This window comes from Chromobacterium sp. FG22 (assembly GCF_057809415.1).
Genome location: NZ_JBMDJX010000024.1, coordinates 1 through 57,671, shown reverse-complemented (window position 1 = coordinate 57,671; position 57,671 = coordinate 1). Strand labels below are relative to the sequence as shown.

The following is a 57,671-nucleotide window of genomic DNA, read 5'->3' as shown; positions in this document are numbered from 1 at the left end:
GGGGAAGGCGGCGTGCAGAATGCCCCAGGGAATGTCGTAGTCCGGCAGCAGCCGCACCAGCTGGCCGGCCTGCAGCGCCTCGTGGCAGACCAATTCCGGCAGCGCGGCCACGCCCAGGCCGGTGATGGCGGCGTCGCGCAGCACGATCAGATCGTCGGTCATCAGCCGGGGGCTGTCTATCTGCACGGTGTAGGCGTGGCCGGCCTGATCCAGCAAGGCCCATTGGCCGCGGCCGTCGGGCCGGCTCATGGTCAAGGCCGGCCAGCCGGCCATGTCGGCCGGATGCCTGGGCGCCGGGCGCTCGGCCAGCAAGGCCGGGCTGGCCACCAGAGAGGTCTGGGCGGTGGCCAGCCGGCGCACCACCAGATTGGCGCTGTCCTCGATCACATTGCGCACGCGGATGGCCACGTCCACTCCTTCTTCTATCAGGTCCACGCGCCGGTTGCTGGAATCCAGCTGCACCCGCAGCAGCGGGTGGCGGGCCATGAAGCGGGGCAGGGCCGGGGCCAGCAGGGTCTTGGACAGCAGTTCCGGACAGCTGACCTTGATCAGGCCGCGCGGCTCGGCGCTGCTGCGGGCGATGGCCTCGTCGGCGGCTTCGGCTTCCTCCAGCATCGCCTGACAGTGTTGGTAGTACTGCTGGCCGATCTCGGTCAGCGACAGGCGGCGGGTGGTTCTTTGCAGCAGGCGCACGCCCAGCCGCTGCTCCAGCTCCGCCACGCGGCGGGACAGCCGGGATTTGGGGATGCCCAGCACGCGGCCGGCGGCCATGAAGCCGCCGTGCTCAACCACTTTGGCGAAGTAGAGCAGATCGTTCAGGTCCTGCATGATTGTCTCGCTGATGGAACAATGTTTCCGATTTTTGCAGTCTAGTGCGGATTGGTTCGGAAAACTATCATGCAATCACTTTCTCTACCAAGACACGAAGGACCCGACCATGAAACTGTTGCATCTCGACTCCAGCATCCTCGCCGCCAACTCGGTTTCCCGCCAACTGACCGCCGTTGTCGCCGACACCCTGCGCCAGCGTCACGCCAATGTGGAAACCGCTTACCGCGATCTGGCCGGCCAGCCCATCGCCCACCTGTCCGGCGAAATCATCGGCGCCAATTTCACCGCCGAGGCGGACTGGACCGCCACTCAGCGCAGCGAAGCCGCGCTGAGCAATGAGCTGATCGAAGAATTCCTGGCCGCGGACGTGGTGGTGATCGGCGCGCCGATGTACAACTTCTCCATCCCGTCGCAATTGAAAGCCTGGGTGGACCGCGTGGCCGCCTCCGGCCGCACGTTCAAATACACCGAGAACGGTCCGGTGGGCCTGGCCGGCGGCAAGAAGGTGATCGTGGTGTCCTCGCGTGGCGGCGTTTACAGCACCGAGCAGGGCCAGCTGATGGACTTCCAGGAAGACTACCTGAAGACGGTGATGGGCTTCCTGGGCGTGAACGACGTGGCTTTTGTCCGCGCCGAAGCGGTGAATATGGGCGAAGACAAGCGCGCCACCGCCATCCACGCGGCCAAGGACGCCATCGCCAAACTGGCGCTGTAATTCTCCTGCCGCAAACGAAGACAGCCGGCCCTTGATGGGCCGGCTGTTTTGCGTCTGGCACGAGCGGAGAATCTGCTCAATGCCTTTGTCGGGTTAGCCCGCCGACGCGCAGCAGATCGTAAACGTTCTCAGGGCAGCTTGCAGCTGTCCGACAGCTTGTCCAGCCCCTGCTGCTCGTGGCGGAAACTGGCCTTGGGCGGCGTGTGGCTGTAGTCGAGGGTGACGACGTAGAGGCTGTCGAAGTCGTTCTTGTCCCATTTGGGCACCTTGTCCGCCGAGCCCTTGTCGCCGTAATCCTGCATCAGGCTGACGGCGAGTTCGCGCAGCAGCTTGTGCTCCCAGGCGATGTAGACGGTTTTGCCGTGCTGCAGCGGGTTGACCAGTTGCTGTTGCAGCGCGTCGATGGCTTCCATGTCGAAGTTGCTGTTCACCGGCAGGCCCAGGGAGATGGCGGTGGGCTCGATGGTGGCCAGCGGGCGGATGTAGTTGAAGGTGCCGGCGGGGTCCCGGGTCTGGCTGGCGGTGGAGGGCGCGAAGATCTGGTCGGCCCGCCCATATTTTTTGGGCAGCAGCTTGGCCAGTTCCAAAGAGCGGTTGAAGCCCTTGCAATTGAGCTGGCCGTAGCCGCCCTCGGGTTTTTCGCCGTGGCGCAGCATAACCAGCGTCTGGGTCTGCGGCGCCGGGGCGGCGTGCAGCAGGGGGCTGGCCAGCATGGCCAACAGCAGGCTGAGGCGGGAGAGTTTCATCGCGGGGTCCGTTGAGTCGAAACCCGCTCAGTGTCCCGCAGCGGACGGCGGCGGCGCAAGCTGGAACAAGGATCAGGGTTGCAGCTGCAACTGGGCCACGCTGTCCGCGCTCAGGTATTTGCCGAAGATCTTGCGCAGGGCGCCGTCCTTGAGCATTTGCTGCAGCTGGGCCTGCCATTGTTCCGCCTGCTGCGGGCTGAAGGCGCTGTGCGCCAGCATCAGGCCGCCGGCGATGCGTTCCGAGTTGGGGAACAGGTCCAGCACCGTCACCTGGCCGGACAGGGCCGGGGAGTTGAGCCAGCTGTCGTAGCTGAAAGGGTGGGCGAAGGCGGCGGTGACGATGCGTTGGGACAACATGGCGTAGAGGTCGCGTTCGTCGTTGGCCATCACCACCTTGCCGCGTTTGGCCAGTTGTTCGATGAAGGCGTCTTGCTCCGGGCTGTGGCGGTAGCCGCGGATCACGCCCCATTTGACCGCAGGTTCGGCCAGCAACTGCTCCAGGGTGCGCGCGCCGATCTGCTTGGACAGCAAGATCATGTTCTTGCTGTAGAAGTAGGGATAGATCCAGGCGTATTTGCGGCGGTCAGCGGTGGGGATGGTGGAGGTGCCCAGATTCAATTGGCCGTGCTCCAGCATTTTCAGCACGCGGATGCGGGGGTAAACGTCTTCCTGGACGATATTGCAGCCCAGCCGGCGCGCCAGCTCGTGCACCAGGTCCACATCGTAGCCGTGGCCGTTTTCATAGGCGCTGCCAATCAGGTAGTAACCCACTTTCAGGCCGTCGGCCGGGCAGGGCGAATCGCCCAGCGCCGCCGCCGATGCCAGCGCGCCGCCCAGCAGCGCCGCCCAGTGTGCTTTCATGCCGTTCTCCCGTACGCGTTCCGTTTAGCTATAGCCGGATTCGTCGGGTCTTGCCGCATGCGAGTGATTGTTATTCCAGCATGCCGCGCACGCTGTCTTCGCTCAGGTATTTGCGCAGAATGCGCTGCAGGCTGCCGTCCGCGCGCATCGCGTCCAGTTCCGTCCGCCAGCGGCGCATCTGGGGTTCGCTGAAGCTGCGGTGGGACAGCACCAGGCCGTTCTCCAGGCTGCTGTCGCGGAAGGGGTCCATGACCTTGACTTGCAGCCGGGCGCGCGGCTGGCCGTTGAGCCAGTGGTCGTAGACCTGGGGCTGGGAGAAGGCGGCGGAAATGGAGCCGCTGCGCAGCATGTCCAGCAGGTCTTCCTCGTTGGCGGCGCAGATCAGCTTGTCGCGCTTGGCCATTTGCTGCAGGAAATAGTCCTGCAAGGGACTGTTGCGGTAGCCGATGACGGCGCCCCATTTCAGCTTGGGGTCGTTCAGCCATTGTTCCGGCGTCTTGCCTTGCACCGCCGGGCTGAGCAGGGTCATGTTGCGGTCGCGGGTATAGGGCAGCACCCAGGCGTAGCGCAGCCGCTTTTGCAGCGGGATGGTGGAGGTGGCCAGATTGAGCTTGCCGTGTTGCACCAGCAGCAGCACGCGCAGGCGCGGGTATTCGCGTTCTTCGCGGATCTTGCAGCCCAGCCTGCGCGCCAGTTCGTGGACCAGGTCCACGTCGTAACCCTTGCCGCCTTCATAGGCGGTGGTCGTCGGGTAGTATCCAACCTTCAGCCCCTCCGCCGGACAGGCGGGCGCGGCGGCGCCGGCCTGCGCCGCGGCGGCGCAAAGGCAGAGGAGGGCGGTCAGGTGCTTGCTCATGGCGCTTCCTTTGCCGAGGGTGGACGAAAACAAGACAGGCTGCCGGAAGGGCAGCCTGTCGGCGGCGCTGTAAACGCGGTTTACAGCTTGATCAGCGTGCTCTTCAGCTCAGTGTATTTTTCCAGCGCGTGCAGCGACTTGTCGCGGCCGTTGCCGGATTGCTTGAAGCCGCCGAAGGGGAAGTTCATGTCCCCGCCTTCATCATAGCAATTCACCCACACCGTGCCGGCGCGCAGGCGGCGCGACACCTGGTGCGCGGTGCTGACGTTGGAGGTCCACACCGCGGCCGCCAGGCCGTATTCGGTGTCGTTGGCGATGCGGATGGCGTCTTCCACGTCGTCGAAGGTGATGACGGACAGCACCGGGCCGAAGATCTCCTCGCGGCAGATGGTCAGATCGGCGCTGGGGCAGTCAAACGCCGTCGGTTCGATGAACAGGCCGGTGTCGGCGTGGGCCGGTTTGCCGCCGAACAGCTTCTTGGCGCCCTCGCTGTCCCCCTTGCCGATATAGGACAGCACCTTGTCGTACTGGATGCGGTCCACGATGGCGCCCATATTGGTGGCCGGGTCCAAGGGGTCTTGCGGGTAGTAGCGGGCTGCCGCCGCCTCCAGCTCCTGCAGGAAGCGCGCCTTGATGTCGCGGTGGACCAGCACGCGGGAGCCGGCGGTGCAGACTTCGCCCATATTGTAGAAGATGCCGCCGGCGGCGGCGCGCGCCGCCTGGGCGATGTCCGGGCAGTCCGGCAGGATGATGTTGGGCGATTTGCCGCCCAGCTCCAGCCAGACGCGCTTGAGGTTGGATTGCGCGGCGTAGCCGGCGATCAGCTTGCCCACGCCGGTGGAGCCGGTGAAGGCGACGCAGTCCACGTCCATGTGCAGCGCCAGCAATTTGCCCACGTCGCCGGCGCCGGGCAGCACCTGGAACACGCCGTCGGGGATGCCGGCCTGCTTGGCCAGCGCCGCCAGGCGGATGGCGGTGAGCGGGGATTTTTCCGAGGGCTTGATGATCACCGGGTTGCCGGCCGCCAGCGCCGGGCCAAACTTCCAGCTGGCCATCATGATGGGGTAGTTCCACGGCACGATGGCGGCCACCACGCCGATGGCTTCGCGGGTGACCAGGCCCACCACCTTGGGGTCCACCGGCGCCACTTCGCCGCCTATCTTGTCTATGGCTTCGGCGAACCATTCCACGCAATAGGCGCTGCCGGGCAGGTCCACGCTGAGGGTGTCGCTGATGGGCTTGCCCACGTCCAGGGTTTCCAGCAGGGCCAATTCATCGCCGTGCTCGTAGATCAGCGCGGCGAAGCGCTTTAGGATGCGGCCGCGCTCGCGCGGCGGCAGGCCGGACCAGGCGCCGGAGTCGAAGGCTTGGCGCGCGGCGCGCACCGCGCGCTCCACGTCGGCCTCGCCGCACCAGGCCACGTCGGCCAGCTTCTCGCCGTTGGCGGGGTTGTTGCAGGCAAAGCTTTTGCCGTCTTGCGCCGCGCAGTACTCGCCGGCGATGAAGGCGCGCCCTTCGATCTTCAGTTGAGCGGCGAATTGCTTCCATTCGGCATGCGTTCTAGCCATTTACTCTCTCCTTTGATGATCCTGCGCCGTCCGTTGGCGGCGCCGGTATCGCTTGACGCGGGTTTGACTGCTTTGTCGTCTGTCGTGGGCTTGGAGCCGGCGGGGCGGGCAAAGCTCCCCGGCCTGGCCTTATGGCCTGCTGGTCGCCGGATGCGGTCTTGCCGGCGCTTCTTGTTCTTAATGGTTCTTAGAGCCTGTTCAAAGTCTCGCGAGCAAGGGCGAGACAAGGCGAAAACGAGCGAAAAAGCGGAATGTACTCGTGGTACATGAGCATTTTGAGCTTGTTTTGAACGCCGTATCGCCGAAGCGCAGTAGACATTGAACAGGTTCTTAGAATGTGGGCGGCGAACTGGCGCTGACCACCTCGCAGGTTTCGGCGCCGACGTTGCGAAAGCGATGGGGCAGCCGGCTGTCGAAGTAATACGCGTCGCCCGGCCCCAGGATGCGGCTCTCGTTGTTCACCGTCACTTCTATACTTCCTTTGATGATGACGCCGCCTTCCTGGCCGTCGTGCGTCAACATGTCCGGCCCGGTGTCGGCGCCGGTTTCGTAGACTTCGCGCAGGATGGCGATGTCGCGCTTGTCGTGGGCGGTGCCCACCAGCAGCAGCCGGATCTGCTCATTGCCCAGATTGGGTAATTCGTGGGCCTGGTAGAACACGCGCGCCTGTTCCGGGTCAGAATCAAAGGTGAAAAAATCCGCCAGCGTCATCGGCAGCCCTTCCAGCACCTTTTTCAGCGAGCTGACCGATGGGCTGACCCGATTTTGTTCGATCAGCGAAATGGTGCCGTTGGTGACTCCGGCTCGTTTGGCCAGTTCCCGCTGCGACAGCCCGAAACGATCCCTGACCATGCGTAATCTCGCGCCAACGTCCATGGATTCCTGCTCCGTCAGTATGTTAATAATTTTAGACGCTTTATGATAATTATTTTGTACGGACTCTGCACTACTTGCTGCGACGCAAAATCGAATATCTTTGCATCGGTGGGGGTTTATAGTCAGAATCAGAAACAAGGGGCAAGCGTATTGTGAATTTTCTTAAACGCTTGCGCGGCACTTCCGCAACAAATCTAAGTGAGGAGAGCGACATGCTGATCGGTGTTCCCAAGGAGATCAAGAACCACGAGTATCGTGTTGGCCTAACCCCGTCTGGAGTCCGGGAGTTAGTCGCCAACGGTCACAAGGTTTTGGTCCAGACCCAGGCCGGCCTCGCCATCGGTTTCACCGATGAACAGTATATCCAGGCCGGCGCCTCCATTGCCTCCAGCGCCGAAGAAACCTTCGAACGCAGCGACATGATCGTCAAGGTGAAAGAGCCGCAGCCGGTGGAATGCCGGATGCTGCGCCGGGATCAGCTCCTGTTCACCTATCTGCATTTGGCGCCGGACCCGGAGCAGACCAAATTATTGCTGGAATCGGATGCCATCGCCATCGCTTACGAAACCGTCACCGACGAGCGCGGCGGCCTGCCGTTGCTGGCGCCGATGTCGGAAGTGGCCGGCCGCATGGCGATACAGGCCGGCGCGCACGCGCTGGAAAAGGCCCAGGGCGGCCGCGGCGTCTTGCTGGGCGGCGTGCCGGGCGTGGCCCCGGCGCGGGTGGTGGTGATAGGCGGCGGCGTGGTGGGACTGAACGCCGCGCGCATGGCCATGGGCGCCGGCGCCGAGGTCACCATTCTGGACAAATCGCTGCCGCGCCTGAAGGAAATCGACATGGTGTTCGGCGGCCGCATCAAGACGCTGGTGTCCAACTCCGCCAATATCGAAGACAGCCTGCGCGAGGCGGACCTGGTGATCGGCGCGGTGCTGATTCCGGGCGCGGCGGCGCCCAAGCTGGTGACGCGGCCGATGCTGAAAATCATGAAGCCCGGCGCGGTGCTGGTGGATGTGGCGATAGACCAGGGCGGCTGCTTCGAGACCAGCCGGGCCACCACGCACCAAGACCCCATTTACGTGGTGGACGGCATCGTCCATTACTGCGTGGCCAATATGCCCGGCGGCGTGGCGCGCACCTCCACCCAGGCGCTGACCAACGCCACCTTGCCGTACACGCTGGAGCTGGCCAACAAGGGCTGGCGCCAGGCTTTGCTGGACAACGCCCATCTGCGCAACGGCCTCAACGTCTGCCGCGGCCGGCTCACTTACCAGGCGGTGGCCCAGGCGCTGGGCCACCCGTTCATCGACCCGATCGAAGCCATCAAGGCGGCTTCCTGACCCGTATCAAGGATTCGAAATGTTGCAAGCTATCATCGGCATACCCTGTGACATCAAGATGGTAGGCCCGCTGCCCTTCCACTCCGTGGGCGAGAAATACATCGCCGCCGCAGCCGGCGGCGCCGGCTGCGTGCCGGTGCTGCTGCCGGCGCTGGGCGACAAGACCGCGCTGAGAGACGTGCTGGAACTGGTGGACGGCGTGTTGCTGCCGGGCTCCCTGTCCAATGTCGAACCGCACCGCTACGGCGGCGCGCCCAGCCGGCCCGGCACCATGCACGACCCCATGCGCGACGCCACCACGCTGCCGCTGATCCAGCAAGTGCTGGAGCAGGGCATTCCCCTGCTGGGCATCTGCCGCGGCTTCCAGGAAATCAATGTGGCGATGGGCGGCGAACTGTACCAGCACGTGCAGGAAGAAGAAGGCAAGCGCGACCACCGCGAGCCGGACACGCCGGATCTGGATGCGATGTACGCCCTGTCCCACCCGGTGCGCTTCGCCGAGGACGGCCTGCTGCGGCAATGGACCGGCCAGGAGTCCGCCATGGTCAACTCCCTGCACCAGCAGGGCATCAAGCGGCTGTCCGATCGCCTGATCTGCGAGGCCGTCGCCGACGACGGCCTGGTGGAGGCCTACCGCGTGCGCGACGCCAAGGGCTTCGCCTTCGCCGCGCAATGGCATCCGGAATGGAAGTACTGGGACAACCCGCTGTCCATGGCCATCTTCAAAGCATTTGGCGACGCCTGCCGCCAACGCCGCGAACAGCGGCAACGCGGGCCGCAATTAACCGAGACCTTGTGTCACCACTCGGAATAACACACACAGAGGAAGAGAACATCATGACCCATCAGATCAATGAATGGCTGCGAGAGCACCGGATCACTGAAGTCGAGTGTATCGTCCCCGACATGACCGGCGTGGCGCGCGGCAAGATCGTGCCCAAGGACAAGTTCGTGTCCGACCCGGAAATGCGCCTGCCCGAAGTCGTGCTGATCCAGACTGTGACCGGGGACTACCCCGACGACAGCATGCTGGACCTGACCGACCCGGACATGGTGCTGGCGCCGGACCCGAACACCCTGCGCTTCGTGCCCTGGGCCGTGGATCCCACCGCTCAATTGATCTACGACTGTCTGCGCGCCGACGGCAGCCCGGTGGACGTGGCGCCGCGCAATGTGCTCAAGCGCGTGATCGGCCTGTTCGACGAGATGGGTCTGGAGCCGGTGCTGGCTCCGGAAATGGAATTCTACCTGCTGTCCCCCAATCCGGACCCGGACATCCCGCTGGCCGCGCCGGTGGGGCGCACCGGCCGCGCCGAGTTCGGCCGCCGCTCTTACTCCATCGACGCGGTCAACGAGTTCGACCCGCTGTTCGAAGACATCTACGACTACTGCCATGCGCAGAATCTGGAAGTGGACACCCTGATTCACGAGGTGGGCACCGCGCAGATGGAAATCAACTTCCTGCACGGCAACCCGCTGGAACTGGCCGACCAGGTGTTCCTGTTCAAGCGCACCGTGCGCGAGGCGGCGTTCCGCCACAATATGTACGCCACCTTCATGGCCAAGCCGATGGAGAACGAGCCGGGCTCCGCCATGCACATGCACCAGAGCCTGGTGGACAAGAACACCGGCCGCAATGTGTTCACCAATGAGGATGGCAGCCCGTCCGACCTGTTCTTCCACTACATCGCCGGCCTGCAGAAATACGTGCCCAAGTCCATGCCGCTGTTCGCGCCCTACGTGAACTCATTCCGCCGTTTGTCGCGCTACACCGCGGCGCCGACCAACGTCGAATGGGGTTACGACAACCGCACCGTGGGCCTGCGCGTGCCGCATTCCTCGCCGGCGGCGCGCCGCATCGAAAACCGGGTGCCGGGCGTGGACGTCAATCCCTATATCGCCATGGCCGCGACGCTGGCCTGCGGCTACCTGGGCATCATCAACAAGCTGCAGCCCAGCGAGCCGCGGCAGACCGACGCCTACGAGCTGCCTTACCAGTTTCCCAACTCCTCGGAGGAGTCCTTGCAGCAGCTGGCGTCCTGCAAGGAAATGGCCGAGGTGCTGGGCGAGCGCTTCGTCAGCATGTACGTGGGCATGAAGGAGAAGGAGTTCTCCGAATACTTCCGCGTGATCAGCCCGTGGGAGCGCAAGTTCCTGCTGCTGCACGTGTGATTTAGCTATGACATTGGGCTGATTTGTCCGTTAGAATCAGCCCGGACAGCCAGGATAAGCACTGAAAATACGCCAATGGCGAAGGAGGGGCGGCAGAGAACATCTCCGCCCCGTTGGAGAATACTGGAAGGAAGTCCTATGCAGAATCAACAACGCACGACCGAACAATGGCGCCAACTGGATGCAGCGCATCATCTGCATCCGTTTACCGATACCCAATCGTTGAACCAGCAGGGCGCGCGGGTGATGACTCGCAGCGAGGGGATTTACCTGTGGGATTCCGAGGGCAATAAGATCATCGACGGCATGGCCGGCCTGTGGTGCGTCAATATTGGCTACGGCCGCAAGGAACTGTCCGACGTGGCCAAGAGCCAGATGGACGAACTGCCCTTCTACAACACCTTCTTCAAGACCACCCACCCGGCGGTGGTGGAACTGTCCCACCTGCTGGCGCAAGTGACGCCAGCCGGCTACGAACATGTGTTCTACACCAACTCCGGCTCCGAGGCGGTGGACACCATGATACGCATGGTGCGCCATTACTGGGACGTGCAGGGCAAGAAGGAGAAGAAAACCCTGATCGGCCGCTGGAACGGCTATCACGGCTCCACCATCGGCGGCTCCAGCCTGGGCGGCATGAAGTATATGCACGAGCAGGGCGACCTGCCGATTCCGGGCATGGCCCACGTTGAGCAGCCGTGGTGGTACAAATACGGCAAGGATCTGAGCCCGGACGAGTTCGGCGTGGTGGCCGCGCGCTGGGTGGAAGAGAAAATCCTGGAAATCGGCCCGGAAAAAGTGGCCGCCTTCGTGGGCGAACCCATCCAGGGCGCCGGCGGCGTGATCATCCCGCCGGCCACTTACTGGCCGGAAGTGGAGCGCATCTGCCGCAAATACGATGTGCTGCTGGTGGCCGACGAAGTGATCTGCGGCTTTGGCCGCACCGGAGAGTGGTTCGGCTTCGAGCACTTCGGCTTCCGTCCGGACATCTTCACCACCGCCAAAGGCCTGTCCTCCGGCTATCTGCCCATCGGCGCGGTCTTCGTGGGCGAACGCGTGGCCCAGGGCCTGATCGCCGGCGGCGACTTCAACCACGGCTTCACCTACTCCGGCCACCCGGTGGCCAGCGCGGTGGCGCGCGTCAATATCGAGCTCTTGCGCGACGAAGGCATCATCGACCGCGTCAAGAACGAAACCGGTCCCTATATGCAGAAGCGCTGGCGCGAGACCTTCAGCCAGTTCGAGCACGTGGACGATGTGCGCGGCGTCGGCCTGATCCAGGCGTTCACCCTGGTCAAGGACAAGAGCAAGCGCGAGCTGTTCCCGGAGTTCGGCGACGTCGGCCTGATGTGCCGCGACATCTTCTTCAGCAACAACCTGATCATGCGCGCCTGCGGCGACCACATCGTGTCCGCGCCGCCGCTGGTGATCAGCAAGGCTGAAATCGATGAAATGCTGGGCGTGGCCGCGCGCTGCATGGAGATGTTCGAGCGCAAATTGAAGGACAGCGGTCTGGTCTGAGCGCGAGTTTTGCGCCGCCATGCCCACGCCGTAGAGTCGGTGGCGCGGCGGCGTGGACTTGGCTTCGTCATTTTTCAGCGCTAGTGAATATCACCTTCCATGTTTTTTGCAGCTGGGAAAGCGGATTGATACAATTCAATCCGCTTTTTCTATTATGAATAGAATAAAAGTCGTGCTGTAATGGAAATCGCAGCGATCCGAAAAATCACAAAGACAGGACTTGACGCATGTTCGTCGGAATCGGGTACCTCATAATTCTTGGCTCCGTGCTGGGGGGATTCGTCGCTGCGGGGGGGCATCTCGCCGCGTTGATGCAGCCGCTGGAGGTGGTGATGATCGCGGGCGCCGCGCTCGGCGCTTTCGTGGTGGCCAACGGCGGCGCGCCGCTGAAGGCCACGATGAAGGCTTTCCCCACCGTGTTCAAGGGCACGCCTTACAGCAAGGCCTTCTACATGGAGTTGTTCTCGCTGCTGTTCGAGATTCTGACCAAGGTGCGCAAGGAAGGCCTGATGTCCATCGAGGCCGATGTCGAGAATCCGGAAGCCAGTCCTGTCTTTTCCAAATACACCACTGTTCTGCACGACCACCACGTGGTGGAATTCATCTGCGATTACCTGCGCCTGATGGTGGGCGGCAACCTCAACGCTTTCGAGATCGAGAACCTGATGGACGTGGAGATCGAAACCCACCATCACGAGGGCGAAGTGCCGGTCAACGCGGTCAAGGGCCTGGCCGACGGTTTGCCGGCCTTTGGTATCGTGGCGGCGGTGATGGGGGTGGTGCACACTATGGAGTCCGTGGGCGCGCCGCCGTCCGAGCTGGGCATGCTGATCGCCCACGCGCTGGTGGGCACCTTCCTCGGTATTTTGCTGGCCTACGGCTTTGTCGGCCCGCTGGCCACCATTCTGGAGCACAAGCTGGGCGACGGCACCCGAGTCTACCAAACCATCAAGGTCACCATTCTGGCCAGCCTCAACGGCTACGCGCCGCAAGTGGCGGTGGAGTTTGGCCGCAAAGTGCTGGCTTCGCATGATCGTCCGTCCTTCAAGGAACTGGAAGACCATGTGAAACAGGCGAAGAAATAAGCGGGGGGCGCGATCATGGCTGACGAATCGCAACGGCCCATTATCGTCAAACGCATCAAGAAGGGCGGCCACGGCCACCATGGCGGGGCCTGGAAGATCGCCTACGCCGACTTCGTGACCGCGATGATGGCCTTCTTCCTGCTGATGTGGCTGCTGGGTTCCGCGTCGCAGGGCACCTTGAACGGCATCGCCGAATACTTCAAGACGCCGCTGAAGGTGGCGCTGTCCGGCGGCGCCGGCGCCGGCGACGCCACCTCGGTGATCAAGGGCGGCGGCAATGATTTGACCAAGCAGACCGGCCAGGTCAACAAGTCCGGCTCGCCGCAAGACGAGATCATGCGCAAGCAGCAGGAAAAAGCGTCGATGGAGCAGCTGCAGAACAAGATCCAGAGCACGGTGGATCACAGCGAGCTGCTCAAGGAGTACAAAAATCAGCTCAAGCTGGAAATCACCCCGGACGGGCTGAAGATCCAGATCGTGGACGAGCAGAACCGTTCGATGTTCGACTCCGGCAGTTCGCGCATGCTGCCGCATACCCGCGTCTTGCTGCAGCAGCTGGCGAAAGAGCTGAACATGATGCCGAACAAGATCAGCATCTCCGGCCATACCGACGCCAAGCCATTCGGCAGCGGCCAGGGCGGCTACAGCAACTGGGAGCTGTCGGCGGACCGCGCCAACGCGGCGCGGCGCGAGCTGGTGGCGGGCGGCCTGCAGGACAACAAGGTCTTGCGCGTGGTGGGCCTGTCCTCGGCCAATCCGCTGGTGAAGACCAATGTGTTCAGCCCGGAAAACCGGCGCATCGCCATTGTGGTGCTGAACAAGGAAGCCGAGAGCAATATCCTCAACGACGGCTACAAGCCGCAGATGAACCAGGATGTGATTGGCGGGCCCGCGGAGGGCGGGGCGGAGCCGGCAGAGGCGCCGGCGGAAGCGCCGGCCAAATAATGCCGATGCGAGCGTTGCCTTGTTGAGCCGCTTGCGCCATCTGGGCCTGCAAGTGCTGGCGGCCTTGGCGGCGATGTATTTCGTCGCCCCCGCCGCCCAGCCCTTGGCTTGGGCGATCCTGCAGGGCCTGTGCGCGGCGGCCTTGGCCATTTTCATGCGCCTGCCGGGCTGGCAGCGTTTGCTGCACGGGCTGTTCGTGCCGGCGCTGGCCTTGATGCATCAGGCGGCCTTGCCGCCTTGGGTGTATTTGCTGGGACTGGCGCTGACTTTCGCGCTGGGCCGCAACGCCGTGCTGGAACGCGTGCCCTTGTATCGCTCTTCCGCTCAGGCGGCGGAGCGCCTGGCCGAGCGACTGCCGGGGCGGGCCGCTTTGCTGGAGGCTGGCTGTGGAGACGGCAGGCTGGCGGTCTGGCTGTGCCGGCTGCGGCCGGATGTCAGGGTTAGAGCGCTGGAAAGCGCCTGGGGCAGCTGGCTGTTGGCCCGCGCGCGCTGGTGGCTGGCGCGGCGGCCGCGGCGGCTGGAGTTCGCTTGCCGCAGTTTTTGGAGGGAATCTTGGGGAGAGTACGATGCGGTGTACGTGTTTCTGTCCCCGGAGCCGATGGCTAAGGTCTGGCGCAAGTTTGTGGCGGAAGGCCGGCCGGGTAGCCTGCTGGTCAGCAACACCTTCGCCGTGCCCGATGTCGAACCCGATGAACGCATCCCGCTGGGAGGCGCTTTGCAAACCGAATTACTGATCTGGCGCCACCCACATGGAGCTTGCTAACTGGATCAAGTCCATCGCCGAACGGCGTTGGCCGATTCTGCCCAATACGCTGGGCGAGCTGAAGGACATCTGCGCTCGCCACAGCGATCTGATCAATTTCACCGACCTTGCCAATCTCTGTCTGTCCGACCCCTTTCTGCTGTTGGACCTGGTCCGGGTGGTGGGCGGTTCGCGCGCCTTGCAGCGCAATGAAAGCATTCCCTCGGTGGAGCAGACGCTGCTGCTGATGGGGCTGGAGGCGGTGACCAACCGCTTTGGCCGCGTCGCCGCGCTGGAGGCGGTGCCGGACAAGCTGGACACCGAGGTGCTGGAGGCGGTGGAGGACTGGCTGGGCCGCTCCCGGGTGGCCGCCTTGCTGATCAAGGAGTGGCTGTCTCTGCAGGGCGATCACAAGGTGGAAGACTGTTTCGTGGCCGCCTTGCTGTACAATCTGCCCGCCTGCCTGTTCATGATGCAGCGCAATCAATTGCCGGACCGCCCGCTGCTGCAGGAAATGTCCAATGCCTTCGATTGCGATTACGCCCAGGTGCTGGAGCAATTCATCAAGCTGATGCCCTTGCCCTCCGGCCTGAACGCCCTGCTGGGGCCGGGCAGTCCGACCAAGCGCCGCCAATTGCTGCGCCTGGCGATGGCCACTGCCAACTCTCTGGAGCAAGGCATTTGGCGTAGCACCTGGCAGGTGGGCGTGGAGGCCGCGGCCAAGCTGATAGGCTGCGCGCCGCATCTGGCGCATCAGGCGGTGGTGCACGCGGCCTTGTCGGTGGCGCGCCACCCCCGGGCGGTGGGCTATATGTACCCGGTGCGCAGTCTGTTGATGCTGGAAGGGGAGTACAAGCGGCCCAGCTTGCAGAAAACCGCGGCCTTGAGCGACGCGGAGCAGATGGAAAAGGCGATACGCGAATCCATCCGCCACCTGGCCAACGATCTCAAGTTCGAGCGGGTGTTGTACTACCGTTACGATCAGGACGCGCATGCGCTGAAGCTGCGTTATCAGCTGGGCCTGGGCGACAGCCATCCGCTGCGCAAGCTGGCCCTGGGGCTGGAGCCGGGCTCTTTCTTCGCGGTGTTGACCAGCAAGCCGCAAAGCTTTCACGCGCCGGCCCTGGTGCGCCAGCAGTTGGAGCGGCGCTACGAGGACCTGTTTTTCGAGCATGTCGGGGACAATGAATTCGCCCTGATCACCCTGTTTGTCGGACATGCGCTGTCCGGCGTGTTCTATGTCGACAACGGCCATAGCGGCCAGGCGATCGACGAGGACAGTTACCACCGTTTCAAGGATTTAGTGGCGCGCCTGACCCTGCTGCCGCAATAGGACACATGTCGTACATCAGCAAAACCATCACTTCCGCCCATAACGACGAAATCAAGCAATTGGCGCGCCTGGCACAAAGCCCGCGCGAACGCCGCAAGCAACAGTTGATGTTGCTGGAGGGCATTCATCTGACCGAGTCCTGCCTGGACGCCGGCATCGTTCCCGAGCGGGTGTATCTCAACGAGGCGGCGCAAGCGCATCCTGAGGTGCAGGCCTTGTTGCGGAGCCTGAGCGCGCCGACGGTCGTGGTCACGGTGCCGGAAGCGGTGTTGGCCAAGGCCACCGCGCTGGCCAGCGCCGGGGAATTGCTGGCCTTGTGCCCGCGGCCGCAAGCGCGGCCCTGCCCGGAAGCCGCGTCGCGGGTGATGCTGGAGGATATCCAGGATCCGGGCAATCTGGGCACCATTCTGCGGTGCGCGGCGGCGGCTGGCGTCAGCGAGCTGATGTTGTCCAAGGGCTGCGTCGACGTCTATTCGCCCAAGGTGCTGCGCGCCGGCATGGGCGCCCACTTCGTGCTCAATATCCACGAGCAGGCCGATCTTTGCGCCGAACTGGCGCGCTACGACGGCCGCAAGCTGGTCACCCATCTGGAAGGCTCGACTTCTTTGTACGCGCAGGACCTGCGCGGACCGGTGGCTTTCGTGTTCGGCAACGAGGGCGCCGGCGTCAGCGCGGAGGCGCTGGCCCTGGCCGATGCGCGGGTGCGGATTCCGATGCCGGGCCACGCCGAATCGCTGAATGTGGCGATGGCGGCGACAGTGTGTTTGTTCGAGCGGGTGAGGCAGCTGGAGACGGATTTCTCATCCTGAGCATTGAGAACGCTGGACTAGGGGGGATATATGACTAGGTTCGCGCTGGCGGAGCGCATTCTGCCCAATTATCAGTTTGTCGAGACGCATTCCCGCATTCTGGCCGCCGATGCGGCCTCGACGCTGGACGCGGTGCAACGCGTCGCGCCGGCGGACGACCCTTGGGCGCGGCGCTTCATGGCGCTGCGCGAACTGCCCGGCCGCCTGAGCGGCGCCTTGCCCGGCAATCGTCCGCCGTTCGGCATGCACAGCTTCACGCCGCTGGCGCGCGACGGCGATAGCGAATTGACGCTGGGCCTGGCGGGCGCCTTCTGGCGCGCGGACTTCGGCCTGCGCGAGATCGGCGGCCTTGAGGATTTCATGGCTTTGAATGAGCCGGGCGTGGCCCGGCTGTTGCTGAGCTTTCACTGCGAAACCGTCGCCGAAGGCGTGCGCCTGTCGACTCAGACCCGCGTGCATTGCCCCGACGCGGGCACCCGTTGGCGTTTTGCGCCGTACTGGTATCTGATTCGTCCGGTCAGCGGCCTGATCCGCCGGCGCATGCTGCGGCAGGTGGAGCGGGCGTTGTTGCGCGATCCGGCAAGGGCTTGAGGCCTTGCACATGAAAATTGAGTAGCGTTTGATTTTTATTTTGCCTGGTTTGCTTTATCATGCGCCGGAGATATTTAAACGGCAAATTGAAACAAAGGAAACCAGCACAGATGAATGAGACCGCGCTCGACTCTTCCCCATCCCGCTTCGGCGGGCTTTCTTCTTTTCTGCGGCAGCAGTGGGCCACCATCGGCCTGGTGCTCGCCAATCTGATCGTTTACGTCTGGATGGGCGCCTCGGGCGTTTCCTGGACCGAGCCCGATCCCGAGCAACTGGTGAGCTGGGGCGCCAATCTGGCGCCGTTCACCCTGGGCGGCGAAAGCTGGCGGCTGCTGAGCAGCATGTTCGTGCACGGCGGCGCCATGCATCTGCTGCTCAATATGTATATGTTGCTGCTGATCGGTCCCTTGGCGCAGAAGCGCTTCGGCGGCATCGGCTTTCTGGCGATTTACCTCGCCACCGGCCTGACGGCGGGCCTGGTCAGCGCCTGGTGGTACGGCACGCATCCGGTGACCAATCTGCTGATGCAGAGCAGCATCCGCCTGGTGGCCAGCGTCGGCGCGTCCGGCGCCTTGATGGGCTTGGCCGGCGCGCTGTGCGTGGCCGGCCTCAGCGACGCGGACATGGGCGGCTCGCAGGGCAAGGCCTTGGCGCAAGTGGTGCTGCTGAACCTGGGCATGGGTTTCATGGTGTCCGGCGTGGACCAGGCCTGCCATATCGGCGGCCTCCTGGCCGGCTTGCCCTTGGGCGTGCTGGGCTGGCTGCGCCTGCGTCCGCTGCCGCGGCTGTTGATGTTCGCGGCCTTGGCCGGCGCGGCGGCGCTGGGCGCGCATCAGGCAAGCCAGGCGCTGGGGTCCGAAGATCTGAGCGAGTTGGCGGCGCAGCTGCGTCAAGCGCCTGCCGCGGAGCCCGCGCAACTTTGACGCGGCGGCCCGCTGGCCGGCTAGTCCAGCGGGATGTAGACTTCGCCGCGCATCAGCGGCCTGGCGGTGCGGGTCATCACCACTTCGCTGATGGTCCAGCCGTATTCGTCCGAGTGGCCCAGCACCGCTTCCACCGTTTGTCTGCCGCTGGCGTGGCTGAAGGTCAGCGGCATGCCGCGCACCGGCGCGCCGGCCACTTGCTGCGGCAGCGTGCCTTCGGTGGCGCAGGCGCAGGCCAGCGCGATGGCGCCGGTGCCGGTGTAGGCGTGGTGCAGCGAGCGGCCGGAGGTCAGGATGCGGGCGTTGATCTGGCAATCCTCGTCCCGGCTTTCCGATAGCAGGCTGATCCGCGGCGAGCCGGGCCGTTCCCGCCGGGCGGCGAAAATGTCGGGCGCCAGGCCCATGACCACGGCGGCGATTTCCCGCGCCCACTCCAGCCGGTGGCGCGCTGTCTCAGGCAAGGCCGCCATTTCTTCGTCGCCCTTGAGGCCGAAGTCCCGGGCGCGGACGAACACCGTGGGATTGCCGGCGTCCACCAGGGTGGCTTCCACCCGGCTGCCGTCCGGCAGTGTCAATTCGTCCACCAGCTTGCCGGTGGGGTAGAGTTCGCCGGAGCTGCCGCCGGCCGGGTCCAGGAAACGCAGCCGGATCGGCGCGCCGGGAAAGGCGACGCCGTCGATGCGGTAGTCGCCTTGCCAGACCGGCTGGCCGTGCATGATTTCCAGTTCGGCGACGATGCGCTTGCCGACATTGGCTTGCCAGATGCCGATGGAGGCCACGCCGTCGCGCGGCTCCACCAGTTTTTCCATCACCGCGAACAGCGGCACCGCGGCGCTGAGGTTGCCGCAGTTGCCGGACCAGTCTATCAGCGCGTGTTCTATCGACACATGGCCGAACAGGCAATCGACGTCGCAATCGTCGCGCCGCGACGGGCTGAGTATCATCACCTTGCTGGTGCTGGCCCGGCCGGTGCCCAGGCCGTCGATCTGCTTGCCATGCGGGTCCGGGCTGCCGATGGCGCGCAAGAGCATGCGTTCCCAGGAGGAGGTGTCCTCGGGCAGCGCGTCGGCGCGGATGAACAGACCCTTGCTGGTGCCGCCGCGCATCAGCGTGGACGGAAGACGGTAGATCGCGGCCATGTCAGTGCGTCTCCAGTTGCTCCTTGCGGATGGCGATGGCGCGGGTCCGGGCGCGATCTATCGCTTCCGGCAGCGTGCGCTTGTCTTCCCACTGGCGGGCGATGCCGCCGGCGTCCACCGCCAGCGCCGCGTCCAGCAGCGCGGACAGGTAGTCCGCCTGCGGATAGGGCCGGTCGTGGAAGCCCAGGCGTCCGCGCGCGTCCGCGCGGCAGGCGTCCAGCATCAGCAAGAAGCGTTCCGGCCGCCGCAAGGCGTCGGTTTGCTTGAACAATCTCAATATTGTGCTTGGCTTCAATTCGAAAGCACAGTGTACTTTGGTATGGCTCAACAGCGTGACGCGCGCCAGGTCGCGACAGTCGGCCGGCACCCGCAAACGCTGACACAGCGTCAGCAGCGGGGCTTCGCCGGCGGCCTCGTGGCCGATGTGGCGCGGCAGCATGTCCGCCGGCGTCAGCGCCTTGCCCAGGTCATGGGTCAGCGCGGCGAAGCGCGCCGCCAGCGGCAGGCCTTGCTCGGCGGCGCAGTCCAGCGCCCGCATCACGTGGTCGCCGGTGTCGATTTCCGGGTGGTGGTCGGCCCGCTGCGGCACGCCGAACAGCGCGTCCAGCTCCGGCAGCACGCGGGCGAGGGCACCGCAGGCGCGCAGGACCAGGAACATGCGCGACGGCCGCTCCTCCATCAGGCCCTTGGCCAGCTCCTGCCACACTCGCTCCGCCACCAGGGCGTCGGCTTCGCCGTCCGCCACCATTTGCCGCATCAGCGCCATGGTGTCCTCGGCCACGGCGAAGCCGAAACGGGCGGCGAAGCGCGCCAGCCGCAGGATGCGCACCGGGTCTTCGGCGAAGGCGGGGCTGACGTGGCGCAGGACGCCGGCCTCGAGATCGCGCCGGCCGTGGTAGGGGTCGATCAGGCTGCCGTCCGCCGCCTCGGCGATGGCGTTGATGGTCAGGTCGCGTCGGGCCAGATCCTGTTCCAGCGTCACGTCCGGCGCGGCGTAGACGGCAAAGCCGTGGTAGCCCTTGCCGGTTTTGCGCTCGGTGCGCGCCAGCGCGTATTCCTCGTGGGTGTCCGGGTGCAGGAACACCGGAAAGTCCTTGCCCACCGGCTTATAGCCCAGCGCCAGCATCTCTTGCGGGCTGGCGCCCACCACCACCCAGTCGCGGTCTTTCACCGGCAGTTTCAGCAGGCGGTCGCGCACGGCGCCGCCGACGATATAGCATTGCATTGATCCGTTTCCCGTTCAGCGCGCGATCTGGCGGCGGTAGGCGGACATCTGCAGATTGAATTCCTCCGTGCCCAGCAAGGCCGGCGCCAGCGCTTCCAGCGCCGTGGGGCTGAAGCCCAGCAGCGCGGCGGGGAAGGGCTGGTCGCTGACATTGTCCACGCTTAGCGAGCGCACATTGTCGCGGCTGATCAGTGCGGGACCGGGCAGGCATTCCATCAATGCGGCCTGCAGCATGGCCAGGCCCTGCGGCAGCGCGATCACCGGGCGCGGTTTGCCGATATGGCGGCCCACCAGGCTTACCAGCTCGGCCAGCGTGTAAACACCGGGGCCGGCCAGGTCCAGGCTTTGGCCGATGGCGGCGCGGCGCGACAGGCTGGCCGCCACCGCGTGGGCGACGTCGCCGGCCCAGATCGGCGCGAAGCGCGTCTTTGCGCCGGCCAAGGGCAGAAAGGGCGCTTTGCGCAGCAGGCCGGCGAACATATTGAGGAAGCTGTCGCCGTGGCCGAACACCACGGACGGCCGCAAGAGGGTCCATTCCAGGCCGCTTTCGCGCACGCGCGCTTCGGCGCGGCCCTTGCTTTGCTGGTACAGGCTGGGGCCGCGCTCGTCGGCGCCCAGCGCGCTGATGTGGATCAGCCGGCGCACGCCCTGGCTGCGGCAGGCCGCGATCACCTTCTCGGTCAATTGCACATGGGCTTTGTCGAACTGCGCGGCGCTGCCGTGCAGGATGCCCACCATATTGATCACCGCGTCGTGGCCGGAAATCAGTTGTTCCAGCGCTTCCGGACGGTGGATGTCCGCTTCCACCAGCTGCGCGCCGGGCAGCACCAGCAGCGAGGCCTTGGCGCGTTCGCGCCGGCGGGTGGCGATGGTCAGCTGGCAGTCTTGTTCGGTCAGCCGTTCCGCGATGTAGCTGCCGATGAAGCCGCTGCCGCCGATGACGCAGATGCGTTGGTAAGTCATGGGTGAGGTCCCTTTCTTATGGTACTTGTGGGAGTGGGCTTGGTCCGCCGCGAGGGGGACCAAGCGGAGGTTCAGCGCGCCGGCACTACGCCCATCCGGTTTTTCAGCGAGATGTTGGCGTGGCCGAAGGTGCTGGAGTAATAAGCGGCGTTGGCCATCACTTTCTGCACGTAGTCGCGGGTCTCGGTGAAGGGGATGGTTTCGGCGTAGATGGTGCCGTCCAGCGTGCGGTCCGCCTGCCAGGCGCGCGCGCGCCCCGGGCCGGCGTTGTAGGCGGCGGTGGCCATCACTTCGTTGCTGGACAGGCTGTCCAGCACGTAGCGCAGATACCAGGTGCCCAGTTGCACATTGGTTTCGATGTCGTTGACCGCGTATTGGCCCAGGCCGATTTTCTTGGCCACCCATTTGGCGGTGGCCGGCATCAGCTGCATCAGGCCGGAAGCGCCGACGCCGGAGCGCGCCATGGTGATGAAGCGGCTTTCCTGGCGGATCAGGCCGTAGACCCAGGCGTCGTCGATGTCCAGCTGCTTGGCGTAGCGCTGGGTGACGTCGCGGTAGGGCGTCAGGTAGCGCAAGGAGTAATCGTGTTCTTCCTTGGTGCGTTCGGCGCTGTAGATGGCCATATCGTAGAAGCTGGCGCGGCGGCCCACTTCGGCGGCGGCCAGCAGTTCGATGTCGCTGCGGTTGCGCATCGCCCAGCGCCATTCGCGCTGCGCGTCGGCGCGGAACTCGGGCTTGACGTGGCGTTCGGCCAGCTCCAGCAGCGCCAGCGCGCGTTTGATCGCCGGCTCCTCGCTCATCTGCTTGATGTCGTCCTTGGCCGGGCCGCTTTTGCTGGCCGGGGTGGACAGGCTGTTGCCCAGTTCTTCCAGCGACAGCAGCGCGTAGTAGTTGTGGCCGATGCTGGCCTGGCTGAACAGCGGCGTCGCCTCGTTCTGCCGGCCCAGCTGTTGCAGCGAGCGGCCGCGCCAGTAGCGCCAGGCCGGTTTGGCGCTGACGGTGACAGGCATGGCGCGGATGATTTTCTCCAGCTGGGTCCATTGCTCCAGGCGCAGCGCCGAGCGCGCCCACCATTCCCATTGCTCGGAGGTCAGCTGGTCGGCGTCGGCCTTGTCGAACCACTGCAGCGCTTGCGCCGCCTGCTGTTTGCGCGCGGACAGCAGCGCCAGTTGGCCCCAGGCGAAGCCGGCGCGTTCCTTGCTCAAGGACTTTTCGTGATCGAGCAGTTTGCCCAGGCCGTTGCTGATATTGGCCTTGCCCTTGATCACGATGTCGTAGACCGCCGCTTCCTGGCCGCCGGGGGTCGACAGATCGGCGTTGGCCGGCTTGCTGAGCGCGGCGTTGTCCAGCGGCAGGCCGGTGTTGGCGGCCAGTTGGCGCGCCTGGCTCAGGTAGTTGCCGGCCAGGAGCAGGCGGGCGCGCTGCCACAGCCAGTCGCGCTTCACGACGCCGCGGCGCGCGGCCTCGGCGATCAGGCGGTTGCAGCCTTCCGGCAGCGGACGGCTTTCCAGGAAGCGGTCCAGATCCGTCGGCGCCTTGCCCTGATTCAGCTCGTTGAGTTGACCGTAGCAGCTGGATTCTTCGTCCCGGCCTTCCGGCGGCAGTTTTTTCCACTCCGCGGCGAAACGGCTCCAGCTTTCGCGCGCGGCCAGTTTTTTCAGCCATTCGTTGCGCACGCGCTCCGGCATCAGGCCTTCGTCCACGCGGGCCAGGAAGTTCTGGGCCGGGCCGTCGTCGTCGCCGTCCAGCGCCTTGAGCGCCAGCCAGTAAGCCGGGTAGTCCTTCAAGGGGTAGTTGGACGGCATGCCGCCCGCCAGGCTGGCCAACTGGCCCAGCTTGTTGCCGCGAAAGGCGTCGCGGGCGGCGATCAGTTCGTCGTCGGCGCCTGCGAAGGCGGGCAGGGCGGCCGTCAGCGCCAGGCTGAGGGCGAGCATGCGGCTGGGGGCGGTGAATGTCATAGGGTTCATGATCCGGTTTCGTCTTTATTATCCGGCGCGGGGCGCCGCTTTGGTTCAGACCCGCGCGCGGCGGGTAAATTCTTCGCGTCCTATTTGCGCCAGAAGGCCGGCGTGAACAGGATCAGCAGGGTAAACACTTCCAGCCGGCCCAGGAGCATGGCCAGGCTGCAAGTCCATATCTGGAAGTCGGACAGCGACGCGTAGTTCGACGCCGGCCCGACCACGCCGAGCCCGGGCCCGGCATTGTTGATCGAGGCGATCACCGCGGTGAAGGCGCTGAGAAAATCCAGGCCGCTGGCGATCAGCGCGAAGCTTAGTATCACTATGCACATGCAGTAGACAAATATGAAGCCCATTACCGACAGCATCACGTCTTGCGGCACCACTTTGCCGCCGATTTTCACCGGACGCACCGCCGCCGGATGCAGCAGCCGCGTCATTTCATTGACGCTTTGCTTGCTCAGCATCAGGGTGCGCACCATCTTGATGCCGCCGCCGGTGGAGCCGGAGCAGGCGGTGACGCTGGACAGGAAGAGCATCCACAATGGCACGAAGATAGGCCAGCGCGCGTAGTCCACGCTGGCGAAGCCGCTGTCGGTGGCGATGGAGATCAGATTGAAGCTGACGTGGCGCAGCGCGGTGGGGAAGTCGTAGACGCGGTGGGCCCACAGATAGGCGCTCATCGCCAGAATGCTGCCCAGCAGCAGCCACAACATGGCCTTGGCCTCCGGGTCGCGCAGATAGGCGCGCAGCGAGCGCTGACGCAGCGCCAGGAAGTGGGTGGCGAAGTTCATCGCGCCGACTATCATGCCAAAGCTCAGGATCAGTTCCACCGGCAGGGAGTCGAATGCGCCCACGCTGCTGTCCCGGGTGGAGAAGCCGCCCAGGGACAGCGCGGCGAAGGCGTGGCACACCGCGTCCAGCCAGCTCAGGCCGGCGGCTTTCAGGGCCAGGGCCACCGCCAGCGTCCAGCCGCTGTAGACCAGCCACAGGTTCTTGGCGGTTTCGGTGATGCGCGGCGCCAGCTTGCTGTCCTTCATCGGCCCCGGCGTTTCCGCCTTGTACAGCTGCATGCCGCCGATGCCGAGGATGGGCAGGATGGCCACCGCCAGCACGATGATGCCCATGCCGCCCATCCAATTGAGGAAGTGGCGCCAGAAGTTGAGCGAGGCCGGCAGGGCGTCCAGGCCGCTGATCACGGTGGAGCCGGTGGTGGTGAGGCCGGACATCGCCTCGAAGAAGGCGTGGCTGAAGGACATGTCCGGCCGCGCCAGCATGAAGGGGAAGGAGGCGGTGATGGCGAAGCCCACCCACAGCGTGGTGACCAGGATGAAGCCGTCGCGCGGCTTCAGTTCGCGCTGGTAGCGGCGGGTGGCGGACCACAATGCGAGGCCGATGGCCAGGCCGGCCACGGCGGCGGTGACGAAGGTGTCCAGCGCGCCGTCGCGGTACAGGATGGAGACCAGCGCCGGCGCGAGGAAGGTGCAGGAGAACAGCATGATCAGCTTGGACAGCACATAGAGGATGGCGAGTATCTTGCGCATGTCTCAGTCTCGCGGCTGGTAGAACTCGAGCGGCAAGCCGTCCGGATCCGCGCAGAAGAAAAAGCGCGCGCCGGTGTATTCGTCCACGCGGACATCCTCCACCTTCACGCCCTCGGCCAGCAGGCTTTGGCGACAGGCGGCGAGATCGGCGCAGGCGAAGGCCAGGTGGCGCAGGCCGCAGGCCTCCGGCCGCGTGGGGCGCGGCGGCGGCGAGGGAAAGCTGAACAGTTCCAGCTGGCCGCCGCCCGGCGCGGCCAGGTCCAGCTTCCAGGACTGGCGTTCGGCGCGCCAGTGTTCGGCCAGGATGGGCAGGCCGAGGACGCGGTGGTAGAAGTCGCGCGAGCGGGCGTAGTCGGAGGCGATGATCGCCACGTGGTGCAGGCCGGTCAGATGCATGGTCACAGAAAGCCCAGTTTGACCTGAATGAGTTTTTCCACCTGGCGGATCACCCGGCGGCGCGACAGGAAGATGATCAGATGGTCGCCGTTTTCCACCGTCAGATCGTGATGCGCCATCAGCACCTGTTCGCCGCGGATGGCCGCCACGATGTGGCTGCCGTGCGGCATGTCGATCTGGTCGATGCGGCGGCCGGTCAGCCGCGATTGCTGCGCGTCGCCGTGGATGATGACTTCCATCGCCTCCGACGCGCCGCGGCGCAGCGGATGCACCGCCTCCACGTCGCCCTGGCGGATATGGGCCAGGATGGAGCCTATGGTGGACAGGTGAGGCGAAATCACGATGTCGATGCGGTGGCCTTCCAGCAGGTCCACATAGCTGGTGCGGTTGACCAGGGCCACCACCCGGCGCGCGCCCATGCGCTTGGCCAGCAGCGTGGACATGATGTTGTCCTCGTCGTCGTTGGTCAGCGCGCAGAACACATCCATCTCGTCCACGTTCTCGGCGTCCAGCAGCTCTTCGTCGGTGGCCTCGCCGCGCAGCACCAGCGCGTGTTCCAGCCGTTCCGCCAGCCATTGCGCGCGTTCCGGCCGCGCTTCTATCACTTTGACGCTGAAATCGTTCTCCAGCAGCTTGGCCAGCCGGTAGCCGATATTGCCGCCGCCGGCGATCATGATGCGCCGCAAGGGCCGCTCGCTGAAGCGCAGCTCCTTGAGCATGGCCTGCACGTGCTCGCGCGCGGCGACGAAGAAGACCTCGTCGCCTTCCTCCAGCACGGTGTCGCCGTCCGGCACCAAAAGCGTGTCCCGGCGGTGGACGGCGCAGACGCGGCAATCCGCGTCCGGCATGTGTTCGCGTATATGGCGCAGCGGCATGCCCAGCAGCTTGCCGCCGGAGTGGGCGCGGGACACCACCAGTTGCAGCTTGCCGTCGGCGAAGTCCAGCACTTGCAGCGCGCCGGGGTAGGTGAACAACTGATAGATGTGGTCGGTGACGATCTGTTCCGGACAGATGGCGGATTCGATGCCGAAGTGGGCGAGCGGATCGCCGTGCTCGGATTCCAGGTAATCGCTGGAGCGGATGCGGGCGATGCGGGTGGGGATGTTGAAACAGGCTTCGGCCATTTTGCAGGCCACCAGATTGGTTTCGTCGTCGCGGGTCAGCGCCAGCACCATGTCGCTGTCCGCCGCGCCGGCATCGGCCAGCACCTGAGGATGGGCGGCGTTGCCGGCCACGGTGCGGATGTCCAGCCTGTCCTGCAGCTGTTTGAGCCGCGCGGCGTTTTGATCCACCACTGTGATGTCGTTGTTTTCCGAAAGCAGGTTTTCCGCCACATTGGCGCCGACCTGTCCGCCGCCGAGAATCAGAATCTTCACCGCGTTGGCCTGATTGTTGGTTTGTTTATGCAATTTTAACGGTTAGCGCGGCCGCTTGCTTGTCGATTAAAAAAGCAAATCAGCAGCCTTGCCACAATCAATTAGACGAATTTGCTCTCAGCTATCAGAATGCATCCATCGATTTATTAAACCTGTCAGTCAATCCAAACAAGGAGTCTCGCCATGTTGCAAAACCGTGAAGGCCAACGCGTACCGAATGTCACTTTCCGTGTTCGTGACAACAACGAGTGGAAAGATGTCAGCACCGCCGAACTGTTCGACGGCAAAACCGTAGCGGTGTTTTCGCTGCCGGGCGCGTTCACCCCCACATGTTCCTCCACCCACCTGCCGCGCTTCAACGAGCTGGCGCCGGCCTTCTTCGCCAACGGCGTGGACGCCATCCTCTGCGTATCGGTCAACGACACCTTCGTGATGAACGAATGGGCCAAGGATCAGGAAGCGCAGAACCTGGTGATGATTCCGGACGGCAACGGCGATTTCACCGCGGGCATGGGCATGCTGGTGGACAAGCAGGACCTGGGCTTCGGCAAGCGCAGCTGGCGCTACTCCATGCTGGTGAAGGACGGCGTGGTGGACAAGATGTTCATCGAGCCGCAAGAGCCGGGCGATCCGTTCAAGGTGTCCGACGCCGACACTCTGCTGGACTACGTCAATCCCAGCGCCAAGAAGCCGGACCAAGTGGTGGTGTTCTCCAAGACGGGTTGCCCGCACTGCGCGCGCGCCAAGGCGGTGCTGAGCGAAAACGGCTACGACTTCGTCGAAGTACCGCTGGACAACAAGGTACGCGGCAAGGTGCTGGGCGCCGTGGCCGGCAAGATGACCGCGCCGCAGGTGTTCATCAACGGCCAGCTGATCGGCTCCGCCGACGAAGTGGAAAAGTACTTCTCCAAGTAAGCCTCAACCGTGTTCGTCCCCGGTGGCTCGGGCCCTGATGCCACTGGAGTTGTTGCGGGCCGGATGCTCCGTCCGGCCCTTTTTTTACCGGGATACGAGACGGCATGCCCAGCGTGCCGTGCCGTATCCCGATACCGAAAGGAATGAAATGCATACCTTGAACATCGATGTCGCCGTGATCGGCGCCGGCACCGCCGGCCTCGCAGCCTACCGCGCCGCCAAGGCTCGCGGCGCCAGCGCCGTGGTGATTGAAGGCGGTCCTTACGGCACCACTTGCGCCCGCGTCGGCTGCATGCCGTCCAAGCTGCTGATCGCCGCCGCCGAGGCCGCGCACGAACTGCGTCACAGCGCGCCTTTCGGCGTGCATGTGGATGGGGACGTGCGCATCGACGGCCGCGAGGTGATGGACCGCGTCAAGCGCGAGCGCGACCGTTTCGTCGGCTTCGTGCTCAAGGGGGTGGAAAGCATTCCGCCGCAAGACCGGCTGCGCGGCTACGCGCGCTTCATCGACAACACCACCTTGCAAGTGGACGAGCACACGCTGGTGCAGGCGCGCCGCGTGGTGATCGCCACGGGTTCCTCGCCCTTGATCCCGCCGCCGTTCCAGGTGTTCGGCGACAGATTGATCATCAACGACGATGTGTTCGATTGGGACACGCTGCCGGACAGCGTGGCGGTGTTCGGTCCCGGCGTTATCGGTCTGGAACTGGGGCAGGCGCTGTCCCGCCTGGGCGTCAAGGTGCGCGTGTTCGGCCGCGGCGGCGGCGTCGGCCCGCTGTCGGACCCCGCTGTGCGCGACTACGCCAGCCGGGCGCTGGGCCGGGAGTTCTATCTGGACCCGGACGCCAAGGTGCTGGAAATGGGCCTGGTCGACGACAAGGCGCAAATCCGCTACGTCAATCTGGACGGCGAAGAAGTCTGCGAGCGTTTCGATTACGTGCTGGCCGCCACCGGCCGGGCGCCCAATGTGCGCGGTCTGGCGCTGGAAAACGCCGGCCTGGAACTGGACACGGGCGGCGTGCCCAAGTTCGATCCGCGGACGCTACAGTGCGGGAATTCGCCGATTTTCATCGCCGGCGACGCCAACAACATCCTGCCGCTGCTGCACGAGGCCGCCGACGAAGGCAAGACCGCCGGCGACAATGCCGCGCAGTATCCGGCAGTACAGCCCGGCCTGCGCCGCTCCAGCATCGCCGTGGTGTTTTCCGATCCGCAGATGATGATGGTGGGCAGCCGCTTCGCCGATTTGCCGGCGGATGGCTTCGTGGCGGGCGCCGTCAGTTTTGAAGACCAGGGCCGCAGCCGGGTGATGGGCATCAACCAGGGTCTGCTGCATGTATACGCCGAGCGCGGCAGCGGCCGCTTCCTGGGCGCGGAAATGATAGGTCCGCGCGCCGAGAACCTGGCTCACTTGCTGGCCTGGAGCCATCAGCAAGGCCTGACCGTTGCCCAGATGCTGGAGATGCCCTTCTATCACCCGGTGATAGAAGAAGGCTTGCGCACCGCGCTGCGCGACGCCGCCACCAAGCTGGCGCAAGACTGAGTCTTGCCGGCGGCATTCCCAAGCGGGATGTCGCTGTTTTTCCGCCCGTCCATGGTCCCCGCCATGGCGGGCTTTTTTGCGTCTGTCTAAGACCCGCTAACCAAACCCCTGATCCTGTGTTGCGCCTCCTTGTCGTACGGCTGGCGCTGCCTGCGTCGGCGCGCCTTGGCTCAGCTACGCTGCGCGGCTTGTTAGCGGCTCTAAGTGGAAGACCATGAGGTAAATCCTCAACAACTCTAAATATTAATATATTAATTATTTAGATTTGTTGATTTTTTTGAAGTGATGTGACTGAGGTTTGTTGTGCGTTTTTTATTTGTGAATATTGAAATGAAATTGGTGTGCTTGTTGTTTTTTTAGGAAAAATCCTATTGTAGGCATTCTTACGAAAAAGCAAGATGACCTCGCCGCGAATCAATAAGCGGATGTCGCCGGAATGGGGCGGCTGTCTTGCAAGAAAACATCGTTTAATGCGAATGATTTGATTGCGAACTTTCATCTAATTGGAGGTTGAATCGTGAAGAAGCAGAATATGATTTTGGTGGTGGCCACGGTTTTTGCCGGAGCCGCTCAATGGGCTTCGGCAAATAGCGCAGATTTGCTGATTACCGGCAAGCTGGTGCCGCCCGCGTGCACGCCGGCTTTGAGCGGCGGCGCGGTGATTGATTATGGCAATATTCCGGTGTCCAACCTGAGCAATGGCGCAGCCTACACACTGGAAGATCGCAATGTCAGCCTGACGGTAACCTGCCAGGAGGATACCGCGCTGGGCATCCGCATCACCGATGCTCGCACGGAGAGCAAGCCCTTGCTGGGTAGCGAAATTCCGCTGCCGAATTTGCACCCTTCCGGCAGCCATGCTGTAGCCCGGCTCAACGAGCAAACCATGGGTTTGGGGAACGATGCGGAGGCGGGAAAACTGGGCGTTTGGTGGCTGAGCATGGAGTTTGACAAGCTGAAGGCGACCAATAGCGCGAACGCGGAGGTGGGCGATACCAAACTATTGTACTCGTCTAATAATGGCTCGAGTTGGGGGGAGACGAATACCACTCCGCTTAACTCGCATTACGGCGGCGCCAATGTCACCACTTTCGCCATCAAAGGAAAAACGATCAATACCCCTGCGGTAGCCTCCGTACATGAGTTCCCCATGGTGGTGGGGGCGGCATTGAACACCAAGGGGCGCTTGAGCGTGAAGGACGACACTAAGCTGGATGGTAAGGGTACTTTCACTATTTATTACCAGTGATTGGGTTGCGCGAGTCGGCGCTGAATAAGTCTTGAGTCAGCGTGCTTGAATACGGGCCGGCGGCATGCTTGCCGGCCCGGTTGATACGGTTTGACGCGGTGAATCAACGCCGTCCTTGATGGAAAAGAGTTTCATATGATGCATGCGCTGAATGTGTTCGCCGTTGCGGTCCGCGGCGGCGCTATGGCCGGCGCCTTGGCGCTGGCCCTGCTGCCCGCGGCGGCCTGGTCCGCCGGCGTGGTGCCGGAAACCTCGCTGGTGGTGGTGGAGGAAGGCGACGGCGAGGGCGTGATCAACGTCAAGAATACCGACGCCCACGCCAGCCTGATGTATGTCCGGCTGGAAAACCTGCCCGAAGACCCGGAGCAGCTATTGCTGGCGACGCCGCCGATTTCCCGGGTGGAAGGCGGGGAGAAACAACTGGTCCGCTTTTTGTTGAAATCACCGCAGCCGCTGCGGACCGAGCGGCTGATGCGGGCGTCCTTCGAGGGGATTCCCGCGGTGTCCGCCGATAAGGGGCATCGCATTCAGATGACTTTCAATCAGAACCTGCCGGTACTAATCCGTCCCAAAGGCCTGCCGCGCGAGCGGGAACCTTGGGTCAAGCTGCAGTGGGGCCTGACGGAAGACGGCCGGGTGGAGGTCAAAAACGACAGTCCTTACGTGGTGCGCCTGTCCACGCACAAGGTGGAGTTGCAGCCCGGACGGCAAGGGCTGGAGCTGCCCAAGGCCTATATCCTGCCCGGCGAGCGCTTGCAGCTGGCGTCGGCCGGCCAGACGCCCTTGGACGCCACTCACGTCAAGCTGTGGCCGGCGACCAGCTACGGCTATGCGGTGGACTCCTTTACCGCGACCTTGAACTGAGCGGCCTAGCCCGTGATGAAATATCGCCAAGCAATCGCCGCCGCGCTATGCGCATCCATGCCGGTGCTGGCGGCGAACGCGCCATTCGCGCTGACGGCCGAGGTGGTGCCGCCCAGCTGCACGCCCGGCTTTTCCCATAACGGCGTGGTCGATTACGGCCTCATCCCCTGGTCGGCCTTGAATCCAGGCGCGACGCTGCTGGGCGAGCGGGAGATCAGCTTGCATGTGCAGTGCGATCAGCCGGCGCTGGTGGGTTTGAGCATACGGGACAACCGCGGCGATAGCCGCGCCGGCATCGCCGCCATGGCCGGGCTTCAGACGACGGGGGCCGCATCGCCGTCGCTGCCGGCGGAGGCGGAGCAGACTCTGGGCCTGGGCCGGGACAGCCGTAAGCAAGCGCTGGGCTATTGGTGGCTGAGCCTGATCGAGGCTCATGCGGACGAGCGTCCGGCGACGCTGATGCGCAGCGCCGGCCGGCAGGAAGGCTGGTCGCAGGCCGGCGGCGAACCGCTAAACCTGCGTTACGGCTATGCCTTGGGCTCGCCGCAGCGTCAGGCGCTGCAGCCGGCCGGCACCCACGTGTTCAAGCTGCGCGTCGGCGCGGCGCTCAGGGGGCGGCAGGCGCTCAGCGCGCGCGAACCGGTGCGCTTGGACGGCCACGCCACTGTCACGGTCTTCTATCCCTGACGTCTCCATCCATCCAATCTTGGGTCCTGTTAGATGAAGTGTTCAATTGAATGGCTGCTCAGACCCATTCCGCTATTGCTGTGGCTGGCCGGGGCGTTCCCGACGGCGTCGCTGGCGGAGACCGGGGCGCGCGACGCGCCCGGCGAGGGCGTGCAGTTTGACCTGGGCGTGTTGAAGGCGAGCGGCATCGATCCCGGCGTGGCGGAGTACTTCAGCCTGGGCGCGCGCTTTGCGCCGGGCAGGAATCGGGTGTCCTTATTTGTCAACGGCGCCGGTCGCGGCGGCGCCGAGGTGAGCATAGACGAGGGCGGCCGCCTGTGCGTCGACGACGGATTCTGGACGGCAGCCGGCTTGCTGCCCGCGGACGGCCAACCGCCGGCGGAGGCCGGCTGCCGGGAGTTGACGGCTTTTTATCCGCAGGCGGTGGTCAAGCTGCGGCCGGAGCTGGCGCGGGTGGACATCCTGGCGCCCAGCGGCGCCTTGCGGCGCGAGCAGGAGCCACTGGGCGGCTACGACAGCGGCGGCACGGCCGGCCTGTTCAATTACGAGGTGCTGGCCATGCGCAGCAGCGGAGGCGGGCGGAGCCAGCAGTATCTGCAAGGTTTCACGGAAATCGGCTTCAATTGGCGGGACTGGATGGTGCGCAGCCGGCAAAGCTTCGCGCGCAACGAGGCGAGCAATCGTTTTCAGTATCTGTACAGCTATGCGCAGAAGACCCTGGTGGACAGCAAGGCCATCCTGCAAGTGGGCGAGTTGTCGCTGAACAACCCTCTGTTTGCCGGCGTGAATTTCTCCGGCGCGCAGTGGCTGCCGCAAGGGGCCTTGCTGCCGCGCGGCAATCGGCCGCAGGTCAGGGGCATCGCCCAGAGCGAGGCCCGGGTGGAGGTGAGGCAGGCCGGCGCTTTGGTGTACAGCACGCTGGTGCCGCCCGGCGCTTTCGAATTGAACGATGTGCCCATCCTGTCGGCGGGCTTCGATCTGAATGTCACTGTCACCGAAAGCGATGGCGGCCAGCACGCCTTCACCGTGCCGGCGGCGGCGTTTTTCGCCAGCCCGGGCGGCGACGTCGAGGGCTTTAATATGGCGGCGGGCAAGATGCGCCAGTTTGGCGGCCAGGACGGCGACACGCCGTGGCTGTTTTCCGGCAGCCGCAGCTGGCGGCTGGGCCGGGAGCTGGACCTCAGCCTGGGCGGCCTGTGGTCCGAACGCTTTCATTCCGTCGGCGGGGCCTTGTCTTATCTGTTGAGCCCCGGGCTGGTGGCCGGCATGCGCGCGGTGGCCTCCCGCGACGGCGAGGCGGGGCGGAGCGGCGCGCAATACAGCGCGTCCTTGAGCGCGAGCTGGGGCGAGCGCCTGTCCGGCGCGCTGAACCTGAGCCGGCAGAGCGCCCACTTCCGCACGCTGTCGGATTACGCGGCTCGTCAACAAGAGGCGCCGGCCGCGCTGACGCAGTACGGCCTGTCCCTGTCCTACCACCATGAATTCATGGGCGCGTTCAGCCTGGGTGCGACCCGCTCGCATCACGGCGGCGAGGCCTCGCAGCGCTTGAACGGCGGCTGGTCGCGGCGGATGTGGGGCGCCAATGTCTCTTTGAACGTGGGCCGAGATTTGAGTCGGGGCGCGGGCGCGCATCGCAATCAGCTTTACTTGAACGTGGATCTGCCGCTGGAGCGCGCCAGCCTGAGCGCGTATCTGCAACGCTATGGCCAAAGCCAAACTTTGGGGAGCAGCTACCGCGAAATCGTCAGCGACAGCTTGAATTACGGCGTGGCGGTGGATCGCGACGCGGACCGGAACAGCACCGGCTTCAACGGCAATCTGCACTGGATTCCGCGTTACGCCCAGCTGGGTTTGGGCATGAGCCAGCGCGGCGGCGCGCAGTCGTACAACGCCAGCCTGCGCGGCGGCGCGCTGCTGCATGAGGGCGGACTGACCTTCTCGCCCTATCCGCTGCGCGACAGCGTCGGGGTGCTGTCGGTGGGCGGCTTGCCCGGCGTGAAGTTCAGCACGCCCAGCGGCCCGGTGTGGAGCGATGGCGACGGCCACGCGGTATTGGCCAATCTGAACGCTTACGCCGATACCCGAGTGGAACTGCAGACGCCTAGCCTGCCGCGCAATGCGGACGTGGCGAACGGCTTGAAAGTGGTGCGCGCCGGGCATGGCTCGGTCAGCCGGGCGGAGTTCTCGGTGCTCAAGACCCAGCGCTTGCTGATCCAGATCGCGGCGGAGGACGGCGAGGCCTTGGCGTCCGGCCTGAGCGTGGTGGATGGGGAGGGGCGTTTCATCACGCTCACCGGGAGCGGGGGCGAGGTGTTTCTGGATCAGGCGACCGCGCGGAACGGCCTGTATGTGGAGTCTCCGCCAAGGCGGCGCTGTCGCTTGGACTATGTCTTGCCGGACGAGGACGCTTCCGCCTTGTACCAAACCGTCAGGGCGCGCTGCGCGCCGGGTTCGCTGCTTGAAGCGGACGCGTCGGAGCGTGGCGTCGGAGACCGAGGAGTTGAGGGATGAGCATGGGAAAATGGGTTTTGATGGCGCTGGCGGCCTTGAGCGCGGGCGCGGCGGCCGAGGAAGGGCCGTGCGCGTTGAGCTTGAGCACGCCCAATCTGGACTATGGCGTGCTGCCCTTGGCCGCCTTGCGAGAGGGCTTCGGCCGGGGCGCGCCGGGGGGCGGCCTAGAGGCGCGTACCTTGAGTTTGCAGGCCGTTTGCGAAGGGCCCCGGGCTTTGGCCCTACGTTTCAACGGCCCGGCGGCGGACGCGGCCTCATTCCGCTTCGGGCCTCAGGGCGCGGCGCGTCTGATCTTGCGCGCGGCGACGCTGGATGGCCGCGACGCCTATTTCCGCGTGGAGGGGGAGAGCGGCGGCGAGCGCCTGCGCTCGGCCCCGCTACGCCCCGGCCAGCTGGTGCGGGTGTATCCGGACAGCGGCGGCGGGACGGGGCGGGCCTTGCGCTTGGAGCTGGAAGTCCAGCCGCTCTTGCCGGCTGGCGCGACGCATGCCCGCGAGCGGGAGCGCTGGCGGATGGACGGAGTGTTCGAACTACAGGCCTCCGCCGCGGAATGAAGCGCCGGTCTCAGTCGCGCAGCGCGCGCAGCCAGTCCAGCCGCTGTCGCCAGATCACCGGCGCGGCGCTGAGCAGGTGCAGGGTGGCCAGGATGTTGAGCGCGGCGGTGGCCAGCAGCAGGATGGCGATGCTGTCGTAAAGCTTCAGCGCCAGCGCGCTGCCGATGGCGGCGGCCACCATGTAGAAGCCGTTGGCGATATTGTTGGCGGCCACGGCCTGGGAGCGGAAATCATCCGGGCTGGCGGTTTGCAGCCAGGTGTACAGCGGCACGGTGAAGAAGCCGCCGAAGAAGCCCAGCAGCGCCACGTCGACCATATTGCGCCAGCTGCCGGCGCGGGCCAGGTAATCGGCCAGGCCGATCAGCTCGCCGCGGTAGTGCGGCAGCGCGGACAGCGCCAGATCGCCGCCGAACAGCGTCATGCCGACGCTGCCCACCAGCACCATGCCCAGTTGCAGTTTGCCTTGCGACAGCTTGGCGCACACCACCGAACCCAGGCCGATGCCGATGGAGAACAAGGCCAGCAGCAGGGTGTAGACGGCGGCGTCCCCGCCCAGATGCAGGCGGGTGAAGGTGGGCAGCTGGGTGGTGTAGACCGCGCCCATCAGCCAGAACCAGGAAATGCCGAGGATGGCGCAGCGCACGTCGCGGATGCGCCAGGCGTCGCGCATCAGCAGCACGGAGTCTTTGAGGAAGTTGAAGGACAGCTTCAGCTGCGGCGCGCCGGGCTGGGCCGGCGGCATCTCGCGGCTGGCGCCGTAACCGAGCATGGCGGTGGCCAGCAAGGTGGCGGTGATCAGCAGAGGGCCGCCGTTGGTCAGCATGCTGCCGCCGATCTGGCCGATCAGGATGGCGAGAAAAGTGCCCATCTCGATCAGGCCGTTGCCGCCCACCAGTTCTTGTTCTTTCAGATACTGCGGCAGCACCGAGTATTTGAGCGGGCCGAAAAAGGCGGAGTGGGCGCCCATCAGGAACAGCGCGGAAAGCAAGAGGCCGGCGGAGTGCAGGAAGAAGCCGGTTCCGGCCAGCAGCATGATGGCGATCTCGGCCAGCTTGATCCAGCGGGCGATGGCGGCCTTGTCGTAGCGCTCCGACAATTTGCCGGCGGTGGCGGAAAACAGGAAAAAGGGCAGGATGAACACGCCGGCGGCCAGATTGACCAGTTGTTCCGGCGGCAGCCCGGCCAGGCTGAGTCCGTGAAAGCTGATCAGCACCACGATGGCGGTTTTCAGCAGATTGTCGTTGAAGGCGCCCAGGAACTGGGTGCCGAACAGCGGGAAGAAGCGCCGGGTGGCGAAGAAGGAAAAGCCTGCTTTCACGGGGATGCCGATCTTGTGTCATGAGCCGGAAACGCATGCTAGCGGATTCGCGCCGGCCTGTCAGCCGAGCGGCGGCGGGTTTTCCGTATAATGCGGCGCATGAAGCTACGTCTGTGTTGTTGCCTATTGATCTGCCACGCGGCCTGGGCCGGCGAGCTGTCGTCGCGGCTGGACGCCGCCTTGGCCGAGTCGCGGCCGGCGCGGTCTTTGGCGCTGACGCGGATTCAGTCGCTGGACGAGGGGCTGATCGCGCCGGCGTCGTTGCAGCCGGCCTGGTCCCGCTACAGCCTGCGCGCCTTGCGGCAGCTGGAGGCGCACGAGCGCCGCTGCGAGGGGGATCTGTCTGCCCTGCCGGCGCTGTGGCGGGATTTCGAACGTCGGCGCTGCGCGGACGGACGTCTGCCGGACGACTGGCTGCGCCTGCATCCGGTTCATCCCTTGGGCGGCAGCAGCGCCGCGCACTGGCGGCAGGGCCGGCCGCGGGCGGCGGTGGCGGACTGGCTGCATGTGCGCGAACGCGACGACGATCTGGGGCTGTTGGGCGGGCTGTCGGACGACAATCTGGACGCCTTGCTGGCCGGCGCGCGTTGGCTGTGGCAGGACGGCGCGCTGTGGCGGCTGCGGGACGGCCAATGGCGGCTGTACCCGGCCGCCGCCTGGCGGGAACGGGCGGAAGCGGCCGGGGTCAGGGTGTCCGCGGCCGGCGCGGGCGCCTGCGCGGAGCGCCAGGACGGACTGTGCTTGAACCCGACGCCGGCGCCGGCCTGGCCCTGGCGGGCTTTACTGGCGGGCCTCGCCGGGCTGGCGCTGGCCGCCGGCGGCTGGCTGGCCTGGCAGCGGCGGCGCCTGGAACGGGAGCGGCGTTTCGCCTTGCAGATGCTCACTCATGAATTGCGCACCCCCATCGCCGGCCTGGCCGGCGTGGTGGAGGGGCTGCGCCGGGATTTCGACCGCCTGCCGGATTCCGCTCAAGATCAGTTCGGACATTTGGCCGGCGGCGTCAGCCGCCTGCGTCAGTTGGCCGAAGCCAGCCGCCATTACTTGTCCGCCGAACGCCTGGACGAAGGGCGGCAAGCGGTGCGGCTGGCGGAATGGCTGGACGCGATCGCGGAGCGGCATCAGGCCGCGTTTTGTCTGAACGAGGACGCGACCGTGCTGTTGCCGGCCTATTGGCTGGGCTTGTGCCTGGACAATTTGCTGGCCAATGCGCGCCGGCATGGCCGGCCGCCCTGGCGCGTGCTGGCGGATTGGGACGGCCGCACTTTGACGCTGACGGTGTGCGACGGCGGCCGCCTGAGGGATTACCGGCTGCGCCGACTGGCGCGGCGCGACGGCGGCGGCGAGGGCATGGGGCTGGGCCTGGCCATCGTCCGGCGGGTGCTGAAGCGGCTGGGCGGCCGGTTGAGCCTGTCCGGGCCGCCCACGCGCTTTAGCTTGCAACTGCCCGTCAAGCGGGCGCCGCGACAGGATTCCCCGCGATGAACACCTTGCTCTTGATTGAAGACGACGCAACGCTGGGCGACGGCCTGAGCCGCTTTCTGGAGGACGCGGGTTATCGCTGCCTGTGGCTGCGGCGGGCGGAGGATGCGGCCGCGCAGTGGCTGCGCGCCGATCTGGTCATCCTGGACCGCAGCCTGCCGGACGGCGACAGCCTGCGGCATTTGCCCGGCTGGCTGGCGCAGAAAGCCTTGCCGGTGATCGTGCTGACGGCGCGGGTGGAGGTGGGCGACCGGGTGGCCGGGCTGGAGGCGGGCGCGCGCGACTATCTGAGCAAGCCTTTCGCCCATGCCGAGTTGCTGGCGCGGATTCGCGCCCAGTTGCGGCCTTTGGGCGACGGCAGCCTGAGCCTGGGGGCCTTGAGCCTGCAGCCGGCCAGGCAATCGGCGAACTGGCAAGGACGGGAGGTGGCGTTGACGCGCACCGAGTTCGAACTGCTGGCGTTGTTGGCGCGCATGGCCGGACGAGTGATGAGCCGCGACGAATTGCTGAATCAGGTCTGGGGTTACGACAGCTTTCCGTCCACGCGCACCGTGGACACTCACATCCTGCAATTGCGGCAGAAGCTGCCCGGCATCGCCATCGAAACCGTGCGCGGCGTCGGCTACCGTTTGGAGAAGAACTGATGCTGCGCGCATGGTGTTTGTGGCTGGCGCTGGCCGCGCCGGCCGTCGCGGATCCGCTGGAGGCCTTGAACCGCGCCTTGCTGGGCGCGGACAACGCGGCCGCCTGGCAGGCGCTGTCCGAAAGCTGGCCGGCCTTGCGCAGCCAGGCGCAGCGGCAAGCCTGGGCGCAGGCCTTGGCGGCGCTGAGCGCCGAGCACTGCGGCAAGGACGCGCCGCTGACGCTGCCGGCCTGGCTGCCGCAGCTGACGCTGGAACTGGCGCAGCGCGACATGCCGCTGGCGCGCGCCTACCGGGTGGTGCTGAGCGGCCGCGGCGCGCTGGAGGACGCCCGGCTATTGGACGCTCAGGGGCATGATCTGCTGCGCGGCGGCTTGCTGGAGCGGGAAGACGGCCAAGGCTTCCGCCTGGAAAGCGCGGACCTGAGCCGGCCCCTGGCGGCGGGCGCTTACCGCTTGCAGCTCAGCGCCGCCGGCCGGCAATGGCAGGCCGAGCTGGCCTTGCCTGAGGTGGCCAATCTGGATTGGCTGTCGCGCAGCCCGCTGGCGGTGTCGCGCTTGCCGCCGCCGCGTGCGGCCTGCGCCCAGCCCTGGCTGGAGCAATCGCTGTTGCGTCGCAGCGACTACGGCTTTGTCTGGTGGCGGCGGCGCGAGCTGGGCGAGGCGCTGCGCTGGCCGCCCGGCCGGGGCGAGCTATGGCAGAGCGTGGCCCTGGTGCGCGCCGAGGCGCGCGGCCAATTGGTGTTGAGGCTGGCGCACCGTCAGGTGGGGCCGCGCTGAAATCCTGACATTGGCCTGACAATCGGGGCGGCCTTTGCCTTTTTAATCTCTCCGTCTTGATTCCCATACGGAGAGTGCCCGCAATGCCGATATCCCCTCATTCCCTTGTTTTTGCGCTGGCGGCGATGTGTCTGCCCCTGAGCGCCTGGGCGCAGATCCGGCTGGAGAACGCGCAATGGAGGGTGGCGCTGGACCCGGCCACCCTGGCGGTGACCGCGACGCCGGCCGGACAGCCGCCGCTGACGGTGTCGAGCGGCGGCCCGGCGCGCGCGGTGGTGGATCTGAACGCGGACGCGGCCGGCGCCGCCTGGTCCTGGGAGCGCGGCCGTTATCGCTTGAGCGCGCGCCTGGACGGGCCGGACCTGACGCTGACGGTTCAGGCCGGAGCCGGCGCCGCGGAGACCGTGCCGCTGCTGCTGCAGCCGGCGGCGGCGATGGGGCGCGGCTTGCTGCTGCCCTTGGCCGAGGGCAGTTATGCGCCGGCCGGCGACCCGCTGTGGCTGGATTTCCTGCCGCGCTTCGCCGGCGACGGGCTAAACACCTCGGAAAACCTCAGCCTGCCCTTGTGGGGCATGGACTACGGCGCGAGCAGCCTGCATTGGCTGCTGCTCAATCCCTTTAACAACCGTTTGAAGGTAAGCCGGGACGGCGCCGGCCTGGGGCTGGCGCTCAGCCATGATTTCAACGCCTTGAACCGGCGGGAGCCGATGACCTTGCTCTTGCATCTGGCGGACGGGGACCTTTTGGCCGGGGCCAAGCGTTATCGGCAATGGCTGATCGGGGCGGGGCGTTTCGAAAGCCTGGCCGACAAGATGCGCGCGCAGCCGGAAACCGCCAAGCTGGTGGGCGCCAGCCATGTCTATCTATGGGGCAACGATGTGCTGGGCGCGGAGGATGTGCGCGACTGGGGGCGCTGGCTGAGCTTGCTGCGCGGCGACAGCGCGCTGGCGCGGCGGCTGCGAGGGCGCTTCGACGCCGAAGCCGCCGCGGCGCTGCGGACGGCCTCGGCCCGGCCCGACGCCTACCAGCGCCGGGCGCTGTTGGCGGCCTTCAATCAGGCGGCCACGGCGGAGGCGCGCGCCGGCTGGTTGAGCGCCGCGCCGGCGTGGAACAAGCTGGCCGAGCCTTACCGCCGCCTGCGGCGTGAGGTGAGGGAAGTGTTCGGCGCGGCCTTGGGCGAGCCTGACGATTGGGGCGGCGGCTTGTCGCTCCGCACGCTGCGGGCCTTGCGCGCGGCCGGCCTGGAGCGCCTGTGGCTGGGCATGGACAATTGGGAGGGCGGCTTGTGGCAGCCGCAAGCGATGAAGGCGGGCGTGCGCGCCGGCTATCTGATGGCGGCCTACGATTCCTATGAAACCGCCTTGCCGCCGGGGCAGCGCGAGGATTGGCTGACGGCGCAGCAGGGCGCCGCCGCGTACCGGAACTGCGGCATTACCTTGGTCAGCGGCCGGCGCAAGAGCGGCTTCCAGCAGTCCGGCTATTACACCAACCCGGATTGCGTGCGGCCGGTCTTGCGTCAGCGCAGCCAGGCGCTGCATCAGGCGCTGGGTTTCAACAGCTGGTTTCTGGACGCCTACGCCACCGGCATGGTGTTCGACGATCACAGCCCCGGCCGGCGGACCAGCCAGGCCGGCGTGGCGGCCGGCAATGAACGCAGCATGGCCTGGGTGCGGGACCGCTTCGGCGTGCCGGTGGGTTCGGAAAACGGCAACGCCGCCACCTCGCGCGGCATCGCCTTCGCGCACGGCATGCAGGTGCCGGTGCTGGGCTGGGGCGATCCCGATCTGCAGAAAAATCCCAAATCGCCGTACTTCCTGGGCCGCTGGTTTCCGGCGAATCAGCCTGAGGTGTTTTTTCGCTCCGTGCCCCTGAAACAGCCGTATCTGAATATTTACTACCAGCCGGGCTACCGCTTGCCGCTCTACCAGGCGGCGTTCCACGACTCCATCGTCACCAGCAATCACTGGCTGTACGACAACCTGAAGTTCAGCAACGCCTATGCCGACAATCTGCTGACGCAATGGCTGTACAACACGCCGCCGCTCTGGCACCTGAGCGCGGAGAGCCTGGAGAAGCGGCTGCCGCTGATGCGCTGCGCCGATCAGGTGTTCCGGCCGCTGCACCGGCAACTGGCGACCCAGGCCATGACTGGTTTTGCCTGGCTGACGCCGGACCGCTTGTCGCAACAGACCCGCTTTGCGGACGGCAGCCGCTTGACGGTGAATTTCAGCGCCGAGCCGCGGCAGCTGGAAGGACGCGAACTGGCCGGCCGGACGATGCGGGTGCAACTGTCCGGGCAGCCGGAGCGCACGGTTTCCTTAAAGGACTGCGAGCCGGCTCCGGCCTGATGGACCGCTGTTTGGCCCGGTGTTCCGCAGGCATGAGTTAAATGCATTGATTTAATCGTCTATCTGATTTTTACACATGTCATAAAAATATCGTGCCGCACAGCGCATTGGCAAAATGACAACGCGCCGCTGTAAACGCCACAGCGGCGGCCTGCGCGCCGCCATCGGGCGTAAGCCTTTGCCGGCGGCCTTTCCGGCCGATGGCGGCGCGGCGGTTTTCATCCAGGACGCCGCCGTGGGCGGAAAGACGGTATGTGACGATTCATGATGTCGATTGACCGTCTGTAATAAATGCTCCAAGCATCGTGTCAGGCCATATGACAAATAGTCTGCGGCTGGATGATCTGCCGAAAGCGTGTCTAGAGAAGCGCGCTAAGCAGGTTAGACACATGACTGGAGAAATCATGAGAACTAGCAAGAAGAAGTTGGTGCTGGCCCTGGCCCTGGCAGGCCTGGGCGGCCAAGCCGGCAGCGTTTGGGCGGCGGAATCGAGCAGCGGCACCCTGGACCGGGTGGAAATCACCGGGTCCAACATCAAGCGCAGCATCAAGCAGGAAAAAGCGCTGCCGGTGACGGTGGTTCGCACCGAGGAAATGAGCAAGCAGGGCTTCACCACGGTGGAGCAGGTGGTGAATTCGCTGGCCAGCAACCAGTCCAGCATGGTGGGCGCTTCGTCGGTGCAGACGGTGTCGGGCGGCGCCTCCTACGCCAGCCTGCGCGGCCTGGGCTCGCAGTACACGCTGGTGCTGCTGGACGGCCGCCGCGTCGCCAGCCAGGCGATTGGCGGCTACGCCACGGATTTGAACGCCATCCCGCTGTCGGCGATTGAGCGCATCGAGGTGCTGCGCGACGGCGCTTCCGCCATCTACGGCACCGACGCCATCGGCGGCGTGATCAACTTCATCACCAAGAAAAGCTATCAGGGCGTGACGGTGGCGGGCGAGCTGGTGTCCACCGACCACAAGGGCGGCAATACCGGCAGCGCCAGCATCACCGCCGGCATCGGCGATCTGAACAAGGACGGCTACAACGTTTACGGCTCCCTGAGTTATCAGAAGCTGGACGCCATCACCACGCTGAACCGTTCCTTCGCCAACAAATACCTGACCGCGGACAATCTGAGCGGCCGGGTCTTCCCGTCCAACTTCACCTACAAGGGCAACGCCTACAACCCGACGGCGCCGAATTGCAAACCGCCGTACGCCAAGCCGATAGACGCCAACTCCTGTGGCGAGAACGCCACCCTCTACATGGACTTGACGCCGGAGGTGGAGCAACTGACCGCCTTCGCCAAGGGCACCAAGCAGGTTGGGGAACATACCCTGTCGCTGCAGTACATGGGGGCGCGCAACCTGAGCACCACGCGCATCTCGCCGGCGCCGCTGGCCAAGATCGCCACCCTGAAGGCGGGCGACAAGTATTATCCGACCCATTTGCCGGACGGCACGCCCACCGACGGCAGCGACGTGGTGATCAACTCACGCGCGGTGCCGCTGGGGCCGCGCGTGACCGAGAGCCTGTCCACCACGCAGCGGCTGGCTTTCAACGCCGAAGGCTTGCTGGCGGGCTGGGATTACCGCGGCGGGGTGGCCTACTCCGAGAACAAGACCATCATCAATTACAAGTCCGGCTATGTGCACGGCGATAAGGTCGCCGCCGCCTTCCAGGACGGCACTATCAACCCCTTCGGCGATTCCGCGCCGGGCGCCTGGCAGAGCACCGAGCTGAAGGGCGACGGCTGGATCGCCAAATATCAGACGGTGATGGCGGACTTCAAGGTCAGCAAGGAGGTGTTTCAGTTGCCGGCCGGCATGGTGGCGACGGCTTTCGGCGTGGAAACCCGGCGTGAGAAGCTGGACAGCCAGATCCAGGACATCGCTCAGTTCGCGCTGGGCTCCGGCATCGCCGATTCCAAGTCCACCAGCGGCAGCCGCGGCGTGACCGCGGCCTATGTCGAAGCGGACATCCCCATCTTCAAGAACTTCGACGCCCAGCTGGCGGCGCGTTACGACCGCTACACCGACTTCGGCAGCTCCTTCAACCCCAAGATCGCCGTCAAGTATCAGCCTATCCCCCAGGTCTTGTTCCGCTCCTCGGCCAGCAAGGGCTTCCGCGCGCCGACGCTGTACGACGTGTTCACGCCCAACAGCAAGACCTACACCGCCAACAAGTTCAACGACCCCTTGCGCTGCCCGGGCGGCACGCCGGCCAACGGCGGCAACAAGGTGGACGATTGCAACACCCAGTTCGAAGCCTTGCAGGGCGGCAACAACAATTTGTCGCCGGAGAAGGCCAGCTCGCTGACCTTCGGCATCGTGATCGAGCCGATCAAGGAAATCACCGCCAGCGCGGACTTCTGGTGGACCACGGTGAAGGACACCATCGGCGCGCTGGATCCGGGCGTGATTTTCGCCGATCCGGGCAAGTACGCGGACAAGTTCGTGCGCAACCCCGACGGTTCGCTCAACCATGTGATCACCACCACCCAGAACCTGGGCACTTTGAGCGCGGCCGGCGTGGACATCAGTCTGGCTTTCCGTCTGCCCAAGATGGCTTGGGGCAATTTCGGCGTCAATCTGGACGGCACCTACACCTCCAAGTACCAGCAGCAAATGGAGCCTAAGGGCCCTTATCTGAGCTCGCTGGGCGGTTGGTATCAGAATATTCTGCAGCCGACCTTGCGCTGGAAGCACAGCCTGGCGTTCAACTGGGCCCAGGGGCCGTGGAGCGGGGTATTGGTGCAGAACTACTCGTCCGGCTACACCGACCTGAATCCCAACGATGAAGGCCATAATGTGCGCCCGTACTCCAACTGGAACCTGTCCGGCAGCTATGTGTGGGACAAGAAGCTGACCATTACCGCCGGCATCCGCAATCTGTTCGACCAGGAGCCGCCGTTCAGCAACCAGACCAAAACCTTCCAGTACGGCTTTGACCCGGTGGTGGCGGACCCGGTGGGGCGCGCTTACTTCCTGAAAGCCAGCTACAAGCTCTAAGCCTCGCCAAGGCGGTTTGATCAAGCCCCGTCGCGCCGTTTGGCGCGGCGGGGTTTTATGTTTTTGGAATGAATTTGGCTGGTGGCATGCAGCTAAGTTGGCGTGGTTTAGATTGGATATGAATGTTTTTTTACATGCCTGCCATTAAAAAAACGAATGCATAAGTTTTTGCAAAATTAGTCTAATCTGAAATTCTTGTACGAATTTGTCGTAAAAATGCAAAAAAGCAACAATGGCAAGTTGTTATCACCATGGAAAATGACATGGAATTAGCGGCTTTCTGTAAAAGCTGCTGGCAAAAATCAGGGGCATAGTCTATTGATTTTCAAGCGCTAACATGATTTTTGCGCATTTCTCCGTCAAAAGGCGCGTTTAAACGGGGCGCCGGACGAGCAGGATCGCCCCTCAACAAATATTGACGGGGGGCAACAATCCTTAACACACTCGAAACACGGTCATGACGTTCGATTGTCGACGACCTGCAGTATCCAGCAAACGTTCGTCAGAAGCGCTGCTGGTTTCCGTGTGCAGTTAAGGAGAAATCAAGTTGAGAAGTCAAAAGAAGCAGCTAGTGCTTGCCCTGGCCATGGCCGGCATGGCGAGCCATGCGCCGTTCGCATTCGCCGCTGAGGCGAACTCCGGTCAACTGGACCGGGTGGAGATCACCGGTTCCAACATCAAGCGCAGCATCAAGCAGGAAAAGGCGCTGCCCGTCACCATTCTCAAAACCGAAGACCTGGCCAAGCAGGGCCTGACCACGGTGGAGCAGGTGGTCAACAGCATCGCCGCCAACCAGTCGTCGCAAGGGGCTAGCGCCTCGGTCGGCGCGTCCTCCGGCGGCGGCTCTTTCGCCAGCTTGCGCGGCCTGGGCAATCAATACACGCTGGTGCTGCTGGACGGCCGCCGCATGGCCAATCAGGCGATTGACGGCACCTCCGCCGACCTGAACGCCATTCCGCTGTCCGCCATCGAGCGCGTGGAAGTGTTGCTGGACGGCGCCTCCGCCATCTACGGCACCGACGCCATCGGCGGCGTGATGAACTTCATCACCAAGAAGAGCTTGAAGGGCTTCAGCATCGGCGGCAGCCTGGCCAATCCGCAGCACGGCGGCGGCGATGAAAAGCGCGTCAACGCCTCCTACGGCATCGGCGACTTGAACCAGGACGGTTTCAACGTCTACGGCGCCATCGACTACCTGAAGCAGGATATGGTGATGGCGGGCCAGCGCGACTACGCCCATCAGGTCAACAAATTCACTGGTACCAGCGCTAGTGCATGGCCGGGCAATTATATCGATGGCATCACCGGCAAGTGGGTGGCGCCGTCCGCTCCGAATTGCCGCCCGCCGTTTTCCCAATACGTCAGTGACGCTAAGCAGGGTAACCGATGCTTGGAGTACTACTCCCTGTATCCCAGCATCATCCCGCAGGTGGAGCAGATTTCCGGCCTGATCAAGGCCACCAAGCGCATTGGCGACAACCACGAGCTGTCGCTGCAGTACACCCGGACCGAAACCATCACCACCGCGCAGAACGCGCCGCTGCCGACCGCCGGCGACATCACCCGCGCCAACGCTGTGGACCCGAGCAAGCGCGACAAATTGTATGTGCGCACCATTCCGCTGGGCAATCGCGAGACCGAGGCCAACTCGGTCACGCAGCGCCTGATGCTGAATATGGAAGGCCTGATCGCCGGTTGGGATTACCGCGCCGGCATCGGCCGTTCGGAAAACCTGATCAAGGAAAACCTGACCTCCGGCTACGTCAGCAAGAGCAAGATGCAGTCCGCGGTCGATAGCGGCGCTTTGGATCCGTTCGATCTGTCCGGCAATAATTTGGCAGTCTGGCGCTCGGTGGGCATGACCGGCCAGACCAAGGAAGCCAAGTCCACCATCGACATGGCCGACATCAAGGCCAGCCGCGAAGTGTTGCAGCTGCCGGCCGGCATGTTGGCGATCGCGCTGGGTGCGGAAGTGCGCCGCGAGTCCTTGAGCACGATCTACAACAAAGCGGTGACCCGCGACGCTTTGAGCACAGGCCAGGACAAGACTGAAGATTCCAGCGGCAGCCGTTCCGCCTACGCTTTCTACGGCGAGGCGGACATTCCGGTGCTGAAGAACCTGGATGTGCAACTGGCCGCGCGTTACGACCACTACAGCGATACCGATAGCTCGCTCAACCCGAAAGTCGCCTTCAAGTTCCAGCCCAGCTCGCAAGTGATGTTCCGCGGCTCGGCCAGTACCGGCTTTCGAGCTCCGTCGCTGTACAATATCTACCGACCGAACCAGCTACAGCTAACCCGTAGCTATGTCGATTATGGCGCTTGCCCTGACGGCGTGAATCCGGTACCAGGCGCGGATAGCTCGGCCTGCTCTGATATGCAGCGCAATAAGCGTATTGCGGGCAACAAGAAGCTGGAGCCGGAGAAGTCGTCCTCGCTCTCCTTTGGCATGGTGATCGAGCCGGTCAAGGACTTTACCGCCAGCGCGGATTTCTGGTGGACCATGATCAAGGGTCAGATCAATATTCTGGATGAAAGCGCCATCTTTGCCGACCCGGCCAAGTATGCGAATCGTTTTGTTCGCGACAGTAGCGGTAATCTGTCCTACATCATCGACGACTACGACAACCTGGGCAATCTGAGCACCGCTGGCGTCGACATCAAGCTGAACTGGGTATTGCCCAAGACTTCGGTTGGCACTTTCACCGCGACGTTGGACGGCACTTATCTGTCCAAGTACTCCTATCAGACCGAGAAGAACGGCCCGTATTACAGCAACCTGGGTACTTTCCAGGATGGTGGCCCCACCTTCCGCTGGCAGCACAACCTGACCCTGGGCTGGTCCTATGGTCCGTGGAGTACGATGCTGGCGCAGAACTACAAGTCCGGCTACACCGATTCCAATCCCTACCTGAAGCAGGGGCAGCCTTTCCATCAGGTAAGACCGTACTCCACCTGGAATCTGTCCGGCTCCTACGCCTGGAACAAGCAACTGACCATGACCGCCGGCATCAAGAATCTGTTCGATCAAGAGCCGCCGTACTCCAACCAGATGACGCGCACCACGCAGCAGAACTACGATCCGCGCTTTACCGATCCGATGGGCCGCTCCTTCTTCCTCAAGGCTAATTACAAGCTCTAAGACGGCGGGAAACTGGATGGGGCGGACTGGGTCCGTCCCGTTCTCGGGCCCGGCGGCGCGCCGCCGCCGGGCGAATCAGAAGACAGTGGATATAAACATGACGAGCATCACAGCCAGAGGAATCGGCGGTCCCCCGCCCAAGCGCCGCATCGCGGGCTTGGTCGGCGTGATCGTCTTCCATGCACTGTTGATCTACGCGCTGGTGTCGGGCCTGGCCCAGGGCGTGGTCAAAGTGATCCAGCAAAAAGTGGAAGTGGCGGTCATCAGCGAACCGCCGCCGCCTCCGCCCCCTCCGCCCCCCAAGATAGAAAAAGTGGTGCAGCCCACCGCCGCGCCCAAGCCGCAAGCCTATGTGCCGCCGGTGGTCAATCCGCCGCCGGTCACCTCCACGGCCAATGCGATCCAGTCCACCACCTCGGACCCGGCGCCGCAGCCGGCGCCCACCCCCGCCCCGGCGGTGGAAGCGCCCAAGGGCCCGGTGTCGGCCAAGGCCAACTGCACCCAGCTGCAAGCCCCGGAATACCCGAGCAAGGCGCAGCAGGACGAGATCCAGGGCGTGGTGCGCGTGGCCTTCCAGGTGGGCGACAACGGCCGCTTCAGCCACATCGCCAACATCTCGTTCGACGGCGGCATCCCGCCGCGTTACCGCAGCGGCTTCCAGTCGGCGATCAGCGCCGCGCTGCAAGGCTATAGCTGCAAACCCAACAGCCTGTTGAGCCAGGAATTCGGCTTCAAACTCGACTCCGGCGAATGAGCGCGAGCGCGCCTCGACCGGAGCACAGCAACTCTTAGGAGAACCAAAGCATGACCAAGACCACTCGCACCGCCTTCGCCGCCCTGGCCCTGCTGGCCAGCCTGCCTGTCCTGGCCGCCGAAACCGCGCACGTAACCAGCAACCCGTACGGCATCGACGCCCTGTGGGCGCAAGGCGACATCGTCGCGCGCGGCACCCTGATCATTCTGCTGATCATGTCCGCGGCCACCTGGTACGTGGGCATCGTCAAACTGCTGGAACAGCGCCGCCTGCTGAAGCAAGGCCGCGAACTGCTGGCGTCTCACGGCGCGGAACTGCAAAAACGCGCGAGCGAACTGGCCGACGAAGGCATGTTCAGCGCGGTGGCGGCGGCCGGCATTGAAGCGGCGGCCGAACACAAGGGCGAACTGGCCGGCCGCGTGGACCTCAACACCTGGGTGTCGATGGCCATCTCCGACGCGGTGGACTCCGCCAGCCACCATATGCAAAACGGCCTGTCGGTGGTGGCCACCGTGGGTTCCACCGCTCCGTTCGTCGGCCTGTTCGGCACGGTATGGGGCATTTACCACGCGCTGACCGCGATCGGCATGTCCGGCCAGGCGTCCATCGACAAAGTGGCGGGCCCGGTGGGCGAGGCGCTGATCATGACCGCGATCGGTCTGGGCGTGGCGGTGCCGGCGGTGCTGGGATACAACTGGCTGGTGCGTCGCAACAAGCTGGTGCTGGACATGGTGCGCGTGGTGGCCGGCCGCCTGCACGCCAGCCTGCTGAACGCGCGCTGAGGCGACGACGATGAAGGGGCGCAACGCAAGATTCGGCCAAGGCCACGGCAAGGGCGACGAAGACGCGGTGATGTCCGCGATCAACACCACGCCGCTGGTGGACGTGATGCTGGTGCTGCTGATCATCTTCCTGATCACGGTGCCGGTGGTGACGCAGACGGTGAAGATGGCCTTGCCGAAGGAAAGCAATATCCCAACGCAGACCAAGCCGGAGAACATCGTGCTGGGGGTGGACACCGGCAACACCATTTACTGGAACACCACGCCGGTGAAGACGCAGGAAGAACTGCTGGCGCGGCTGGTGAAGGAAGCGAAGAAGGAGCCGCAGCCGGAAGTGCACATCCGCGGGGATCTGGCGGCGAAGTACAGCCCGATCGGCCGGATCGTGCTGGCGGTGCAGCAGGCGGGCATCGTGAAGATCGCCTTTATTACCGAACCGCCGCCACGCAACTAGAAGGGAGAGCAAGATGGGAATGAATGTAGGCTCGTCCGACGACGAGCTGATGGTGGAGATGAACACCACGCCCTTGATCGACGTGATGCTGGTGCTGCTGATCATGTTGATCATCACCATCCCGATCCAGACGCACGCGGTGAAGCTGGACATGCCGGTGAGCAGTCCGGCGAAGCCGATGGAGAAGCCGGTGGTGGTGCAGATCGACATTGCGGCGGACAACGGGATCTTGTGGAACGGAGAGCGTTTGGCGAACCGGGAGGCTTTGGAGAAGAAGCTGACGGAAGCGGCGGCGCGGGCGCCGCAGCCGGAGTTCCACATCAAGCCGAACAAGGACGCGGGGTATGAGCCGGTGGCGATGGTGCTGGCGGAATCTCAGCGTTTGGGTGTGACTAAATTGGGCATCGTGGGCTCCGAGCAGTTTGTGCAGTGATCCCGCGAGTCCGGCCAAGGCACACCTTATATAACTTGTCTTGATCCATATATTGTCTTTGTCATGAAATTGATGTTTGACACCTTGTGAGGAAAAGGCAGCCTTCGGGCTGCCTTTATTTCGCAATTGCGAGCCGGCCCGGCATTTTCACCGGAACCAAAACAAGGAAAACAGGGCCGCAGAGAAATGGAGTGAAAGGAACCCCGATGAAAATGAAGTTAGCCCTGATGGCCGCCAGCCTGTTGCTGGCCTGGCAAGCGCAAGCCAGCGCCGTGTCCGGCATCGACAAACAGCATTTCGACAGCGCGGTGCGTCCGCAAGACGATATCTATCACGCGGTCAACGGCACCTGGGTCAAGCACGCGGTGTTGCCGGCGTCCGAAGACAACGACGGCGCTTTCAAGCAATTGCGCGATCTGAGCCTGGAACGCAGCCGCAAGCTGATAGAGGAGGCCGCCGCCAAGCCGAAGGCGTCGGCTGAGGCGCAAAAGATCGGCGATCTGTATCACAGCTTCATGGACGAGGCCGCGCTGGACAAGCTGGGCCTGACGCCGATGCGCGGCGAACTGACGGCCATCGCCGCCTTGAAGGACAAGAGCGCCTTGGCGGCCTGGATGGGCGCGGCGCAGGGCCTGGGCGTGCAACAGCCCTTGGCTTTTTACGTTGAAGCGGACGCCAAGGACGCGCGCCAATACCTGGCCGGCCTGTATCAGAACGGCCTGAGCATGCCGGACCGCGACTACTATCTGGGCAAGGACGCGCGCTTCGAGAAGGCGCGCCAGGCCTATCGCGCCTATCTGGTCAAACTATTCAAGCTGGGCGGCTACGCCGACGCGGAGCAGCGCGCCCAGCGCGTGTTCGCGCTGGAAACCAAGCTGGCGGAAGCCCAGTGGAGCAAGGTGCAGAACCGGGACCCGCAAAAGACTTACAACAAGATGAGCGTGGCCGAGCTGAAAAAGCGGGCGCCGGGCTTTGACTGGCAGGCTTTCCTGGACGCGGCCGAGGCCGGCGGCGTCAGCGCCGTCAACGTCAATCAGCCCAGCTACGCAGAGGCCTGGGCCAAGCTGGCGGCCGCGTTGCCGCTGCAAGACTGGCAGGATTATCTGACGGCGCAGACGCTGGACGCCTACGCGCCTTATCTGGACGGCGTCCTGGCGCAAACCCGTTTCGATTTCCACGGCAAGGCGCTGGCCGGCACGCTGGAGCAACAGCCGCGCTGGAAGCGCGGGGTGAAGGCGGTGGAGGGCAATCTGGGCGAAGCCCTGGGCAAGCTCTATGTGCAGGCTTACTTCCCGCCGGAGTCCAAGGCCAAGATGGAAGCGCTGGTGGGCAATCTGATGAAGGCCTACGCCCAGAGCATAGACACGCTCAGCTGGATGAGCCCGGCCACCAAGAAGGCCGCGCAGGAAAAACTGTCCAAATACATGCTGAAGATAGGCTATCCCAACAAGTGGAGAGACTACGGCGGCCTGGAGATCAAGCGGGACGATCTGGTGGGCAATATCAAGCGCGGCTCGATGTTCGAATACCGCCGCATGCTGGCCCGCTTGGGCAAGCCGGTGGACCGCGAGGAGTGGGGGATGACGCCGCAAACCGTCAACGCCTACTACAACCCGTCGCTGAACGAAATCGTGTTTCCGGCCGCCATTCTGCAGCCGCCGTTCTTTGACGCCAAGGCGGACGACGCCGCCAATTACGGCGGCATCGGCGCGGTGATCGGCCATGAAATCAGTCACGGTTTCGACGATCAGGGCAGCCAGTTCGACGGCGACGGCAATATGCGCAATTGGTGGACGGCGGAAGACCGGGCCCGTTTCGACCAGCTGACCGGCAAGCTGGTGGCGCAGTACAGCGGCTACGAACCCTTGCCGGGCAAGCATATCAACGGCGAACTGACGCTGGGGGAGAACATCGCCGATAACGCCGGCCTGCAAATCGCCTACAAAGCCTACCTGCTGTCCCTGGACGGCAAGCGCGCGCCGACGATAGACGGCATGAGCGGCGACCAGCGTTTCTTCTACGGTTTCGCCCAAGTGTGGCGCACCAAGATTCGCGACGAGGCCTTGTTGTCGCGTTTGGTGACCGATCCGCATTCGCCGGGGGAGTTCCGCGCCATCGGCGCGGCGAGCAATAGCGACGCCTTCGCCGAAACCTTCGAGGTCAAGCCTGGCGACAAGATGTTCAAGCCTCAGGACGAGCGCATTCGCATTTGGTAAGCGCCGGCGCAATGCCCGCCGCGCGTCGGCGGGCTGGAAAAAGCCGGGGTCTCCCGGCTTTTTCAATGGCAGGCGCGTAGCACGGCTGCAATCTGGCGGGCGCATAGTGGCTTGGGCGGGCTAAAGTCCAGATTGCGGCCCGGCGGTCTCGGCCCCGGCCGAGAGCTCGGAGCAAAAACTCTAAAAAAATGGATTTTCCCACAATGCGGGGGGATAATGCCCGCCAGCATTCAGGAGAGATAGGCTGATTTAATGAAGTGCGTTGACGATTTCAGACTGCGGCTGGGCAAGCAGGAGCTGGTGCCCATCATGATAGGCGGCATGGGTGTGGACATCTCCACCTCGGCGCTGGCGCTGGAAGCGGCCAGGCTGGGCGGCGTGGGCCATATTTCCGACGCCATGGTGCCCACGGTGACCGACCGCCGCTTCAACACCAAATACGTCAAAGACAAGCTCAAGCAGTACAAATTCAATGTCGAGAACAGCGACAAATCCGTCGTGCAGTTCGACTTGGGCCTGCTGGCCGAGGCCACCCGCATGCATGTGGGCAAGACCATGGAAGCCAAACGCGGCGACGGCCTGGTCTTCATCAACTGCATGGAAAAGCTGACCATGAACGCGCCCAAGGAAACCTTGCGCACGCGCATGCACGCCGCGCTGGACGCCGGCATCGACGGCATCACCCTGGCCGCCGGTCTGCACCTGGGTTCCTTCGCGCTGATGGAAGACCACCCGCGCTTTCGCGACGCCAAACTCGGCATCATCGTCTCCTCGCTGCGCGCCCTGCAGCTCTTCCTGAAAAAGAGCGCGCGCAGCAACCGCTTGCCGGACTACGTGGTGGTGGAAGGCCCGCTGGCCGGCGGCCACCTCGGCTTCGGCATGGACTGGGCGCAATACGATCTGGCCGCCATCGTCGTGGAAATCCGCGACTGGCTGCGGGCCGAACAACTGGATATCCCGCTGATTCCGGCCGGCGGCGTGTTCACCGGCAGCGATGCGACCCAGTTCCTGGAAATGGGCGCCGGCGCGGTGCAAGTGGCCACCCGCTTCACCGTGGCGCGCGAATGCGGTCTGCCGGAGAAGGTGCAGCAGGAATACTTCAAGGCCAACGAGGACGACATCGAAGTCAACCAGCTGTCGCCCACCGGCTATCCGATGCGGATGATCAAGCACTGTCCGGCCATCGGCGACGGCATCCGGCCCAATTGCGAGGCCTACGGCTATCTGCTGGACGCCAAGGGCGGCTGTTCCTATATCGAGGCCTATAACCGCGAAGTGGCCGCCCACCCCGGCGAGCGCCGCATCAAGGTATGGGACAAGACCTGTTTGTGCACGCAGATGCGCAATTTCGATTGCTGGACCTGCGGCCACAACGCCTATCGTCTCAAAGACACCACAGTCCGGCGCGAAGACGGCGGCTATCAACTGCTCAGCGCCGAGCACGTGTTCCACGACTACCAATACAGCAAGGATCACAAAATCGCCTTGCCGGAGCTGGAGAGCATTGTTCTGGCTTGAGCGGAACAAGACGCGGCAGACTAAAAACCGGAAGCGAGGCTTCCGGTTTTTTTATGTGTTACGTATTTTCACGTAGTTACCTTGTGATTGTCATTATTTAAAATGGGAACATAAATACCATTTAAATAATTTAAAATAATCACTCTAAGTCTCCGTGAACCATACCCTGATTCAGGCCGCCGTTTTGGGCGGCTTTCTTGTTCCCGCCGCCGGCGCCGCCGCGCTGGATGAACACATTCTTCGGCATCAGCAACAACAACTGGAGCAGCAGCGGGAAGAGCTGCAACGGCGGCCCGACGTGCTCCAATCCCCATCCGCGCCCAGTCCCGCCGCTCTGCCCGCCGCCGCGGGAGCTCATGAAGGCGCGTGTTTCACGGTGAGGCAAATCGCGCTGGAGGGCATGCCCGTCGCCTGGCGCGGCTGGCTGCCTGCGGCGGCGGCCCGCTGGCAAGGCCAATGCCTGGGCTTGGCCCAACTGGACCAAGTGGTGGCGGAGCTGAGCAATGCGATGGTGGAGCGCGGCTATGTCACCAGCCGGGTGTATCTGCCGGAGCAAAACCTGACGCAGGGGCGCTTGCGGCTGGCGGTGGTGCCCGGCCGCATCCATCAAATCCGGCTCAAGGACGGGCCGGGCGACCGCGGCCTAGCGTCCGCCTTTCCGCTTGGCTCCGGCGACATCCTCAATGTGCGCGCGCTGGAGCAGGGGCTGGAACAACTGGGGCGGGTGCCCACCCAGCAGGCGACGATGGAAATCGTCCCCGGAGAACAGCCGGGCGAAAGCGATGTGGCGGTTAGCCGCAGCCGCGCGCGCCAGCTGACCGGGCAACTGAGCCTGGACGATAGCGGCCAGCCCGCCACCGGCAGGCTGCAGAGCAACGCCAGCTTGCTGCTGGGCGGCGCCACCGGCTTCAACGACCTGCTGTCCCTGTCCTGGAGTCAGGACGCCGAGCATATCGCCCACCCGCTGAGCCAGGCGCATACCGTGTCCTGGCTGCTGCCCTGGGGCGATTGGACCGCCTTCGCCAGCTATAGCGCGTTCGCTTACCGGCAAACGGTGCAGGGCGTCAACCAATCCTTCTCTTCCAGCGGCCATAGCCGCAATACCCTGCTGTCGCTGGCGCGTTTGCTTCACCGAGACCAGAGCAGCAAAACCGAACTCAAGGCCAGCCTGACCCGCAAAGCTTCGCGCAGTTTTATCGAGGATGCGGAAATCGCGCAGCAGCGCCGCGATCTGACCATCGCCGGCCTGGAGCTGAGCCATCGCCGCTATCTGGGCGAAGCGGTGCTGGACGCCTCGTTTAGCTATCAGCGCGGCATCGGCGGCTGGGGCGCGCAAAACGAAGAGCAAACGGCCGCCTCCGGCTTCACCGCCCGCCATGAGCTGTTTCAAAGCCGTCTGGCCTTGCAGCTGCCGCTGCGCTTGGGCAGCCAGGCCTGGCGTTGGAGCAGCGAGCTGCGCGGCCAGTACAGCGCCGATCCGCTGCTGCCCTCGGAACAGTTTTCCATCGGCAGCCGTTACACCGTGCGCGGCTTCAACAGCAACAGCCTCAGCGGCCGCGGCGGCCTGTACTGGCGCAATGAGTTGAGCGCGCCGCTGCCGGCCATGGCCGGCGCGCAGCTGGAAGGCTATCTGGGCTTGGACGCCGGCCGGGTGTCGCATCCGGCTTACGCCGACGACAGCAGCCGCAGCCTTTCCGGCTGGGCCGCCGGCCTGCGCGCGCAGTTGGCGGGCAAACTCAGCGCCGAACTCAGCCACGAACGCGCAATGCGCCAGCCGCAAGGCTGGAACCGGCCCGCCATCACCCATTTCAACCTGACCCTGCTCTGGCAATAAGCCCGTTTTGCCGAGCTCTCGGCCTTGAGCGTGCGTTCAAGGCCGGGCCCTGTCCCGTTTCGACGACGCCATCATGAATAAAACACTCTATCGCATCATCTTCAACCAAGCGCGCGGCCAACTGATGGCGGTGCAGGAAACCGCAAGCGGGCAGGGCAAGGGCGGCGGCCGAGGCCAGAATGCGGCGGGGGCGAGATTCGCCGCCGCGCGCGGCTTTGGCTTCAAACTATGCGCGCTGTGGGTGGGCGTCGGCCTGGGCAGCGTCGCGCTGGCGGCGGACATTGCGGCGGATCCCGGCGCGGCGGCCGGCAAACGGCCGACGGTGATTCAGGCCAACAACGGGTTGCCGGTGGTGCAGATCGCCGCCCCCACCGCCGCCGGCGTGTCCCACAACCAGTACCAGCAGTTCAACGTCGGCCCCAAAGGGGCGGTGCTCAACAACAGCGCGCAAGTCGTCAATACCCAGCTGGCCGGCTATGTCGGCGGCAATCCCAATCTGGCCGGCGGCAGCGCCCGCATCATCCTCAACGAAGTCACCCACGCCAACCCCTCGCAGTTGAACGGTTATCTGGAAGTGGCGGGCCAGCGCGCGCAAGTGGTGGTGGCCAACCCATGGGGCATCAGTTGCAGCGGCTGCGGCTTCATCAACACTCAGCAAGCGATGCTGAGCACCGGCACGCCGCAGCTCAACGCTCAGGGCGCGTTGACCGGTTTCCAGGTCAACGGCGGCGTCGTCAACATCAGCGGCGCCGGCCTGAACGCCGGCAATGTCGATAAATTCGCCATCATCAGCCGCGCGCTGCAAGTGAACGCCGACCTGCACGCCAAGCAACTGGAGCTGGTGCTGGGCCGCAACCAGGTGGACGCCGACACCCTGCAGGCGCGACCGCTGGCGGCCGACGGTTCCGCCGCGCCGGCCTTCGCGCTGGACGTGGCGCAACTGGGCGGCATGTACGCCAACGCCATCCGCCTGGTGGGCACCGAGGCCGGGGTGGGCGTCAAGCAGCAAGGCGAGATGGCGGCGCGGGCCGGCGATCTGCAGCTGACTAGCGCGGGAGATCTGGTGCTGAAGGGCAAGACTTTCAGCCAGCAGGACATCAAGCTCAACAGCGGCGGCAAGCTGGAACACAGCGGCCAGACCCGCAGCCAGGGCGCCTTGCAAGTGACCGCCGCCGACACGGCCCAACTGGAAGGCAGCCTGACGGCGGGCGGCGGGCTGGGTCTGGAAGCGGCCGCGGTGGCGGGCAAGGGCAGCGTAGCCGCCGGCGCCCAAGCCGACGGCAAATTGGGCGAGGCCGGCGCGCTGACGCTGCGCAGCCGCGCGGGCCTGGATTTCCATGGAGAGCTGTTGGCCGGCGGCGATGTGAGCATTCAGGCGGGCAGCGCCCAGTTGCAGGGGGCGGTGGTAGGCGCCCGCCACGGCGATTTGCGGGTGACGACGGGCGGTGAGTTGAATGCCTCGCAAGCCAAGCTGGGCGCCCGAGGCCTGGCCCGCATGCAAGCCGGCGAGGACATCAAGCTGCAAGAAAGCGCCTTGAGCGCCGGGCAGTTAGAACTGCAGGCGAGGGCGCTGGACAACCGCGGCGGCCTGATCGCGCAAAGCGGCGCGGCGGCCGGCTCCGTACGCTTGCAGGGCGTGTTGGACAACCGCGACGGGGTGATCTCCAGCCAGGGCAAAACGCTGGACGTGGAGGCTGCGGCCATCGACAACCGGCATGGCGAGATCAGCCACGCCGGCGCGGACACGCTGCGAGTGAGCGCGGACAAAATCGACAACCGCGAGCAAGGCAAGCTGCACAGCGACGCCAAAGCCGAGGTCAAGACGGCGGAGCTCGACAACGCGCAAGGGCGATTGACCGCCTTGCAGGGCCTGGAGCTGAACGCCAGCGGCGCGCTGCGCAACGATGGCCTGCTCGGCAGCGATGGCCAGTTCACGCTGACGGCTGGGCAGCTGGAGAATGGCGTGGGCCTGATCCAGGCGGGCAAGGATTTGCAACTGACGGCGGCCAGCGTCAGCAACGTCGACAAAGGCCAGATTCTGGCGCTGGGCAAGGACGCGGCCAGCAAGCTGGAGATCAGCGGCCAACTGAACAATCAGGGCAAGATCGCCGGCAATGCCGGGCTGGACATCAAGGCCGCCGA

General features: G+C 64.7%; 47 protein-coding genes (1 of these 47 running past the window's edge). 33 read left to right on the top strand and 14 right to left on the bottom strand.

Annotation, left to right across the window (positions count from 1 at the left end; genetic code table 11):
* A protein-coding gene (locus tag ACODSD_RS19495) for a LysR substrate-binding domain-containing protein (protein WP_488878090.1) crosses the window boundary here: on the bottom strand, positions 1–828 show its 5' portion. The gene continues 99 nt to the left of window position 1, outside the view; the window shows 828 of its 927 coding nt (coding positions 1–828); the start codon lies at positions 826–828; its stop codon lies off the left edge, out of view.
* Between the two features lie 109 nt (positions 829–937).
* Here ACODSD_RS19495 and ACODSD_RS19490 point away from each other — a divergent pair, with 109 nt between their 5' ends.
* Complete coding sequence (locus tag ACODSD_RS19490) at positions 938–1,546, top strand: FMN-dependent NADH-azoreductase (protein WP_227103750.1); 609 nt, start codon at positions 938–940, stop codon at positions 1,544–1,546.
* A gap of 128 nt (positions 1,547–1,674) precedes the next feature.
* On the opposite strand, the gene ACODSD_RS19485 is transcribed toward ACODSD_RS19490, so the two are convergent.
* The 5 genes from ACODSD_RS19485 to ACODSD_RS19465 form a co-directional block, all read right to left on the bottom strand.
* Positions 1,675–2,292: a hypothetical protein gene (locus ACODSD_RS19485; RefSeq protein ID WP_233246681.1), complete on the bottom strand. Its 618-nt coding sequence runs from the start codon at positions 2,290–2,292 to the stop codon at positions 1,675–1,677.
* Positions 2,293–2,364: 72 nt separating this feature from the next.
* Positions 2,365–3,153 carry a substrate-binding periplasmic protein gene (locus ACODSD_RS19480; protein WP_107799480.1) on the bottom strand — a complete coding sequence of 263 codons (789 nt, stop codon included), beginning with the start codon at positions 3,151–3,153 and terminating at the stop codon, positions 2,365–2,367.
* A gap of 70 nt (positions 3,154–3,223) precedes the next feature.
* Positions 3,224–4,009: a substrate-binding periplasmic protein gene (locus ACODSD_RS19475; protein ID WP_227103747.1), complete on the bottom strand. Its 786-nt coding sequence runs from the start codon at positions 4,007–4,009 to the stop codon at positions 3,224–3,226.
* Positions 4,010–4,089: 80 nt separating this feature from the next.
* Positions 4,090–5,577: an aldehyde dehydrogenase gene (locus tag ACODSD_RS19470; RefSeq protein WP_107799478.1), complete on the bottom strand. Its 1,488-nt coding sequence runs from the start codon at positions 5,575–5,577 to the stop codon at positions 4,090–4,092.
* Between the two features lie 330 nt (positions 5,578–5,907).
* Positions 5,908–6,453, bottom strand: a complete 546-nt coding sequence (locus ACODSD_RS19465) for a cupin domain-containing protein (RefSeq protein ID WP_048412316.1) — start codon at positions 6,451–6,453, stop codon at positions 5,908–5,910.
* 212 nt (positions 6,454–6,665) lie between these two features.
* Between ACODSD_RS19465 and ald the strand changes: the two genes are divergently transcribed.
* The 11 genes from ald to ACODSD_RS19410 all read left to right on the top strand — a co-directional run bounded on the left by ald (position 6,666) and on the right by ACODSD_RS19410 (position 17,911).
* Complete coding sequence (ald, locus tag ACODSD_RS19460) at positions 6,666–7,790, top strand: alanine dehydrogenase (protein ID WP_107799477.1); 1,125 nt, start codon at positions 6,666–6,668, stop codon at positions 7,788–7,790.
* Between the two features lie 19 nt (positions 7,791–7,809).
* Positions 7,810–8,604: a gamma-glutamyl-gamma-aminobutyrate hydrolase family protein gene (locus ACODSD_RS19455; RefSeq protein WP_488878089.1), complete on the top strand. Its 795-nt coding sequence runs from the start codon at positions 7,810–7,812 to the stop codon at positions 8,602–8,604.
* 23 nt (positions 8,605–8,627) lie between these two features.
* Positions 8,628–9,962: a glutamine synthetase family protein gene (locus tag ACODSD_RS19450; protein WP_107799475.1), complete on the top strand. Its 1,335-nt coding sequence runs from the start codon at positions 8,628–8,630 to the stop codon at positions 9,960–9,962.
* A gap of 138 nt (positions 9,963–10,100) precedes the next feature.
* Positions 10,101–11,483, top strand: coding sequence for an aspartate aminotransferase family protein (locus ACODSD_RS19445; RefSeq protein ID WP_488878088.1), 1,383 nt, complete (start codon positions 10,101–10,103; stop codon positions 11,481–11,483).
* Positions 11,484–11,710: 227 nt separating this feature from the next.
* Positions 11,711–12,568, top strand: a complete 858-nt coding sequence (gene motA / locus ACODSD_RS19440; protein ID WP_107799462.1) for a flagellar motor stator protein MotA — start codon at positions 11,711–11,713, stop codon at positions 12,566–12,568.
* Between the two features lie 15 nt (positions 12,569–12,583).
* Positions 12,584–13,513 (top strand): flagellar motor protein MotB, encoded by a 930-nt coding sequence (gene motB / locus ACODSD_RS19435; RefSeq protein WP_107799461.1) that lies wholly within the window; start codon positions 12,584–12,586, stop codon positions 13,511–13,513.
* A 19-nt stretch (positions 13,514–13,532) separates the two neighbouring features.
* Positions 13,533–14,276: a class I SAM-dependent methyltransferase gene (locus ACODSD_RS19430; RefSeq protein WP_227103703.1), complete on the top strand. Its 744-nt coding sequence runs from the start codon at positions 13,533–13,535 to the stop codon at positions 14,274–14,276.
* Positions 14,263–15,588: an HDOD domain-containing protein gene (locus ACODSD_RS19425; RefSeq protein WP_488878087.1), complete on the top strand. Its 1,326-nt coding sequence runs from the start codon at positions 14,263–14,265 to the stop codon at positions 15,586–15,588. Before ACODSD_RS19430 ends, ACODSD_RS19425 begins: the two co-directional genes overlap by 14 nt.
* A 5-nt stretch (positions 15,589–15,593) precedes the next feature.
* Positions 15,594–16,397 carry a TrmH family RNA methyltransferase gene (locus ACODSD_RS19420; protein ID WP_488878086.1) on the top strand — a complete coding sequence of 268 codons (804 nt, stop codon included), beginning with the start codon at positions 15,594–15,596 and terminating at the stop codon, positions 16,395–16,397.
* Positions 16,398–16,427: 30 nt separating this feature from the next.
* Positions 16,428–16,988 (top strand): hypothetical protein, encoded by a 561-nt coding sequence (locus ACODSD_RS19415; RefSeq protein WP_488878085.1) that lies wholly within the window; start codon positions 16,428–16,430, stop codon positions 16,986–16,988.
* Positions 16,989–17,098: 110 nt separating this feature from the next.
* Entirely contained in the window at positions 17,099–17,911 is an 813-nt protein-coding gene (locus tag ACODSD_RS19410; RefSeq protein WP_488878084.1) for a rhomboid family intramembrane serine protease, read from the top strand.
* A gap of 20 nt (positions 17,912–17,931) precedes the next feature.
* Here the strand turns inward: ACODSD_RS19410 and ACODSD_RS19405 are convergent, their stop codons facing one another.
* The 7 genes from ACODSD_RS19405 to trkA form a co-directional block, all read right to left on the bottom strand.
* Entirely contained in the window at positions 17,932–19,050 is a 1,119-nt protein-coding gene (locus ACODSD_RS19405) for a 2-methylaconitate cis-trans isomerase PrpF family protein (RefSeq protein WP_107799456.1), read from the bottom strand.
* A 1-nt stretch (position 19,051) separates the two neighbouring features.
* Positions 19,052–20,275: a multifunctional CCA addition/repair protein gene (locus ACODSD_RS19400; protein ID WP_488878083.1), complete on the bottom strand. Its 1,224-nt coding sequence runs from the start codon at positions 20,273–20,275 to the stop codon at positions 19,052–19,054.
* Positions 20,276–20,290: 15 nt separating this feature from the next.
* Positions 20,291–21,238, bottom strand: a complete 948-nt coding sequence (locus tag ACODSD_RS19395; RefSeq protein WP_253315415.1) for a complex I NDUFA9 subunit family protein — start codon at positions 21,236–21,238, stop codon at positions 20,291–20,293.
* 71 nt (positions 21,239–21,309) lie between these two features.
* Positions 21,310–23,205, bottom strand: a complete 1,896-nt coding sequence (locus ACODSD_RS19390; RefSeq protein ID WP_488878082.1) for a lytic transglycosylase domain-containing protein — start codon at positions 23,203–23,205, stop codon at positions 21,310–21,312.
* 80 nt (positions 23,206–23,285) lie between these two features.
* Complete coding sequence (locus ACODSD_RS19385; protein ID WP_227103684.1) at positions 23,286–24,740, bottom strand: TrkH family potassium uptake protein; 1,455 nt, start codon at positions 24,738–24,740, stop codon at positions 23,286–23,288.
* 3 nt (positions 24,741–24,743) lie between these two features.
* The gene (gloA2, locus tag ACODSD_RS19380; protein ID WP_235089779.1) at positions 24,744–25,136 is read right to left on the bottom strand and encodes an SMU1112c/YaeR family gloxylase I-like metalloprotein; all 393 of its coding nucleotides are present in this window, start codon (positions 25,134–25,136) and stop codon (positions 24,744–24,746) included.
* Between the two features lie 2 nt (positions 25,137–25,138).
* Positions 25,139–26,512, bottom strand: coding sequence for a Trk system potassium transporter TrkA (trkA, locus tag ACODSD_RS19375; RefSeq protein ID WP_488878102.1), 1,374 nt, complete (start codon positions 26,510–26,512; stop codon positions 25,139–25,141).
* Positions 26,513–26,695: 183 nt separating this feature from the next.
* Here trkA and ACODSD_RS19370 point away from each other — a divergent pair, with 183 nt between their 5' ends.
* The 7 genes from ACODSD_RS19370 (at position 26,696) to ACODSD_RS19340 (ending at position 34,835) form a co-directional block, all read left to right on the top strand.
* Positions 26,696–27,427: a glutathione peroxidase gene (locus ACODSD_RS19370; protein WP_107799452.1), complete on the top strand. Its 732-nt coding sequence runs from the start codon at positions 26,696–26,698 to the stop codon at positions 27,425–27,427.
* A 148-nt stretch (positions 27,428–27,575) separates the two neighbouring features.
* Positions 27,576–28,970, top strand: coding sequence for a dihydrolipoyl dehydrogenase (locus tag ACODSD_RS19365; protein ID WP_488878081.1), 1,395 nt, complete (start codon positions 27,576–27,578; stop codon positions 28,968–28,970).
* Between the two features lie 517 nt (positions 28,971–29,487).
* Positions 29,488–30,219: a DUF1120 domain-containing protein gene (locus ACODSD_RS19360; protein WP_488878080.1), complete on the top strand. Its 732-nt coding sequence runs from the start codon at positions 29,488–29,490 to the stop codon at positions 30,217–30,219.
* Between the two features lie 135 nt (positions 30,220–30,354).
* Complete coding sequence (locus ACODSD_RS19355; RefSeq protein WP_488878079.1) at positions 30,355–31,083, top strand: fimbria/pilus chaperone family protein; 729 nt, start codon at positions 30,355–30,357, stop codon at positions 31,081–31,083.
* Between the two features lie 15 nt (positions 31,084–31,098).
* Positions 31,099–31,770 carry a DUF1120 domain-containing protein gene (locus ACODSD_RS19350; protein ID WP_488878078.1) on the top strand — a complete coding sequence of 224 codons (672 nt, stop codon included), beginning with the start codon at positions 31,099–31,101 and terminating at the stop codon, positions 31,768–31,770.
* 33 nt (positions 31,771–31,803) lie between these two features.
* On the top strand, positions 31,804–34,281 hold the full coding sequence (locus ACODSD_RS19345) for a fimbria/pilus outer membrane usher protein (RefSeq protein ID WP_488878077.1): 2,478 nt from the start codon (positions 31,804–31,806) through the stop codon (positions 34,279–34,281).
* On the top strand, positions 34,278–34,835 hold the full coding sequence (locus tag ACODSD_RS19340) for a DUF1120 domain-containing protein (RefSeq protein WP_227103670.1): 558 nt from the start codon (positions 34,278–34,280) through the stop codon (positions 34,833–34,835). The genes ACODSD_RS19345 and ACODSD_RS19340 overlap by 4 nt, the downstream gene beginning before the upstream one ends.
* A 10-nt stretch (positions 34,836–34,845) precedes the next feature.
* On the opposite strand, the gene ACODSD_RS19335 is transcribed toward ACODSD_RS19340, so the two are convergent.
* Positions 34,846–36,153, bottom strand: a complete 1,308-nt coding sequence (locus tag ACODSD_RS19335) for an MFS transporter (RefSeq protein WP_227103668.1) — start codon at positions 36,151–36,153, stop codon at positions 34,846–34,848.
* Positions 36,154–36,252: 99 nt separating this feature from the next.
* Here ACODSD_RS19335 and ACODSD_RS19330 point away from each other — a divergent pair, with 99 nt between their 5' ends.
* From ACODSD_RS19330 to ACODSD_RS19265, 14 genes are all read left to right on the top strand, one after another.
* A complete protein-coding gene (locus ACODSD_RS19330) occupies positions 36,253–37,635 on the top strand; it encodes an ATP-binding protein (protein WP_488878076.1) in 1,383 nt (460 codons plus the stop codon).
* Complete coding sequence (locus tag ACODSD_RS19325; protein ID WP_107799444.1) at positions 37,632–38,276, top strand: response regulator transcription factor; 645 nt, start codon at positions 37,632–37,634, stop codon at positions 38,274–38,276. Before ACODSD_RS19330 ends, ACODSD_RS19325 begins: the two co-directional genes overlap by 4 nt.
* Positions 38,276–39,052, top strand: coding sequence for a DUF2861 family protein (locus ACODSD_RS19320; protein ID WP_488878075.1), 777 nt, complete (start codon positions 38,276–38,278; stop codon positions 39,050–39,052). The genes ACODSD_RS19325 and ACODSD_RS19320 overlap by 1 nt, the downstream gene beginning before the upstream one ends.
* An 83-nt stretch (positions 39,053–39,135) precedes the next feature.
* A complete protein-coding gene (locus tag ACODSD_RS19315) occupies positions 39,136–41,400 on the top strand; it encodes a glycoside hydrolase (RefSeq protein WP_488878074.1) in 2,265 nt (754 codons plus the stop codon).
* Between the two features lie 404 nt (positions 41,401–41,804).
* A complete protein-coding gene (locus ACODSD_RS19310) occupies positions 41,805–44,396 on the top strand; it encodes a TonB-dependent receptor (protein ID WP_488878073.1) in 2,592 nt (863 codons plus the stop codon).
* A 547-nt stretch (positions 44,397–44,943) separates the two neighbouring features.
* Positions 44,944–47,538: a TonB-dependent receptor plug domain-containing protein gene (locus tag ACODSD_RS19305; protein WP_488878072.1), complete on the top strand. Its 2,595-nt coding sequence runs from the start codon at positions 44,944–44,946 to the stop codon at positions 47,536–47,538.
* Between the two features lie 97 nt (positions 47,539–47,635).
* On the top strand, positions 47,636–48,292 hold the full coding sequence (locus tag ACODSD_RS19300; protein WP_227103654.1) for an energy transducer TonB: 657 nt from the start codon (positions 47,636–47,638) through the stop codon (positions 48,290–48,292).
* A 50-nt stretch (positions 48,293–48,342) separates the two neighbouring features.
* The gene (locus ACODSD_RS19295) at positions 48,343–49,074 is read left to right on the top strand and encodes a MotA/TolQ/ExbB proton channel family protein (protein ID WP_081576016.1); all 732 of its coding nucleotides are present in this window, start codon (positions 48,343–48,345) and stop codon (positions 49,072–49,074) included.
* Between the two features lie 10 nt (positions 49,075–49,084).
* Complete coding sequence (locus ACODSD_RS19290; RefSeq protein WP_227103650.1) at positions 49,085–49,528, top strand: ExbD/TolR family protein; 444 nt, start codon at positions 49,085–49,087, stop codon at positions 49,526–49,528.
* A gap of 13 nt (positions 49,529–49,541) precedes the next feature.
* Complete coding sequence (locus ACODSD_RS19285; protein ID WP_227103648.1) at positions 49,542–49,961, top strand: ExbD/TolR family protein; 420 nt, start codon at positions 49,542–49,544, stop codon at positions 49,959–49,961.
* Between the two features lie 206 nt (positions 49,962–50,167).
* A complete protein-coding gene (locus tag ACODSD_RS19280; protein ID WP_488878071.1) occupies positions 50,168–52,177 on the top strand; it encodes a M13 family metallopeptidase in 2,010 nt (669 codons plus the stop codon).
* A 252-nt stretch (positions 52,178–52,429) separates the two neighbouring features.
* Positions 52,430–53,695: a nitronate monooxygenase gene (locus tag ACODSD_RS19275; protein WP_235089053.1), complete on the top strand. Its 1,266-nt coding sequence runs from the start codon at positions 52,430–52,432 to the stop codon at positions 53,693–53,695.
* 154 nt (positions 53,696–53,849) lie between these two features.
* Positions 53,850–55,529, top strand: coding sequence for a ShlB/FhaC/HecB family hemolysin secretion/activation protein (locus ACODSD_RS19270; protein WP_488878070.1), 1,680 nt, complete (start codon positions 53,850–53,852; stop codon positions 55,527–55,529).
* 73 nt (positions 55,530–55,602) lie between these two features.
* On the top strand, positions 55,603–57,671 hold a 2,069-nt coding region (locus ACODSD_RS19265), incomplete at its 3' end, for a two-partner secretion domain-containing protein (protein WP_488878069.1).

What these genes read in the sequence shown, in the direction of transcription:
- ACODSD_RS19285 (WP_227103648.1), top strand. Translation starts at nt 49,542, where the DNA reads ATGGGAATGAATGTAGGCTCGTCCGACGACGAGCTGATGGTGGAGATG.
- ACODSD_RS19300 (WP_227103654.1), top strand. Translation starts at nt 47,636, where the DNA reads ATGACGAGCATCACAGCCAGAGGAATCGGCGGTCCCCCGCCCAAGCGC.
- ACODSD_RS19390 (WP_488878082.1), bottom strand. Translation starts at nt 23,205, where the DNA reads ATGAACCCTATGACATTCACCGCCCCCAGCCGCATGCTCGCCCTCAGC.
- ACODSD_RS19330 (WP_488878076.1), top strand. Translation starts at nt 36,253, where the DNA reads ATGAAGCTACGTCTGTGTTGTTGCCTATTGATCTGCCACGCGGCCTGG.
- ACODSD_RS19485 (WP_233246681.1), bottom strand. Translation starts at nt 2,292, where the DNA reads ATGAAACTCTCCCGCCTCAGCCTGCTGTTGGCCATGCTGGCCAGCCCC.
- gloA2 (WP_235089779.1), bottom strand. Translation starts at nt 25,136, where the DNA reads ATGCATCTGACCGGCCTGCACCACGTGGCGATCATCGCCTCCGACTAC.
- ACODSD_RS19405 (WP_107799456.1), bottom strand. Translation starts at nt 19,050, where the DNA reads ATGGCCGCGATCTACCGTCTTCCGTCCACGCTGATGCGCGGCGGCACC.
- ACODSD_RS19310 (WP_488878073.1), top strand. Translation starts at nt 41,805, where the DNA reads ATGAGAACTAGCAAGAAGAAGTTGGTGCTGGCCCTGGCCCTGGCAGGC.
- ACODSD_RS19480 (WP_107799480.1), bottom strand. Translation starts at nt 3,153, where the DNA reads ATGAAAGCACACTGGGCGGCGCTGCTGGGCGGCGCGCTGGCATCGGCG.
- ald (WP_107799477.1), top strand. Translation starts at nt 6,666, where the DNA reads ATGCTGATCGGTGTTCCCAAGGAGATCAAGAACCACGAGTATCGTGTT.
- ACODSD_RS19365 (WP_488878081.1), top strand. Translation starts at nt 27,576, where the DNA reads ATGCATACCTTGAACATCGATGTCGCCGTGATCGGCGCCGGCACCGCC.
- ACODSD_RS19275 (WP_235089053.1), top strand. Translation starts at nt 52,430, where the DNA reads ATGAAGTGCGTTGACGATTTCAGACTGCGGCTGGGCAAGCAGGAGCTG.
- ACODSD_RS19355 (WP_488878079.1), top strand. Translation starts at nt 30,355, where the DNA reads ATGATGCATGCGCTGAATGTGTTCGCCGTTGCGGTCCGCGGCGGCGCT.
- ACODSD_RS19470 (WP_107799478.1), bottom strand. Translation starts at nt 5,577, where the DNA reads ATGGCTAGAACGCATGCCGAATGGAAGCAATTCGCCGCTCAACTGAAG.
- ACODSD_RS19370 (WP_107799452.1), top strand. Translation starts at nt 26,696, where the DNA reads ATGTTGCAAAACCGTGAAGGCCAACGCGTACCGAATGTCACTTTCCGT.
- ACODSD_RS19290 (WP_227103650.1), top strand. Translation starts at nt 49,085, where the DNA reads ATGAAGGGGCGCAACGCAAGATTCGGCCAAGGCCACGGCAAGGGCGAC.
- motA (WP_107799462.1), top strand. Translation starts at nt 11,711, where the DNA reads ATGTTCGTCGGAATCGGGTACCTCATAATTCTTGGCTCCGTGCTGGGG.
- ACODSD_RS19295 (WP_081576016.1), top strand. Translation starts at nt 48,343, where the DNA reads ATGACCAAGACCACTCGCACCGCCTTCGCCGCCCTGGCCCTGCTGGCC.
- ACODSD_RS19465 (WP_048412316.1), bottom strand. Translation starts at nt 6,453, where the DNA reads ATGGACGTTGGCGCGAGATTACGCATGGTCAGGGATCGTTTCGGGCTG.
- ACODSD_RS19385 (WP_227103684.1), bottom strand. Translation starts at nt 24,740, where the DNA reads ATGCGCAAGATACTCGCCATCCTCTATGTGCTGTCCAAGCTGATCATG.
- ACODSD_RS19420 (WP_488878086.1), top strand. Translation starts at nt 15,594, where the DNA reads ATGTCGTACATCAGCAAAACCATCACTTCCGCCCATAACGACGAAATC.
- ACODSD_RS19425 (WP_488878087.1), top strand. Translation starts at nt 14,263, where the DNA reads ATGGAGCTTGCTAACTGGATCAAGTCCATCGCCGAACGGCGTTGGCCG.
- ACODSD_RS19395 (WP_253315415.1), bottom strand. Translation starts at nt 21,238, where the DNA reads ATGACTTACCAACGCATCTGCGTCATCGGCGGCAGCGGCTTCATCGGC.
- ACODSD_RS19450 (WP_107799475.1), top strand. Translation starts at nt 8,628, where the DNA reads ATGACCCATCAGATCAATGAATGGCTGCGAGAGCACCGGATCACTGAA.
- ACODSD_RS19315 (WP_488878074.1), top strand. Translation starts at nt 39,136, where the DNA reads ATGCCGATATCCCCTCATTCCCTTGTTTTTGCGCTGGCGGCGATGTGT.
- ACODSD_RS19350 (WP_488878078.1), top strand. Translation starts at nt 31,099, where the DNA reads ATGAAATATCGCCAAGCAATCGCCGCCGCGCTATGCGCATCCATGCCG.
- ACODSD_RS19345 (WP_488878077.1), top strand. Translation starts at nt 31,804, where the DNA reads ATGAAGTGTTCAATTGAATGGCTGCTCAGACCCATTCCGCTATTGCTG.
- motB (WP_107799461.1), top strand. Translation starts at nt 12,584, where the DNA reads ATGGCTGACGAATCGCAACGGCCCATTATCGTCAAACGCATCAAGAAG.
- ACODSD_RS19280 (WP_488878071.1), top strand. Translation starts at nt 50,168, where the DNA reads ATGAAAATGAAGTTAGCCCTGATGGCCGCCAGCCTGTTGCTGGCCTGG.
- ACODSD_RS19445 (WP_488878088.1), top strand. Translation starts at nt 10,101, where the DNA reads ATGCAGAATCAACAACGCACGACCGAACAATGGCGCCAACTGGATGCA.
- ACODSD_RS19490 (WP_227103750.1), top strand. Translation starts at nt 938, where the DNA reads ATGAAACTGTTGCATCTCGACTCCAGCATCCTCGCCGCCAACTCGGTT.
- ACODSD_RS19415 (WP_488878085.1), top strand. Translation starts at nt 16,428, where the DNA reads ATGACTAGGTTCGCGCTGGCGGAGCGCATTCTGCCCAATTATCAGTTT.
- ACODSD_RS19325 (WP_107799444.1), top strand. Translation starts at nt 37,632, where the DNA reads ATGAACACCTTGCTCTTGATTGAAGACGACGCAACGCTGGGCGACGGC.
- ACODSD_RS19400 (WP_488878083.1), bottom strand. Translation starts at nt 20,275, where the DNA reads ATGCAATGCTATATCGTCGGCGGCGCCGTGCGCGACCGCCTGCTGAAA.
- ACODSD_RS19475 (WP_227103747.1), bottom strand. Translation starts at nt 4,009, where the DNA reads ATGAGCAAGCACCTGACCGCCCTCCTCTGCCTTTGCGCCGCCGCGGCG.
- ACODSD_RS19340 (WP_227103670.1), top strand. Translation starts at nt 34,278, where the DNA reads ATGAGCATGGGAAAATGGGTTTTGATGGCGCTGGCGGCCTTGAGCGCG.
- ACODSD_RS19410 (WP_488878084.1), top strand. Translation starts at nt 17,099, where the DNA reads ATGAATGAGACCGCGCTCGACTCTTCCCCATCCCGCTTCGGCGGGCTT.
- ACODSD_RS19320 (WP_488878075.1), top strand. Translation starts at nt 38,276, where the DNA reads ATGCTGCGCGCATGGTGTTTGTGGCTGGCGCTGGCCGCGCCGGCCGTC.
- ACODSD_RS19455 (WP_488878089.1), top strand. Translation starts at nt 7,810, where the DNA reads ATGTTGCAAGCTATCATCGGCATACCCTGTGACATCAAGATGGTAGGC.